Below are 57,671 nucleotides of genomic sequence, written 5' to 3'. Positions count from 1 at the left end.
AGGTTCGGCAATCGCACTTTCGTTGCCTTGCTCCAGTCGACATGTTCGGCGGAATCATGGTGTTCCCAGTAGGTTCGCTCTTCGGCTTCCGTATTGAAGTGCGGCACGGGATCAGGCATTCTGCTCATAATAGCTTCGCTCTTTCCGGCTCATATCCCGGGCGGAAATCACCCGGATTGTCGTTTCGTTTACCCGAAGCGTGAAGGTGAGATGGAGCAACCTTCCATCTTCGGTGCGACCGAGCGCATGAATGCGTTGCTCGGTAAAACTATGCCTCAGATCGGGCACCATCAGCAGCGGTTCGTTAAAAAACACCTGCTCGGCTTCGCTCTGGCTGACGTCGTGGTTGTCGGCACTCTTGCGGGCATTTCCTTCGTCCCACTCGAATCCGACAATCCGTTCCCAATCGATCATCTTTGTATATTACCATTATATACGCCAGATTCAAGGCAGGAGGAAAAGGCCGGCTCTTCGGCTTCCGTACTGACGTGCGGCATGGATCGCGATGGCGCAATTGATGATCGTTGACATGGACGGATTGCCTATGTCGCCAGGATCCGCCACGGCGTTGCTGTTTCGCGCATCCTTCAAGAAGCCTCTGGCGATGAGGAGCCTTCCCCGGACAAACGTTTCGTCGCGTTTCTTACTCGGCCCTTTTCTGACCATCCCCGTTCCCTCTCAACAATTCTTGAGCCACGTCTTCTGGATGTTTCCCGAGCATAATAAACGCATCTGCGACGCAATTTTTCCACCATGGATCGTCGTCACGAGCCATTCTCTCTACATCGTTGAAATCGAGCCCGACAACATTCGGCAGGAAGAAAAGACGCTCGCCCGCCTCGCGGAGATGTTCGCGTACCGCCTCGACGATCTCTGCCAGATCGTCCGGCCCTGCGATCAAGCCAATGTCGACGTCACTGCCGGCGCGATCCTCTCGACGGTCGACGCTTCCGTACAGCCACATTCCGGCGATACGACCGCTCAGCTTTTTGCCGCTGGCCTTTATCTCTTCGAAGATATTATGAAGCCTTTCGCTTTCCGCCCCGAAGAGCTGGCCAATCGAATCGGCCAAGGGATGCTCCGAGTTGAAGCGGAACAGGCGCGACCTGTCCGTGCCTTCCTCTACTATCAGACCGTACTGCCGTAGGCTGTTCAGCGCATTCCATGTGCTGTTCCTGACCAGTCCGGTTCTCTCGGCTAGATGCGTAGCCGAAATGTATCCTCCATGCAGGCAAAGCTCCCTCGGGAGGCGTATATTCGACTCCGCGCCCAAGATCGCGTTCAGAGGGTATCGGATCGAACTATTTGGAGTTGGGCGCGCCATCGCGATACCGTGCATAGATGAAACTGAGGATCGTGACGTAAGTGCAAATAAAAGGACAAAACGTCAATTATCTGAATGAGCACTCGCTACCAAATAAGTTTGGATCCCGATCGACCAATCCCATTTGCCCCACTATACCAGCCTCTCCAGACAATGAGAAAAGAGAGCAGGCATCGCGCCGTGGTTGTGATCCGTGGGTTATACGTCACACGCCCTCCTGAAATCTCGGGAGTGCAATATTCCCATAGATTGTAGACGTGAATCCGCCTACATCTGCAGGCGCAAACCGTCGGCAACGGCTGCGGGGAAGGGTGCCTTGCATAGGCAAAGAAAACGCTCAGGGGATTATTTCGCGGCATGGACGGCTTCGTTTCGCAGCAGCTCGACTCCGGTCTCCGTGCGCTGTGCGGCATTGCCGCTTTCTATCGGATCGCAGCCGACCCTCAGCAACTGCAACATGATCTCGCCCTGAAGGGCCGTCCCTTGCAGGCGCTTGATCTGCAGCGCGCTGCCAGGCTGATCGGCCTTAAAACCCGATCGATCGAACAGGTTAGCGAACGTCGGCTGCGGACAATTCCGGTGCCGGCGATCGTGCGGGTGAAAGGCGGCGCCTTCCAGGTGCTTGGCGGACTCAATCCTTCGGGAAAATACCGGCTGATCGATCCGGTTACGCGGGTCGATCGGGAAATCGAGCCGGAGGAAATCACATCGGAAATCGGAGGGAGCGTCCTTCTCGTCGGGCGGCGGCTCGGCGGCGAGGGGTCGGATCCCCGGGAATTCGGTTTCAAGTGGTTTGTGCCGTCCATCTGGCGCTATCGAAAGCCGCTGGCGCATGTTCTGCTCGCCTCTTTTTTCGTGCAGATATTCGCACTGGTGACCCCGCTGTTTTTCCAGGTCGTCGTCGACAAGGTCCTGACGCACAAAGGCTACTCAACATTGTTCGTGCTGGTGGCCGGCATTGCCATCATCGGCCTCTTCGATGTCGTGCTTCAATATCTGCGGACTTACGCGCTGGCCCATACGACCAACAGGATTGACGTCGAGCTCGGTCAGCGGCTGTTCCACCATCTATTGCGGCTGCCGCTTGGCTATTTCGAGACCCGTTCTGCCGGCCAGACGGTGGCACGTGTCCGCGAGCTCGAGACCATCCGCGCTTTCCTGACCGGGCAGGGGCTGTTTTCGGCGATCGACCTTCTTTTCACCTTCGTCTTCATCGCGGTGCTCTTCGCATATTCCTGGAAGCTAACGCTGATCGTGGTTGCCGCGATCCCGATCTATATGCTGATCGGCATGGTCGTGCGTCCGCCGCTGCGGGAGTTGGTCAAGGAGAAGTTCAATCGCGGTGCCGCCAGCCAGCAGTTCCTCATCGAAGCGATCGTCGGCGTCCACACCGTCAAGGCTTCGGCCGTCGAGCCGATCATGCAGGCGCAATGGGAAGAAAAGCTTGCGGCCTATGTGCGGACGGCTTTCGATACCACGCTGCTCAGCGCTGGCGGCCAGAACGCCATCCAGTATGTGAGCAAGCTTTCGACCGCGGCCCTGCTGCTTTTCGGGGCCAAGGCGGTCATCGACGGTGAACTTTCGGTCGGCTCGCTTGTCGCCTTCACCATGATCGCCGGGCAGGTGACCCAGCCGGTTCTGCGGTTGTCGCAGCTCTGGCAGGATTTTCAGCAGGTGCAGATCTCCGTCGACCGCCTTGGCGACATCCTCAACACGCCGATGGAACGGCATCCTAGCGCTCGCATGGCGCTTCCGCCACCCAAGGGTATGATCCAGCTCCGAAATGTCACGTTCCGCTACCGGCCGGGCTTGCCCGAGGTTTTAAAGAACATCTCTCTCGACATTCATTCCGGCGAGGTCATAGGCATCGTCGGCGCCTCCGGTTCTGGCAAATCGACCCTCACCAAGCTCGTTCAGCGCCTCTATCTCCCGGAAGAGGGACAGGTGCTGCTCGACGGCGCCGACCTGTCGCAGCTCGACCCGGCCTGGCTGCGCAGCCATATCGGGGTCGTCCTGCAGGAAAACCTGCTGTTCAACCCGCACGATCCACGACAATATCGCCTTCTCAAACCCTGCGATGCACCGTGCCCAGGTAATCGCCGTTGCCAAGCTCGCAGGCGCAGACGAATTCATCGCACGGCTGACCCAGGGCTATGACTCGATGATCGAGGAGCGGGGCGCCAACCTCTCGGGCGGCCAGAGGCAACGCATCGCGATTGCCCGAGCCCTTGCGACGAACCCGCCGATCCTGATCTTCGATGAGGCGACCAGCGCGCTTGATTATGAGAGCGAGCGGGTCGTCCAGACGAACATGCACCAGATCGCCCAGGGCAGGACAGTCATCATCATTGCGCACCGGCTTGCGGCCGTCAGGCCGTGCAGCAGGATAATCGGCATGGCGGATGGGCGGATTGCAGAAATGGGCAGCCATGAGGAACTGCTCAAGCGTCCGGACGGGCTCTATGCCCGGCTTTGGGCCCTGCAGAACGACAGGGGCGCGGCATGAGGAATGCGCCCGCCAAGGCTGTCCGATATACCGGCCTTCCGCCGAGGCCGGCAAAGCGCTCCGATCACGAGTTCCTGGCGCCCGCTCTGGAAGTCCTGGAGACACCACCCTCGCCGGTGCGCATGGCGCTGATCCTGATCATTTGCGCCTTCACCGCAACGGCCTTGATCTGGTCCTATGTCGGCCGCATCGACATTATCGCCGCCGCCCAGGGCAAACTCCAGCCGACCGGGCGCGTCAAGGTCGTCCAGCCGCTGCTGACCGGCAAGGTGGCGGCGCTCCCGCCGCCAAACGGGACCCATGTGGAAAAAGGCGATATCCTCCTTGTACTCGATCCGACCGATGCCCTTGCCGATGAGACGGATGCGGCAAAGGGCCTGGCGTCCATGCGTGCCGAGGTCCGGCGCCGCAAAGCGATCGTGGATCATGTCCATTCGCGCGTGCCGAACGCGCCGCTACCAACCATCGCATGGGACGCGGATGTACCCGATGAGCTGCGCCGAAGGGAGGATGGCATTCTCCGGGGCGATCTTGAACAACATCAGGCCGCAGTCGCCTCGCTTGCGGCTCAGAAGCACCAGAAGGAAGTGGAGCGCGATCGCCTGACTGTGACGCTTGCGGCTCAGAACTCTCTGGTCGAAACGCTGAACGAGCGCGTGACGATGCGCAGCGCACTCGCTTCAAAAGATGCGGGGACGATGGCAAGCGTCATCGATGCGACGGAAACGCTGAAGGAGCAGGCGACGCAACTTGCAATGCAGGAGGGCCGACTTGCCGACGCCATGGCAAGCATTGAGGTCTTTGCGCGGGAGAAGGACAAGGTAACGTCGGTGTTTCTGAGCGACCACCTCGCGCGCCTCGGCGACGCGGAGCGTCGGGTCGAAGAGCTTGAGCAGCGCCTGATGAAGGCAAGAAATTCGCGGGAGCAGATGACGCTGCGCAGCCCGATCGCCGGCACGGTACAGGCGTCGTCGATCACCAGTATCGGGCAAGTGGTGAGCGTCGGTCAGGACGTCATGCGCGTCGTGCCCGAGGGCAGCGCGCTGGAACTCGAGGTTTATGTCTTGAACAAGGACATCGGCTTTATCAAGCTTGGCCAGGAGGCGGTCGTCAAGCTCGAAGCCTTTCCCTTTACCCGCTATGGCACGATCCCGGCCCATGTCACGAAGATTGCGTCGGATGCCATTCCGGAACCCGACGCCGCGCGCCGTGAAGGCGATGCCGCAGCACGGCAGGCTGCGAACGTCTTCGGCGGCGCCGAAAGAATGCAGAACCTGGTGTTTCCGGTGACGTTGAGCCTGGACGTCGACCGGGTTTCGGCGGATGGACGTGACGTCAAGCTCAGTTCGGGCATGTCGGCGACTGCGGAGGTTCGGACGGGAGAACGCCGGATACTCGAGTATGTGTTTTCGCCCTTGGTCGAGGTCGCGGAGGAGGCGATGCATGAACGGTAACCAGTTCTATTCGATGACTTACGATGTCAGGGTGTAGCATAATGAATATTGGTATCTTTGACAGTATAGGAACAGGACCGGTAAGGATTGTAGCGGCGTTTTCTCGAAGTTTTGGCTTAACAAATATGCATGATCATTTATTCCCGCTTTATTTCGGAGTAAAGCGGAGATTTCTTCCAGAGAAATTGCCTCGGCACTCGGGTTTATGCTCGAGGAAAGCATTGCAGGCCGTTTACACGTGACTGCGCTCGACCTTGCAGTCGCGCTGGTTCCCCATAAATGGTCGGGTGCTCACCTGAAGCACGGGACCTGCATTAACCGATGATCGAGTAAATTAGAGCGGGTAGGGATTTCATGACGGGCATTTTCACTTCCACAAAGACTGTGAACTTGACTGGCGATCAGAAAGTCGACGGGCTTATCAGCGGTTACGCATGGGACGGTACGATAACCTATGCGTTTCCCACCAGCTCGGCCTCGTACTCGTATAATGACGAGAAAGATTTCGGTTTCTCCTCGATTTCCTCGCAGCAGCAGGCTGCTGCCTTGATCCTCATGGAACAATCCTATGGAAACACGGCGAATGACGGTTTTTCCGTAGAGGGATTTACCAACGCCGAGTTTGTGGCCGGAAACGTAAACACTGCTACGGTGCGATTTGCTCAGTCGTCCCACCCGGATCTTTCGACGGCATGGGCCTATTTTCCCAGCACCGGCAGCGCCGGCGGCGATATCTGGTTCGGGACGGAATATGCTGGCACCGGAGATGATTATCGGTTTCCGGAATTCGGCAACTACGCGGGACATACGTTGGCGCATGAACTGGGTCACGCGCTTGGCCTGAAACACGCTCATGAACCGGATAACAATCCGGCAATCGTACCGAGCAGTTACGATTCTCTCGAATATACGATCATGACCTACCGCACATATATCGGAGACGTTCCGAACGGATACGAATACGAGCAGAACAGTGCGCCACAGAGCTTCATGATGCTCGACATCGCCGCTTTGCAGGAAATGTATGGCGCGGACTACACGACAAACGGGGACGATACGACCTATAAGTGGAATCCAAACGAAGGCGTTACGTATGTCAATGGCGTCGCGGCCATCACGCCCAATGCGAACAGGATATTCGCAACGATCTGGGACGGCGGCGGTGTCGATACCTATGACCTGAGCGCCTATACCACCCGCCTTAGAATCGACCTGAGAGCCGGGGGCTACTCTTTCTTTTCCCAAGGCCAGTTGGCCGATCTGGGCGGTAGCCTGAACAATGGCTATGCCCGCGGTAACATTTTCAACGCGCTGCTTTATCACAACAACCTTGCGTCGCTGGTCGAGAATGTTCAGGCAGGCTCCGGCCATGACTCGATTGTGGGCAACGAGGTAAGCAATACCCTTTGGGGTAACGCCGGAAATGACGCGCTTGACGGCGGTGCCGGCGACGACATGTTGATTGGAGGCACTGGTTCCGACTCGATGTCGGGCGGGGCGGGCGACGATCTTTTTGTGGTCGATATCGCGACCGACATCGTGATCGAGAACCTGAATGGAGGAACGGACACAGTCCAGACAGGGATTGCGAGTTATGCGCTCACTGCCAATGTCGAGAACCTCACCTACACCGGTATCGGCAACTTCGCCGGCACCGGCAATGGTGCTGCCAACACGATCACCGGTGGGGCGGGCACTGACACGCTGAACGGCGGGGCCGGCGCCGATACGCTGGTCGGCGGCAGCGGCGACGACACCTATGTGATCGACAACGTAGGTGATACCGTCACCGAAGACACCAATGAAGGTACGGATACGATAAAGACCGCACTCGCCAGCTACTCGCTGGCGGCGGTCGCCGATGTCGAGAACCTGACCTATACCGGCGTGGCGGCATTCACCGGCACCGGCAATGGCCTCGACAACACGATCCGGGGCGGCGCGGGTGCCGATATCCTCGACGGCGGCGCGGGCGCCGATACGCTGATCGGCGGCGTTGGCAACGACACCTACATCGTCGATGCCCTGGGCGATATCGTTTCCGAAGCCGCCAACGCCGGCACCGATCTGATCAAGACGGTGCTTTCCGCTTATGAATTGACCAGTATCGCCAATGTCGAGAAGTTGACCTTCATCGGCGCCGGCGACTTTGTGGGGACCGGGAATGCTTTGGCGAACGTCGTTTCCGGTGGTTCCGGCAACGACACGCTGGATGGCGGGGCCGGCGCCGACACGCTGATCGGTGGCGCGGGCGACGATATCTACATCGTCGACATCGCCACCGACGTGGTGACGGAACTGGCAAACGAGGGCAGCGATACGGTCCAGACCGGACTTGCCGCACTGACACTTGCCGTCAATGTCGAGAACCTCGTCTATACCGGCAGCGGCAATTTTGCAGGCACCGGCAATGCACTTGCCAACACGATCATCGGCGGGGCGGGCAATGATACGTTGAACGGCGGGGCCGGCGCCGATACGCTGGTCGGCGGCAGCGGCAACGACATCTATGTCATCGACAACGCTGCCGACGCCATCATCGAGAGTGCCGCGGAGGGCACTGACACGATGCAGACGGCACTGGCGAGCTACACGCTTGCCGACAATGTCGAGAATCTGACCTATACCGGGACGGTGGCCTTTGCCGGGACGGGCAACAACCTCGACAACACGATCACCGGCGGGGCTGCCGCCGACACGCTGTCGGGTGGTGGCGGCGACGACACGCTGGACGGCAAGGCTGGCGCCGATGTCCTGATCGGTGGCACCGGCGATGATACCTACGTGGTCGACAATGCCGCCGACACCGTCACCGAAAACGCCGACGAGGGCGTCGATACCGTCAGGACCGCACTGGCTGCCTACTCTCTTGCATCCAAGGCGAATATCGAAAACCTGACCTACACTGGAAATGCCGCGTTTTCCGGTACGGGCAATGCAATGGGCAACATCATCGTCGGCTCTCTTCTGGCTGCGAATACGCTTGATGGCGGTGCCGGGGCGGATACGCTGCGGGGTGGTCGCGCGAACGACACGTACACTGTCGACAATGTCGATGATCTGGTGATCGAAGATGTCGGAGGAGGCACTGACCTCATCAGGACGACGCTCACGAACTACTCTCTCGTGCAATTCTCGAACGTCGAGAATCTGACCTTTGCCGGTGCTGGGAACTTCAGCGCCATCGGCAATTCGCAGAACAATACCCTCATTGCGGGTGCCGGGAATGATACCCTTGACGGTGGCGCCGGCGCCGACACTCTGATCGGCGGGCTCGGCAACGATATCTACATCGTCGACATGGCGACCGATGTGGTTACGGAGGCAGCCAGCGCCGGCACGGACGAGATCCGGACGTCGCTCGCCACCTACTCGATCGCTGCATTGGCGAATATCGACAACCTCACCTACACCGGCATCGGCAACTTCGCCGGCACCGGCAATGGTGCTGCCAACACGATCACCGGTGGGGCGGGCACTGACACGCTGAACGGCGGGGCCGGCGCCGATACGCTGGTCGGCGGCAGCGGCGACGATACCTACGTGGTCGACAACGTCGGCGATGTCGTCACCGAAAACGCCGGCCAAGGCACCGACATGGTGCAGACGAACCTCGCAATCTACACGCTTGGCGCCGATGTCGAGAACCTGACCTATACCGGCGTGGCGGCATTCACCGGCACCGGCAACGGCCTCGATAACACGATCCGGGGGGGCGCGGGTGCCGATATCCTCGACGGCGGGGCCGGCGCCGACACGTTGATCGGCGGAGCAGGTTCAGACAGGATGTCGGGCGGGGTGGGCGACGACACCTATGTGGTCGATGTTGCGACCGACATCGTCGTCGAGAGCCCGAACGAGGGCACCGATACGGTCCAGACGGCGCTTGCGAGCTACGTCGTTGGAACGAATGTCGAGAACCTGACCTATACGGGCACGGCGGCGTTTACGGGCACCGGCAATAGCGCGGTGAACGTGATCACCGGCGGGGCGGGGGCCGATACGCTCGACGGCAAGGCCGGCGCCGATACGCTGATTGGCGGTGGCGGCAACGACACCTATTTCGTCGATACCCTGGGCGATGTGGTGGTCGAGGCACCCGGCGGTGGCGCCGATGTCATCAAGACCGATCTTGCGAGCTATTCGCTGGCGGCAATCGCCAATATCGAGAACCTGACTTTCACCGGAAGCGGCGGCTTTACGGGCGCCGGCAACACTCTCGACAACGTCATCACCGGTGGAGCTGGCGACGACACGCTCTCTGGTGATGCGGGCACTGACACACTGAACGGCGGTGCCGGAGCGGATGCGCTTTCCGGTGGCACGGGCAACGATATCTACGTCGTCGACAATGCCGGCGATACCGTCACCGAGAACGCCGACGAGGGCACCGACACGGTGCAGACGAACCTTACAAGCTACACGCTTGGCACCGATGTCGAGAACCTCACCAATACCGGCACGGCGGCCTTTGCCGGCAATGGCAATGCCCTGAACAACGTCATGACCGGCGGAACGGGTGTCGACACGCTGAAGGGCGGGGTGGGCGACGACACCTATGTCATCAGCACCGGCGACATCGTAACCGAGAACGCCGACGAGGGCATCGACACGGTGCAAACGAACCTGGCCTCCTACACGCTGGGGGCCAATGTCGAGAACCTGACCTCGACGGGCGCGGTGGCCTTTACCGGCACCGGCAATGCGCTTGACAACATCATCAAGGGCGGAGCGGCAGCCGACAGGCTGACCGGGGCTGCGGGCAACGACACGCTGGATGGCGGGGCCGGCGCCGACACGCTGATCGGCGGCACCGGCGACGATACCTACATCGTCAACATCGCCACCGACGTGGTGACGGAACTGGCAAACGAAGGCAGCGATACGGTCCAGACCGGACTTGCCGCACTGACACTTGCCGTCAATGTCGAGAACCTCGTCTATACCGGCAGCGGCAATTTTGCAGGCACCGGCAATGCACTTGCCAACACGATCATCGGCGGGGCGGGCAATGATACGTTGAACGGCGGGGCCGGCGCCGATACGCTGGTCGGCGGCAGCGGCAACGACATCTATGTCATCGACAACGCTGCCGACGCCATCATCGAGAGTGCCGCGGAGGGCACTGACACGATGCAGACGGCACTGGCGAGCTACACGCTTGCCGACAATGTCGAGAATCTGACCTATACCGGGACGGTGGCCTTTGCCGGGACGGGCAACAACCTCGACAACACGATCGCCGGCGGGGCTGCCGCCGACACGCTGTCGGGTGATGGCGGCGACGACACGCTGGACGGCAAGGCTGGCGCCGATGCCCTGATCGGTGGCACGGGCAACGATACCTATATCGTTGACAATGCCGCCGACACCGTCACCGAAAACGCCGACGAGGGCGTCGATACCGTCAGGACCGCACTGGCTGCCTATACGATTGCCGGCAACCTTGAGAACCTGACATATACCGGCGCAGCAGCATTTGCCGGAACAGGCAATAGCCTTGCCAATACAATCAGGGGCGCCGTCGGGGCCGATACGCTGGATGGAAAGGCAGGAGCCGACATCCTGATCGGCGGTGCCGGAAACGACACCTACATCGTCGATGATGCCGCCGATGTCGTCACGGAGGCGGTCAATGAAGGCATCGATCTGGTCAAGACGGCGCTTTCTGCCTATGCGCTGACCAACGTCGCCAACGTGGAGAACCTGACCTTTACGGGCACCGGCGATTTTGCCGGCACAGGAAATTCCTTGGCGAACGTCATTGCCGGTGGAAGCGGCAACGATACCCTGGATGGCGGCGGTGGCGCCGACACGTTGATCGGCGGGCTCGGCAACGATATCTACATCGTCGACATGGCGACCGATGTGGTTACGGAGGCAGCCAGCGCCGGCACGGACGAGATCCGGACGTCGCTCGCCGCCTACTCGATCGCTGCAATGGCGAATATCGAGAACCTCACCTACACCGGCATCGGCAACTTCGCCGGCACCGGCAATGGTGCCGCCAACACGATCACCGGTGGGGCGGGCACTGACACGCTGAACGGCGGGGCCGGCGCCGATACGCTGGTCGGCGGCAGCGGCGACGACACCTATGTGATCGACAACGTAGGTGATACCGTCACCGAAGACACCAATGAAGGTACGGATACGATAAAGACCGCACTCGCCAGCTACTCGCTGGCGGCGGTCGCCGATGTCGAGAACCTGACCTATACCGGCGTGGCGGCATTCACCGGCACCGGCAATGGCCTCGACAACACGATCCGGGGCGGCGCGGGTGCCAACACACTGACGGGCGGTGCAGGCGACGATACTCTCACTGGTGGAGTGGCCGCAGACTTCTTCGTATATCTGCCAAACTGGGGTCATGATACGATCACAAACTTCGTGGCAACCGGCTCGGCGCACGATACGATCAGGATCGATGACAGCGTCTTTGCCGATTGGGCGTCGCTTCTTGCTGCATCCAACCAATCCGGCGGCGATACGCTCATTATGGCCGATGCGAACAATACAATCACGCTGCAGAACGTGCTCTTATCAAGCCTTCACTCGGGGGATTTCCAGTTTACATGATTTCCCCTCGGACTCTCCCGCAGGAAATCGTGCCGGGGAGGAGTGGGGCGATGTCTGTTATGCGACAGGGTTCCTTGAACTGCGTCCCCGGATGCCGACGGCCACCCGTCCCTCCGCCGTCCCGGTGCATTTCGAGCACTGGTGCGAGGACCCTGGTTGGAAGGAATGGAGAGGGTTCGGCTTCGAGCTCGACAAGTCGAAGTCGGACGGGTCCTGCAAGGAGCATCAGCCGGAGATCTACCGCGGGATGCAGGTCCGGCGGGACGCGGAAATCCTTGCGGGTGGAAGATACCGAGCCTGAGATCCCAATCAGGCACGTATCGACACGTCACGGAAGTGCAGTTGGTTCTTGATTCCCGCGTCTACCATTGCCTGTTTCAAGACAGCGTCACAGAATATGCTGGACATGTTATTCTGCCGGAGAATATGGGCGTCTCCCAATACTTCGTGTTTAAATGAAACTTCTGGATCTCCAGCTAAACTGTAGTATTCAAAATCATCGGTGATGCAACGCCCCACCTTGGATGCGCCCAGGTCAAGGGCATCGACCTCCCTTACGACATCACATAGATAGTGCTTCGGCTCGATAGGTTTGCCGCTGATATGAAAAACCTGGCAGTCTGCGAATGTAACGCCGGCTGGGTCAATTCTCTCCAGCACGTCTCTCAAACGCTGGGAAACAAGCCAGTAAAGTTCAAAACCCTCAAGGTCTCTTGGCGGGCGGTGATATTCTTTTTTGTCTGGCCGGAGCCGCGGAACCTCTGGAAATACAGGGAATCCATATTTCTGGTCTGGGCTTGGTCCGAGCAGCACACGTGGAGGTATGAGGAGTTTATCCCCATTTTCGAGTTTCAGGCCATGAGTACCGCCTGACATCGTTGGGCTTAATTCGAAATATACGCCTATACGCTTTGGTGCGCGCACGCGCTTTGGCCTGAGCGATACGACGTTGGACATGTTTCCCTTCCAGTGACCTGCGTGCCTGACTTCAATCTAGCTGGACATTGAAAGAATGTCTCTACGGCGCCGATGGACATCTCCCGAAAGGTGCTGCGTCTAGACCTTATCCTGAGCTATGTCGGAATCTAGCGCGTCTCTGATTTCGCTACCCGCTGTGACAAAGCTCTCGAATTCACTCCTCTCGAAGGGGTAATACTGCCGGCTGCCGGCAGCGGTGCACGCGAGGACGACATAGGCGCCATCGCTATCACGTTTCATGCGGAGAGATATCGAGCACGTGCCGTCCATAATATGAAGGTCCGAGCGCCGGATTACCCGCCCGGTGAGCACACGCTTCATTGACTTAAAAATCCCTGACATTGCAATCTCTGGCGTCGACATCCGATGGGCAGTAAAACTGCCATCCTTAAACTATCCCGTGCAAGAGTATAGGGTTGGGACTCATGCTGACATGCAAAGACTGCCGCGACACCGGGTGGGTATGCTCGTCTCACCCAACAAAGCCATTCATGGAAACACACGGCAAGCGTGCGGCCCCGTCGGCATACCATGCCCCGTTGCTCACCGAAGCTCGCATGGATAAGGCGCCGGACTACTCGGGATCTTCAGGTCCGTAACGCGCATGGCCGGCAAGAAGGCCAATTGACCTTCATGGGGTCCCGCGGCAATAAATGCAGGCATGGATAGTGAACTTTCTGCACTCGAGGAACGCGCCGGAGCCCGGGAACACATGGCCTAAGCACTGCGCATTCCGAACACCGCGATTCGACGAACCCACAGACAGGGTCTCTCGGGCCGGGCCCAAGTCCTCACCATGTCCTTCCGGGAGGGAGCCCTCCTGAGGCCCATAGTCTCTAGCGGCGGGAGAAAGGCATTTATTTAGATGACTTGTTTCAACTCAGCAGCCTTGGGATTTGACTGGTGGGTTAGACTAGGAAACCGCCATCGGCAGCCGAGCATCCTGGGTAGGGTAATGCCGATCGACAAAATTCTCGCACAAACGCCTGCGGAATCCCTTGGATGAGTTGGCTAGCGAACGGAGTTCTGTTGGTTGGCTTCGTACTGCAGTTACTCGGGTATTCGGAAACATGCACTCAAGGTGGTATCGACTCGTTCGCAGTCGGTGCGAGACTAAGTTTATTGTTCTTCTTGGGACACTGGTACATAAACATTCGCGAGATGAAGTATGCTGGTAAGCATGGCGCAGCCGCCTCAGGTCTCAGCGGAATTGCTTTGGGCATCTGTATCTGCGTTCTGATTTTGGCAACAAATTGGACGCTGCTCTGGGGCGTCCTCGGGACAGGCGAGTCCCCGTGCTTTCAAACCGCTGATTTCACAGACTTCAGGCCTCCGCGAGCCTTTTCCGGTGAGTATCGGATCGACGACGTTATGGTCGGAATAGCGTACGGACTGTTGCCGGTAATAAGTCTCTGCATTCTGGCTATCCGCGCGATATTGGCGCTTCTAGGCAGCGGTAATATTGCTCCAGATAAGCTGCCATAATTGGGGCTAGTTGCGTTTGTCGGGCAGCCAATGCGCATGCTCTCAGAAATATTTTCGACCCGCGCAAAGAATAATGTAAATTGTCCAAAAGGAACTCAAATAGAATCCCACGATTGTTATGCAGCTCTTCATGAAGCCGACCCACCACCAATCATTCAAGCTGATCCGGTAATAGTTGAGCCCCCCAACGACAGGCTTTCCGGATATCCAGTAAGACATGATGGCCAAAGCTACCACTATACCGAACATTCTGGGCTCGAAATGGGGAGTTAAATGTCGACCCGTTTTATATAATGCGATTAATAGCCAAAGAAATAATGTAAGCCCCAAGGTCGACCGCACAATAGCGGTGTTACAGATGTGCCTGTTAGTGAGATCACTGGCGGACACAAAGGACTCGTTTGGCGGCCAGATCAATCGGAAATCCGACCGAGCGACGGTGCAGACGTCTTGTGCCAATGCCGAGATGAACAATCCCACCAGCGCATTAGCAATGACGACGAAAAGAAGGAGCCACATGCATTGAGCGTAGGCAGGCCCAAAATTCGGGTTAGGACGCGTCACCATTTCTCGTTTCCCCTTTCACGCTCGGTCTGACCAAGCGTCGGCGTCCCGGGCACTTCCGTATTCGCAGACTACGATTGAGCTGCGACTACACGGATACTCTGTGCAACGATACAGGCATTCTCTTAAGGTCCTCGTTCTAAGAGCCCGTCCGAGAATTGGGGATCATTGATCGAACGGGACTTGTCTTACGCTTTGATGGTAATACAGCCATTCAACATCATGGCGATTAACGGTGGGTCCATTGATTGGTTTGTTGGCGATAGCTCTATTTCTGATTGCCGTGATTGGCGGCGTTATCACCTGTTTTGTTATAGTGGTGCGCAAATTATGGAATGACGCGACCCAATCAAGCAGCATTGCGTGGCCTTATTATTATAGGTGCTTTGGGCGTGATTGCGTCGCCATACGTTATGGTGAAGCTCTGGGAGCGATCACAGGTGCCAGCCCGGGTACCAACGCCTTTAGTGGTTTCGGAGATTGAATATCGGCTGGAAGAGTCGTGGGGCATCGGTGGTCCCGGCGACAATGAAACTGGCTTTGTTGTCTATCGGCTTACTAATGCGAGCGCTGAATGGGCAAGAGGCCAAGGGGATCGATTAACATCCGCGCTAGATGGTTCTAGCAAATCGTGGCGAGCAACTCCCATTGATTACGCCAACGACAAGCGGGCGTTCCGCGAATGGTCTCCAAAAGAGTGGAGTAAGCAGCTTGCATCCGGCGAAAATGTCGAGCCGCGTATCCCAACGCTGTTAGAATATTTGGGCAAATATGGCTTTGATATTCCTATTGAATATGGAAAAGATCTTGGAATAAATGAAGCGATACAGTCGTCCGGCTCCTTCTATAAATATGGGAGAGGCGGGAGCGTCACCACTGTCGATCCGAAAAGAGGTAAGGTTCATTTCGCCTATGCCGGATGAACATGGTTTTTCGTGCAGCCGACTATTAGGGGCAGCCCGAGCATCAGGGTTGAGTGATCTGGCCGATGATGATTCCCCTCCAATGCAAATGTGTTCGCCGGAACAGAACGGGTCCCAGAACCTTATTTTTCCAGTGACTGTCAAACTAGCAGACACATCAATTCCGGTGGACGGACGGGCAATCAAGGTTTCGCCGGGCATGGCAACTACAGTCGAGATCAAAACAGGCGATCGTCGTATCCTCGAGTATGTTTTCTCGCCACTTGTGGAAACCGCGGCAATCGCGCTGAGGGAGCGCTGAGGGGATAATTTAGATCATGGCGGTTCAACCAAACCCAAATTTTGGACCAGCCTATGCTCAATGCATGTGGCTGCTGCTTTTCGTTGTAATAGCTAATGCACTTATAGGACTGGCCATTTCGGTATTGGGGCAGGACGTCTGCTCTATCGCGCGTTCAGGAATCCGGTCTGCTTGGCCGCCAAACGAGTCATTTGTGTCGGTTAGCGATCTCACCAACAAGCATATCTGCAACACAGTTATTGTGCGGTCAATTTTGAGCTGCAGCATGTTCATATGGCTGTTAATCGCAATATATAAAACGGCTCAGCATCTAACTCCACATTTTGACCCGGTTATGTTTGCAATAGTTGTGGTGTTGGGTATGACAAGTTACTGGTTTTCCGGATTTCCTGCCGTCTCAGGCCTTCATTATTATCAGGTTGGTTTAGATGATTGGTGGTGGGTAGGCTTTATTAAGAGCGGCTTACTAATTGTCGGTTTCTATTTGAGTAGTTTATTAACGATATATATCTTGCTCTGCGCCTTCCGAAAATTCCAATGAAAGGACCCTCTACGAGTGAAGATAAGAAGGCAGAAACGGTCCTAAATAATTCATTTCTGATGCTGGAGACCGTTACCGCCCTCTCGGGCGCCACGGGCGGCGCTGCTTCGGACATTTTCGTCTACACGGCTGGGTTCGGGCACGGCACGATCACGAATTTCGTCGCGGCTGGAACTGCTCATGATGTGATCGAGGTGGATCATGCGGTATTTTTGGACTGGGCCGCATTGCTAGCTGCGTCGTCGCAGTCAGGTGCCGATACGATTATCAGAGCTGACGCAGACAACTCGATCACCCTGAAGAACGTGGCTGTGAACACACTCCAGTCGAATGATTTTCGGTTCGTTTAGCCTCGTGGAGACATTTGCAGCTGGATCAATCTCAGGAATCGTTGGTTGCGCGTCGGAGATACAAGACGAATGACGGCTCCGACGCCGGCGGTTCCAGGCGCAACCATCCGCCGGCTCAGGCCTGGTCGAGCGCAATCGTCAGGTCGGCGATCAGGTCGTCGGGGTGCTCGATGCCGATCGACAGGCGGATGGTTGAGTCAAGCACCCCGATCCTCTGGCGCACCTCGGCCGGGACGCCGGAATGGGTCATGGTCGCCGGGTGGCTGGCAAGCGATTCCGTGCCCCCTAGGCTGACCGCCAGCTTGAAGATCTGCAGTGCGTTCAGGAACCGGAACGAAGCCGGTTGACCGCCCCTGATGTCGAAGGAGAAGGTCGAGCCGCCGCCGGTGCATTGCGCCGCAAACACTTTTCCGACCGGCGATGCCGGGTCGTGATATGGCAGGTAATGGATGGCCTCGACATTCGGATGGCCGCGCAGGAAATCGGCGACGGCGAGCGCATTGGTGTTGGCCTTTTCCATGCGGATCGACAGCGTCTCCAGGCTGCGGCCGAGCATCCAGCAGGAATGCGGGTCGAGCTGGGTGCCGATCGCCCCGCGCAGCGCCTTCACCTGGCGCATCAACGCCTTGGAGCCGAGTGCTGCACCGGCGATCAGGTCCGAATGGCCGCCGACATATTTGGTCAGCGAATAGAGCGAGATATCCGCCCCGTGCTCGATCGGCCGCTGGAAGACCGGGCCGAGCAGCGTGTTGTCGCAGGCGATCACCGGCGTGTGGCCCTGGTTTCGCCCGATCGCATCCGCCACCCGGCGGATCATCGCCACGTCGACAAGGCTGTTGGTCGGGTTGGCCGGCGTTTCGATCAGGATGACCGAAACCCTTCCCTTGCCCATCGCCTCCCCGGCCGCCGCCGTCACAGACTGCTCGTTGACCCCGTCCGCAAACCCGACCGCCGCAACGCCCATGTTGAGGAAGGTTTTCGAGAGCAGCGTTTCGGTGCCGCCGTAGAGCGGTTGCGAGTGCAGCACGCAGTCGCCGGGCCTGACGAAAGCCATCAGCGTCGTGGCAATCGCCGACATGCCGGAGGAAAACAGCACGCAGCTCTCCGCCTGCTCATAGACCGCCAGCCGGTCCTCGACGATCTCGCTGTTGGGATGGTTGAAGCGCGAATAGACCAGCCCCGCGCCCGTTCCCGCCGGGGGATCCTTGCGGCCGGAGACGAAATCGAAGAAGTCGCGGCCTTCCTCGGCGGACTTGAACACGAAGGTGGAGGTGAGAAACACCGGCGGCTTCACGGCCCCTTCGGAAAGCTCCGGGTCGTAGCCGTAGTTCAGCATCTGCGTTTCGGGATGGAGCTTGTGATTGCCGATATGCGTCTTGGAGGGATGCGGGGCGGTCATGAAGGATCTCCTGGCTTGAAAAAAGCGGATGCCATGACCGGAGATAATACCAGAACCGACCCCGCCAAGGGGTGCCGTCCGCGAAAGCCGGATTGTTCAGCGCGCCGCGGGCGCTGCCGGATGTGCGGCGGCTGTCGGACGCGCAGGTGCGGATGGATGCCCGGCGGGCGCGGACGGGTAGGCGGAGGGCAAGGCCGGCTCTCCCCAGGCCGAGATCGGCTGGCCGCCCCTGGTCGTGACGCGCATGTCGTAGAGCGCAAGCGAGGCTTCGACCTGGCGCATGTCGGCGCAGCGGTTGATGATGCCGGCGATATATTGCACGCAGTCGCTGGTGCTGCCCTGTACCGAGCTGGTCGCCCAGTCCTTGACGATGCCGTCGGCGCCGACCAGGAAGTAGGAAAGCCGGTTGTTCTGCGACACGGTCGAACGGCCGACCAGACCACCGAAGCTCGAGCCGGACTCGGTGCGCGCCGCGGGCGCGATATGCCGGTAGATCGTCATCCCGTTCTTCAGTTGGGTCGCGCCGATCATCGGCCCGAACGTCGCGTCGGAGCCGGAAACCCGCGCCAGGGTCGACTGGTTGACATTGGCCACCTCCGCATAGGGACGGCCCATCGCATAGCTGGTGAAGGACCGGTTGGCGGCGTTCTCCGCCTTTTCCGCCACCTGTGAGCAGCCCGCAAGAGCCAAGCCGAACGCCATCGAAAAACCTGCCAGAAAACGCATGAATGCCCCCTGCCTACAACGTCCCGTACCAAAGCCCTGGTCGGTCTCCGGTCGATCAGCGGATGTGCCGGTCGCCCCCGCGGCCCGGTCGCCAGTCACTATCAGATTTTGCATATTTTGAAAGCACCGCCCCCGGCCCTTGCCTGCCGTTTCAAACGGAATCTCCGGCTTTCGGCGGGGCAGGTGTCCGGAGTATGGCGTTGACCCGTGCGCTCGCGCAGGGCTATCACTGCTTGCATCAATAAGGGAGGATGCCCGGGGATATTCCGGGTATGATGATCAGAAGAATGCCACGCCTTTCCGCTTCCACCGCATTTCCCGCCCATGTCGCCGCACCCGGTTATGACCGGGGTCTTCTGAAGCCCGGCATCCTGCATATCGGGCTTGGCGCATTCCACCGCGCCCATCAGGCTGTCTATACCGACACCGCATTGGCTGCGGAGTTCGGCGACTGGGGCATTGTCGGCGTCAGCTTACGCTCGGTGGATATCGTCCATGATCTTGCGGCGCAGGGTGGACTCTATTCGGTAGTCGCCCGCAGCGCCGCCGGGGACCATGCCCAGGTCGTCGGCTCGGTCACCAGGGGCCTGTCGGGCGTCGAGAACCAGGCGGAAATCCTGGCGCTGATGGCCGATCCGGCAATCCGGGTCGTCACCATCACCGTCACCGAAAAGGCCTATGGCATCGATCCGGTTACCGGCGGACTCGACCGTAACCATCCGTCCGTCAAAGCGGATCTCGCCGATCCCAAGTCGCCCACCGGCGTGATCGGTTATCTGGTGGAAGGTCTTTGGCAACGCCATGCCGCCGGCCTGCCGCCCTTTACCGTACTCTGCTGCGATAACCTGCCGACCAATGGCCGCATCGTCCGGCGGCTGGTGATCGAGATGGCCGGCGCTCGCGATCCGGCGCTCGCCAACTGGATCGCCGGCCAAGGCGCCTTTCCGTCCAGCATGGTCGACCGCATCGTGCCGGCCGCGACCGACGAGACGCGGGAACTTGCCGAAACCCTGATCGGCGCCGAAGACAGGCTGGCGCTCAGCACCGAACCCTTCATGCAATGGGTGATCGAGGACCATTTCCCTGCCGGCCGACCCAGGTGGGAAGCCGGCGGAGCGCTTTTCGTCGATGATGTCGAGCCCTATGAGAAAATGAAGCTGCGGCTGCTCAACGGTTCCCATTCGCTGGTCGCCTATCTCGGCCAGCTGAAGGACCTCACATTCGTCCGCGACGTCATGGCCGTGCCGGAATACCAGACACTGGTTCGCCGCCATATGGCGGAGGCGGTCAAGACGCTCGATCCGGTGCCGGGCATCGACCTTGGCCGCTACATGGACCAGCTGATCGAGCGCTTCGAGAACCCGACGATCGCCCACAAGACACAGCAGATCGCCATGGACGGCACCCAGAAACTGCCGCAGCGCATCTTTGCAGGCGCAGTGGAAGCGCTGGCGAATGGTGGAGATGCGTCGTCTGCAGCTTACGTTGTGGCGCTCTGGATCGCCTATGTTTGCAAGGCCGCGGAGATCAACGATCCGCGCGCGGCCGAGCTGAAGGCCGCCGCCGCCAGGATGACGGCGGACGATCCGTCAGCGCCCTTCTTCGCAATCCCGGGCCTGTTCCCCCAGGCTCTCACGGAGAATGGCGCATGGCGCGCGCAGGTGAACGCGGAGCTTGAAAAATTGAACGCCGGCTGATGCCGGCGTCCTCGTGGGCGCGCTGTCGTATCAGGCCTTGAACGTGTAGTCGGCGATCGATTGCGATTTCATCTCGATCGAAAAACCCGGCCGCGATGGCGGCATGTAGGCGGCATTCTCGATGATGCAGGGCTCGACGAAATGTTCGTGCAGGTGGTCGACATATTCGATCACCCTTCCTTCCTTGGTGCCGGACACGGCAATGTAGTCGATCATCGACAGATGCTGGACGTATTCGCACAAGCCCACGCCGCCGGCATGCGGCCAGACGGGGAGATCGTATTTGGCGGCGACCAGCAGCACCGCCAGCACCTCGTTCAACCCGCCCATGCGGCATGAATCGATCTGCACGATGTCGATCGCGCCTTCGGCGATGAACTGCTTGAACATGATGCGGTTCTGGCACATCTCGCCGGTCGCGACCTTCACCGGGTGTATGCCATTGCGTATCTTGCGGTGCCCGGCAATGTCGTCCGGGCTGGTCGGCTCCTCGATGAAGAAGGGTTTTGCAAAGGCGAGCCTGTTGACCCAGTCGATCGCCTGGCCGACTTCCCACACTTGGTTTGCATCGATCATCAGGTAGCGGTCAGGGCCGATCACCTCGCGGGCGATGGTCAGGCGCCTGATATCGTCTTCGAGATCGCGCCCAACCTTCATCTTCACATGGTTGAAGCCGGCATCGACCGCTTCCTTGCAAAGGCGGCGGAGCTTGTCTTCCGGATAGCCAAGCCATCCGGCCGATGTCGTGTAGCAGGCATAACCCTCGCGTTTCAGCACCGCGATACGTTCCGCCTTGCCTGCCTCGGCCCGTTTCAGGATCGCCAGCGCATCCTCGCGCGACAGCGCGTCGGTCAGGTAGCGATAATCGACGATATCGGCGATCTCTTCGGCAGACATCTCGGAAACCAGCTGCCAGACCGGCTTGCCCTTCTGCTTGGCGAGAAGATCCCAGAAAGCGTTGACGACGGCGCCGGTGGCGAGGTGGATGGCCCCCTTGTCCGGACCGATCCAGCGCAACTGGCTGTCGCTGGTCAGATGCCGCCAGAATTTTCCGGGCGCCGCAGCGAAGGTTTCGAGCTCCTGCCCGACCACCAGATGCCGCATCGCCTTGATCGCCATGCAGCAGATGTCGTTGCCCCGCCCGATCGTGAAGGTCAGGCCGTGGCCGGCAAGATCTCCGCTATCGGTATCGAGGATGACATAGGCCGCCGAATAATCCGGGTCCGGGTTCATCGCGTCGGAGCCGTCGAGGCTTTGCGATGTGGGGAAACGAAGATCGAAGACGCGGAGATCGGTGATGCGGGTCATGGTTCTCTCGTGTTGCCTCAGATGGTCCAGCCGCCGTCGATGGCGTAAGCCTGGCCTGACGTATAGGTGGCGCCGGCGAGGTAGAGGGCGAGCTCGGCGATTTCTTCCGGGGTGCCGAGCCGGCCCATCGGCTGGCGGGCGATGAAGGCGGCGCGGGCCTCGTCGTAATTGCCCTGGGCCCGCATCCGGTCCTGCAGCGACGGGCTTTCGACGGTGCCCGGGCAGATGGCGTTGCAGCGGATGCCGTCGGTCACATAATCGGCGGCGACGGATTTGGTGAGCCCGATCACGGCCGCCTTGGTGACGCCATAGGCGAAGCGGTTCGGGACGCCCTTGATGCTGGAGGCAACGGACGACATGTTGATGATCGCGCCGTCCTTTTGCGCCAGCATGCCCGGCAGCACGGCGCGTATAGTGCGGATCATCGCCCTGACGTTGAGGTCGAGGGCGAAGTCGAAGTCGCTGTCCTTCATCTCGAGGATCGAGCCTCCATGGACGAAGCCGGCGCAGTTGAAGAGGATATCGACCGTGCCGATGGCCTCGACACAGGCGACAATGGCCGCGTTATCGAGGACGTCGAGCCTTGCGGTTCTCAGGTTGTCGAGCTTCGGGAGGGCAGCCAGCAGGCTTTCGTTGATATCGGTCGCGTGGACGGTCGCGCCCGCTTCTGCAAAGGCGAGCGCCGCGGCCCGGCCGATACCCTGGCCTGCGGCGGTCACGAGCGCGGTTTTTCCATCAAGTCTGATCGTCATGTCTTGTCCTCGAATTATCCGGCCGGCGGTCAGTCTGATCGAGGAAATCCTCAATCATGATGAAAGACCTCTTCCATCATCGCCCACCACTCGCCTTCTTTGCGGCTGTCGAGCGGCTTCTGGCAAGGGATGGTGAGAGACCACCATTCCTGGTTCTTGGGGTCGGCGGCTATTTTCGCCATGTCGGCTTCAAAGTCCGTGCCATGATATTCCCAGGTTCCGAACAGCAGGTTCTCCGGTTCGCGCAGGAAGATCGTGTAGTTCCTGATGTTGGCGCGGCTGATGAGGTCGAGCACTTCCGGCCAGACGGCGGCGTGCAGGCGCTTGTATTCCGCGATCATCTGCGGCTCGATGCGGATCACCATGCCCATTCGCTGCATCATCGCCTCCTTCAGACTTCCACCAGCGCCTTGACGACGCCAGCCGCCGGGTCGGTCAGTCCCGGAAAACGTTCCGGCACTTCCGACAGCATCATTCTATGGGTGACCAGGGCTGCGGGGATCTCGCCCTCGCGCATCGCCTGCATCACGCGCTCGAAATCCACGGCCGTCGCATTGCGGCTGCCGAGCAGCGTCGTCTCGCGCTTGTGGAATTCCGGATCGGAAAAGGTGATGTCGCTCGAAACGATTGAGACAAGCACGTAGGTGCCGCCATGGGCGACGAAACCGAACCCGCGTTCGATCGCTCTCGAATTGCCGGTCGCATCGAAGACGGCATCGAAGAAGTCGCCACCGGTCAGGGCCGAGAGCAGCCCGTGGTCGTCCGGGCCCAGTTGAACTGTGGAGGCGAGCCCAAGCTGCTGGCGGGCGAAGTCCAGCCGGTCGACGCGGCTGTCGAGAAGCGTCACCGCTCCGCCCTCGAGCGTCGCGAAGATCGCCACTGCCAGCCCGATCGGACCGGCGCCGGTGACCAGAACGCTCTGTCCGGGCTCGATCCTGGCGCGGGCAACCGCATGGGCGCCGATCGCCAGAAATTCCACCATTGCCGCCTGGTCGAGCGAAAGCCCGCCGGCCTTCAGGACGAAGGCTTCCGGCAGGCTCAGATATTCGGTCATGCCGCCGTCGCGATGCACGCCGAGGACGCCGAGGTTTCGGCAGCAATTGGTCCGGCCATTGAGGCAGGCATGGCAGTGGCCGCAGGAGATATAGGGCATGATCGAGACGGTATCGCCGGCCTCAAGCGTACTGCCGGCCGGCGCTTCCTCGACCGTGCCGGCGAGCTCATGGCCCATGACGCGCGGATAGGAGAGATAGGGCTGGTTGCCGGTAAAGATATGCAGGTCGGTGCCGCAGACGCCGATGCGCCGCAGTTTCACCAGCACTTCACCCTCGCCGCGAAGAGGCTTGGGACGGTCGATGGCGCTGAGTTTGCCTGGTTCGTCGCAGATGATCGTCAGCATATTCTTACGCTCCGAGTCGATAGAAACGCTGGGCATTGCCACCGAAGACCTCGCCATGAGCGTCAGCGGGCACGATATCGAGGCATTGGTCCAGCCAGGCCTGGTAGTCCCCCGCAAGCCTCAGCACCGGCCAGTCGCTGCCCCAGATGACCTGTTCGCGGCCGAACAGGTCGAAAATGGTCTCGGCATAAGGCCGCACCGCCTGGGGCTTCTGGTCACCTGCCTCGGTCAGCAGGCCGGAAAGCTTGCAGTGAACGTTCGGCAGTTCGGCGAGCACTTTCATGCGCGCGTACCAGCCGATGAAACGCCCCTCCGAGATCGGCGGTTTGGCGCCATGGTCGATGACGATGTAGAGGTCCGGGTGCCGACGGGCAAAGCCGAGCAGCGGTTCGAGATGGCGTGGCAGCACCAGCGCATCGAAGACCAGCCGGTGTTCGATCATGGCGGCGACGGCGGCGTCGAGCGCCGGATCGTCGATCCAGCGATCGTCGGCGATATCCTGCAGCATCGGGCGAAGACCTTTAAGCTTCGGATGCCGGGCCAGCCGGGCAATGTTCGCAGATGCGCCGGATGCCTTCATGTCCGTCCAGCCGACCACGCCGAGGATGAAGGGCGTCCTGTCGGCGAGATCGAGCATGAACGCCGTGTCCGCCTCGCTCTCCATGGTCTGCACCAGTACCGTGCCGTCGATGCTGGCCGCATCGAGAAGCGGCGCCAAGTCGTCGGGCAGGAAATCCTGGTGGATCGCCTGAAGCTCGGCCGGCGGCCATTGGCCGGTCCGGTCCGCGATCCGCCAGAAATGCTGGTGCGCGTCGATCCGCATGGTCACCCCTCCCGACCGGGCAGCGGCGCGCCATCGGCGATCAGCCCGCGGGCTTTCAGGCGAGACCAGAAGGAGGCGGGGATCTCTTCGCCGAACCAGTCGACATTGGATCTGATCTGCTCGGCGGTGCGTGCGCCGGAGACGACGGTGACCACGGCCGGATGGGCGAGGGGGAATTGCAAGGCCGCCGCCTGCAGGCTGACGCCCTCTTCCTCGCAGGCCGCGCGCAGCACATCGACGCGGGCGAGGACATCGGCCGGCGCGTCTGTATAGTTGAACTTGCGGTTGCCGGCGAGCAGGCCGGAATTGAACGGGCCGGCCACCACGATGCCGACGCGCTGGCTGGCGCAATCGTCCATGAAGGCAAGGCTCTGTTGTTCGAGCAGCGTGTAACGGCCCGCGAGCATGGCGACATCGATGTCGAAGACCTGCATCGCGTCGCGGATGATCTCCCACTCGTTGACGCCGAGGCCGACTGCTTTGGTAAGTCCTTCCTCACGGAGTTTCTTTAGCGCGCGAAAACCGCCGCCGGCTGTCAGCTGGTACCAGTAGTGCTGGTGCTTGTCGCCATGGGTCATGCTGCCGATATCGTGGATATAGAGGATATCGGGTTTCAGGATGCCGAGCCGCTGCTGGCTTGCCTCGAACGACCACATGATGCCGTCATAGCTGTAGTCGAAGACCGGCCGGAAGGGCAGCGGCTCGACATATCCGTCTTCCTGCGAGCCGACCGTCTCGTCCGGCTGCATGAGCCGGCCGACCTTGGTGCTGAGCACGAAGTCGCCGCGCGGCAGGTCGGTCAGCATCGTGCCCAACCGCCGTTCGGAGCGTGTGTATCCGTAGAAGGGCGCCGTATCGTAATAACGGATGCCGGCCTCCCAGGCGGCCCCAAAGGCGCCGGCCGATTCCTCATATGAGGTCTTGTGGTAGAGGTTGCCCATCTGCGCGCAGCCGAGACCCATGACGGTGAGATCCACGGGGGCATTTGGCAGCTTTCGGCGCTCAGTGACATTCATGGGATAGTCCGAAATTCCTGATGATGACGGGGACGGACGCGCACCATTCGCGATGCGCGCCCGCGGGGGTAACCTTAGTACAGAACGTTCTTGGCTTCCGGCTTGTCGATATTGTCCTTGGTGACCACGACGACGCCGGTATCGACGAACTTTTCGACCTTCTCCTTGTTGATCGACTGGAGCACTGTCTTGACGCCGAGTTCGCCCATCTGGAAGGAGCCCTGCACCGCGATTGCCGACAGCGTGCCGTCTTTCACGAATTCCTGCAGGTCCTGATTGCCGTCAAAGCCGATCGCGACCACCTTGCCGGCCTTGCCGGACTGTTTCAGCGCGCGGCCCATGCCGATCGCCGTCGGCTCGTTGGCGCCGAAAATGCCCTTCAGGTCGGAATTGGCGGCCAGCACGTCGGTCGTCTGGTTGAGCGCCGTCGCCATCTGGGACTGCGAGTAGAACGGCCCGACGATGGTCAGCTTCGAATTCGCCTTGATATAGTCAGTAAAGCCGCCGACGCGTCCGATCTCGGAGCCGGCACCCGCGACGTAGGACATCACGGCGATCTTGCCTTCCTTGCCGACCTTGTCGATCAGTGCCTTGGCGGCAAGCTCGCCGGCCTTCTTGTTATCGGTAGCGAGGAACGACTGGTAATATTGCTCGGAGCCCTTGGCGAGCAGCGAGTCGATGATGATGACCGGGATGCGGGCCTCCCAGGCCTTCTTGACGGCCGGGACGAGCGCGTCCGGATCGGAGGGGGCGAGAACGATGCCGGAGACCTTCCGGTTGACGGCGTTCTCGACCATGTTGACCTGGTCGGCGATCGCCGATTCCGCGGCCGGTCCCTGGAAGGTCATGGTGTTGCCGGCGCCGCCGGCCTTCATGGCGGCATCGGCACCCTTCTGGACATTCTGCCAGAAGGTGGAATTGACGGTCTTCACGATGACGGCGATTTCGCCGGCCCAGGTCGGGACAGCACTGGCCGAGAACGCGGTGAGCGCGATCACGGATGTCAGCAATGCGGCAGCAAGCTTTCTCATGTCTTCCTCCTCTTTTCGTTGGCCGGGAACGGCCGGTTTTTCTAGAGAGCTCCTCACTCCCCTTGAAGTCTCGCGGGTAAAGGTCCGCGTGCCCTTATCTCAGCGGCGATTGCGCAGCTGGTCGATCCATACGGTGACCAGGATGACGAGGCCGATGATGATCTGCTGCGTGAAGGCGGAGACGCCGTTCATGTTGAGGCCGTTGCGAAGGATGCCGATCACGAAGGCGCCGATCGCGGTGCCTGAAATCGTGCCGACGCCGCCGATCAGCGAGGTGCCGCCGATGACCGCGCTGGCGATGGCGTCGAGTTCGTACATCACGCCCTCGTTCGGCTGGGCGGTGACGAGGCGCGACATCAGTACGCAACCAGTGAGGCCTGCCAGCGTGCCGGAGAGCACATAGGTGAAGCTCACGATGCGGGCGACGTTGACGCCGGAAAGCCGCGCCGCATCGGCGTTCGAACCGACCGCATAGATATGCCGGCCGAGCACCGAGCGGTTGAGCATGTATGAGACGGCAATCGCAATCGCGATCATCAGGATGACGGGGTAGGGGATGCCGGGGAAGACGATGGTCGGAAAGCCGTCGTCGCCGATGGTGACGACCCGGAAGAGCGAGCCGTTGCCGAGCTCGCCGAAGGATTCGCCGAGCCCCGAGACGGCCCGCGCGCCGGTAATCTGCAGCGCCACGCCGCGGGCGATCATCATCATGCCGAGCGTCGCGATGAAGGGCGGCAGCTTCATCCTGGTGACGAGAACGCCGTTGATGAAACCGCAGGCCGAGCCGGTCAGAATGCCGCAGATCATGCCGAGCCAGACGGGCGTGCCGAAATCCTTGACGGCCAGCGCCGCGACCACCCCGGAAAGCGCCAGGACCGAGCCGACCGACAGGTCGATGCCGCCGGTGATGATGACGCAGGTGGCGCCGATGCCGAGAAAGGCGATCGAGGTCACCTGCAGCGCCACCGTCATGCCGTTGTCGATGGTGAAGAATGCGCTGCTGGTTGCCGAAAACACGCCGATCAGCACGAACAGGCTGCCGAGTGCGGCGAATTTCTGGATGATATCCTTCTGGCGGTCGCTGAACGTGCCGCTCTTCTGTTTCGATATTTCGGTAATTTCAGCCATGTTATGCCCTCATCCTGCCGACCGAGCGTAGCCGGAGGCGTATCGCATGATCTCTTCCTGGTCGGTTTTCGCCGTCTCCAGCACGCCGGTGATACGGCCCTGATGGAAGACGGCCACGCGGTCGGTCATGCCGAGGATCTCCGGCAGCTCGGAACTGATCAGCACGACGCCGATGCCGTTTGCCGCAAGCTCGTCCATGATCCGGTAGATGGCGAGCTTGGCGCCGACGTCGATGCCGCGCGTCGGTTCGTCGAAGAACAGCAGCTTCGATTTGCGGAACAGCCATTTGCCGATGATGATCTTCTGCTGGTTGCCGCCCGAGAGAAGGCGAACCGGCTGCTTGATCGAGGGCGTGCGGATGTTCAGGAGATCGATATAGTCATTGGTGGCCTTGGTTTGCCTGGCGAAGTCGATCAGGCCGAAACGGTTCGAGACCGCCTCCATATTGGCGAGCGTCATGTTGGCGTCGACCGGCATCTTGACCGCCAGCCCCTGCGCCTTGCGGTCCTCGGACAGATAGGCGATGCCGGCAGCGATCGCATCGCGCGGCGAGGTGATGGCGAGCGTCTGGCCGTGCAGGGTGACCTTGCCGGCATCGAGCGGATCGGCGCCGAAGATGGCGCGCGCCACTTCCGTGCGTCCGGCGCCCATCAGGCCGGCAAAGCCGAGGACCTCGCCGCGGCGCAGCGTGAAGGAAATATCGTGGAAGACACCGGCGCGTGAAAGATCTTGCGCCGAGAAGATGATTTCGCCGCTCGGAACCGACGTACGTTCGGGAAACTTCTCCTCCAGCGACCGACCGACCATTTTCGAGACGATCGCATCGACGCTGGTGGCGGCAAAATCGTCGGTGGAAATGTAGCGACCGTCGCGCAGCACCGTGACGCGGTCGACGATCTCGGACATTTCGTCGAGCCTATGCGAGATATAGACGATGCCGACGCCCGACGTCTTCAGATCGCGGATGACCTTGAACAGCTTTCCCGTCTCCTGCTCGGTCAGCGACGAGGTCGGTTCGTCCATGATCAGCACTTCGGCGTCCAGCGACAATGCCTTGGCGATCTCGACCATCTGGCACTGGGCGACGGAAAGGCCCCGCACCGGCCGGTCCGGATTGATGTCGACCCCGAGCCGGTCGAGGCATCGCTTGGCGTCGGCCCGCAGTTTCTTGCGGTCGACCAGAAAGCTCCCGCCGAGGAAACCGCGGCGCGGTTCCCGGGCGAGATAGATGTTTTCCGCCACCGTCAGGTGCGGCACGAGATTGAGTTCCTGGTGGATGATGGCGATTCCGGCGGCTTCCGATTCCCGCGTCGAGGAGAAATGCCGTTCCTCGCCCTTGTAGGTGATCGTGCCTGAACTCGGTTGGTAGACGCCGCTGACGATCTTCATCAGCGTCGACTTGCCGGCGCCGTTTTCGCCGCAGACGGCGTGAACCTCGCCGCGGCGGAGGTCGAAATGGACGTTGGCGAGCGCTTTGACGCCTGGGAAATCCTTGCTGATATTGTCGAGGCGGAGCAGCGGCTGGGTCGTCGAAGCCGATGCGGCATGGCCCGGCAGCATGGCGGCGCCATGTATGGTCTGCCCAAGCTCGGCCGGACGGTTTTCCACTTTTGCCTCCCCGGGCCGGTCAGGCCCACTCGCCGGCGGCTCCTCCCTCCGGCGTTGACAATGGGTAAACCTGAGGGCGGAAGTGGTCAAGCCAATTTTTCACGCCTCAGCGCAGACCCGTGGCGGCGGACATGAAGAAGCGGCTAGTATGGCTAAAATCGTTCAAAATCAATGATGAGAATTTGTTTGTTGCTCTCCCTAATCCTACTGATATGGTAAGGCCAAATTGTTCGGGACGACGAAATTCATGAACGGACCCATCAAGACGGCAGAACCACGGCGGCTGTATCAGCAGATAGCCGACCAGATCCGGGTGCTGATCCAGGGCGGCCAGTTTCCGGCCGGCGCACGCCTGCCGGCCGAGCGCGAGCTTGCCCAGCAGCTAGGCGTCTCGCGCCCATCCTTGCGCGAGGCGCTGATCGCGCTCGAGATCGACGGAAGCGTCGAAATCCGAATGGGGTCAGGCATCTACGTGACGGCCGAGCCGGACCGGCGGCCATGGCAAAGCGGCTCCATGGGCGAAAGCCCGCTCGAGCTGATGCAGGCAAGGGCCGCCGTCGAAGGCGCGGTCATCCTGCTCGCGGCGGCAAGGATCACGCCGGAGACGTTGCGGTCGTTGCGCCAGACGCTCGACCAGATGCGCACCGAGATCGCCGAGGGGCGCAAGGCGCTCGATCTCGACCGGCTTTTCCATCTGACCATCGCCAGCCAGTCGGGCAATTCGGTGCTGGCGCATATCGTCGGCGACCTCTTCGACGAGCGCCACAGCCCGATGTCGGCGCAGATCCGGGTGCGGTTCGAGACGCCTGAAACCTGGGGCGCTGCTCTGGCCGAACACGAAGCGATCTATGCGGCGCTGGAAACACGCAATCCGCTTCTGGCCCAGGCGATGATGCATGCACATCTGGAGGAATCGAAACAGCGCTGGATGAACCACGAGACACGGTGATATTCCTGTGGCTGTTTCGGGAGGAAACGAAAAATGGATCTTGCGGCTTCACCCATCATCATCTTGAATCCGATCGACGACGTCGGTGTCGCAAGGCAGTCGATGCGGGCCGGCGGCCCGACCGGTTACGGCGATCTTGCCGCCCGCGAGCTGATCGGCCGTGGCCACAAGGTGGCGATCAGGGCGATTCCCACCGGCGGCGAGGTGAAGAAATACGGCCAGGTGATCGGCGTCGCGACGCAGGACATCGCCCCCGGCAGTCACGTGCACCTGCATAACCTCGCCATGCTGCCCTCCGAGCACGAGCATCAGTTCAGCGTCGATATCGAGGAAAAGGGCATGCTGCCGGAAGCCGAGCGGCGCACCTTTATGGGCTACGACCGGGGCCTCGGCGGCGCGGGCACCCGCAACTATATCGGCGTCATCTCGTCGGTGAACTGTTCCGCCACGGTGTCGCGCTACATCGCCGACTATTTCAACCGCCTGGGCGGGTTGGACGGTTTCGACAATATCGATGGCGTCGTGGCGCTCACCCATGGCGGCGGTTGCGCGCTCAACAACAAGTCGGAAGGCTATCGGCTGCTGATCCGCACCATCCAGGGTTATGCCCGGCACCCGAATTTCGGCGGCATCCTGATGATCGGCCTCGGCTGCGAAACCAACCAGATAGCCCCGATCCTCGAACATTACCGCATGGAAGAGGGCGAGCGGCTGCGGACGATGAACATCCAGCAGCATGGCGGGACGCGCAAGACGATCGATGCGGCAATTGCCATCATCAAGGAGATGCTGCCCGGCGTGAATGCCGCGACGCGCACGCCCCAGCCTCTCTCAAAACTGAAGCTTGCGCTCGAATGCGGCGGCTCGGACGGCTATTCCGGGATTTCCGCCAATCCCGCCCTCGGTTATGCCTCGGACCTGATCGTCCGCAACGGCGGCACCACCGTGCTCTCAGAAACGCCTGAAATCTACGGCGCCGAACATCTTCTGACCCGCCGCGCGGTCACGCCGGACGTGGCGAAAAAATTGCTGCAGCGGATCGACTGGTGGCGGGACTATACAGCCCGCAACGGCGACGAGCTCAACAACAACCCTTCACACGGCAACAAGCTCGGCGGCCTGACCACCATTCTGGAAAAATCGCTCGGCGCGGTCGCCAAGGGCGGGTCGATGCCTTTGAAGGCGGTCTACGAGTTCGCCGAGACCGTCACGGAGCCGGGTTTCGTGTTCATGGATACGCCTGGCTACGATCCGGTCGCGGTGACCGGGCAGGTCGCGGGCGGCTGCAACGTCATCTGTTTCACCACCGGCCGCGGCTCGGTTTCGGGTTTCAAGCCGTCTCCCTGCATCAAGATCGCCACCAATTCCGAAATGTACGAGCACATGAAGGAAGACATGGACCTGAACTGCGGCGGCATCGTCACCGGCGAGGAGACGATCGAACAGGCGGGACTGCGGATTTTCGAGGATGTAATCGCGGTGGCCTCGGGCAAGAAGACGCTCAGCGAGATCTACGACTACGGCGACAACGAATTCGTGCCGTGGCAGGTGGGGGCAGTGACCTGAAAAGGCCCCCTCTCCGTCATCCTCGGGTCAAGCCCGAGCATTTACCGAAACCGACAAACGGGATGAAGCGATATCCAGGCTTTAGCTCATAGCCGGGTTTCCCGCTGCAGGCGATCCAGTCGAGGATGGTGCCAAGCTCGCCTTACAAGGTGATGCCGTAGCTGCCGCGCTTATCTGCGGGGACCACGATGATGCAGTCGATGACCACACGGATGGTGGCGGCAGCCTCAAGCGCCTCGTCAGGAAGGGACAACGTCTCGGTCAAACGCTCGATCCGGCGCCGATAGGTTGCGCGATGCCCGGATGAAGCTCAGGAACGTCCTGCGGGATGTCGGAGAGATGGGCGGTGAGGCTGTCCTGTCTGGTTTCCAGCTCGGTCAGGCGGTCGGACAGGGCCGCGATGCCAGCCGCCTTGCTCGATGACGCGCATGATCTCGGCAACGGCCTTTGCAACCTCGGCAAGCTCGCGACGGTTGGCCTCGGTGGAATGGACCAACCCGTGCTAGACCGTCCCGGCAACCTTACAGCATTGTGCCCGACGCTCAACTATCATCCTGAATCGATAACCTTCTGAAACGATTGGAGGCGACGATGCGCATGCCACGGGACTTCGATGCGGAACTGAAGGCGCTGGGTGACAGGCCGCGAGAACTGAAGAGCCGCAAGGTGCAGCAACTCGGCGAACTGGTCATCGCCACGGGAGCTGACGCCCTGAGCGCCGACGAACTGGCCGGCGCGTTGATTGTCCTGGTGGAAACGACAGATGCGGGAAAGGCGGGGGGCATGGGCCAAGCTCGGCACCGCCTTCTTTCGAAGCAAGTCACGTCGATCTGCAGAGGCGATTGGTTGTGACGCAGGAAAATATCGACATGCTGCGTACCCCGGCTAATGTCGCGTGGGGTTGCGCAGGTTTTCGTCGATGGCGATGCATTCCTCGTTGGTCACGATCTCTATGTCACCATTGGCCCTAAGCCAATTTGCTGCAAGAGGGTATAAGCTGACTTCCTCAGGGATTGCGAAAAGCTCATCGTCTAGCTGCTCCAGCACTGGCTGCTCCACATGAGGGGGAAATGTTTCAAGCCTGCGTTGAACCTCGTCTGGTTCAGCCTTCGTCCATTGTATCATCCTATGAAGTATGTCAGCCTGCTTGTCAGCGCCAATGAGCCTCAGTCCAGAAAGTGCGACGGCGAACTCTTCCTGATCTCCACCAAGGTTGAAGATGTATTGGTTATGGCCGCCATTGCGGACCTCGCCTTCGTAGCGGAGGGCACAGTAGATTTCTATCTCGGGACACTGAATGTCGGATAGTTCCTTCCGCAATTTCCCGACTTGCCCGCTGTGGAAAGCCCATATCGCGGAATGAAAATTCTCAATCAGGTCCTCGTCGTTTTGCAAATCAATGGGGGGTAGATAAACTTTCATTATCGTGACTGCTCCAATGACCTGCGCCGCCGAACGTCTCGCGTGCTCGACTTCGTTCTCATGAGCGGAGGTTACCCCAAGTCCACCCCGGAAAGAAGCTATTGAGGTTATCCTGAATGCGTTCCGCGGGCTTGGATATCAGATCACCCCGTGCTGCCTGTCAAGACTGCCGAGCTCCAGTTGGGGCAGGGGCCCTCCCGCGAGTGCATGGTCAGGACCTCGACCCGGATCGAGAGCCCGGCTCTGTGGGTTCGCCGAATGGCGGCGTTCATTATGCGAAGTGCTTCGGCCATGTGTTCTTGGGCCTCGGCGCGTTCTTCGAGGGCACAGAGTTCTATGTCCATGCTGGCGGTCTTGAGTGTTACGCTGTAGTTAACCGATGACGTAACCCATGTTCTGCTCCTGACTGCAAGAGCAACAGAATGGACATTCGCCGTTCTCTCTGCTGCAGTTGCGGCGACGCCATGAGGAACCGCCTGCGCGGAGCCGAGCACAACGGTGTTGAGGAAGCTGGGCAGGAGACCTGGTTGGAATGGAGGAGGTAAAGCCTCTGTCCCCAAGTGGGGGACTCCGATCTCCGATACCATCACAGAAATGGCAGCCTGTTGAAGCGCCATGTTGCCTGGTGACCGTTAATTATGCAACTCAAAAAGAGGCATTTTCAAATACCTGAGACAGCAAGTTGGCGATCAAGCAATAGTATCTGTGGGAATACAAATTGTTAGAATAGCTAGGCTTTCCTGTATAGTTATTCGAAATATAAAGGACAAATTCCGAAAGGCTCAAAGGGCAACGGCCTGAGCCGCTGCCCTTGTTTTGCGTTGACCTTATGTCGCCCCTTACCGGATGACCATCTGCTGCGGTGCGCCGGGCTTTGCGGGCTGTTGCAGCTTGACCGGAGCTGGGGTCTGCGTGCCGAACAGCTTGTCGCGTTCGCGCCACAGGGCGGGCAGCGACAGCAGCGCGATCGAGACCAGCGCAATCGCGGTCTTGGTGAACTCGTTGAGCTCCGGCGTCCGTCCGTCGAAATAATAGACGAAGTAGACGATCGCGACATGCCACACATAGACGTAGAGCGAGTGGCGGCCGAGGAGCTGCAGGTACTTGATCGAGAACACCCAGGTGATCGCACCGGCGATGCGGCGCACCCACTCGTCCTTGTGCTTCGGACCTGCGACGATCAGCCAGGTGACCAGCATCGCGACGGCTGCGAAGTTCAGGAGATAGACCGGGCCGAAATCGGCGCGGATTTCCATCGAGGCGAACTTGCCGATCATGTGGGGGGGCATCAGCTCATGCGCGGTGATCAGGCGCAGCGGCAGGAAGAACAGAACCATCAGCAGCGCTACCTTCGGGATGAAGGTATTGTCTGGCGACAGGATATTGCTCCACTTGATCTTGCCGGCCGAGGTCAGCGCGCCGAGTACGAGACCGGCGTAGAAGACGATCTGCCAGCCGAGCAGGTTGAACGATGCGCGGATGCCCTGGTCGTCCGCACCCATGACCATGTCGTTGAGCGGGGTCGTGGCGATCTGCTGCAGGCCGAGCTGGGCCGCCATCCACAGGATCACCGAACCGGCTACCACATAATGCCACTTGTCCTCCAGCACCAGCTTCACCAGCATCGGAGCGAAGAGCATGTAGACGATATACTGGGGCAGGATGTCCATGAAGGTCGGCTGGTACAGGAAGGTCGCGATCGCAGCGAGGCGCAGCGGGTCGTCGAAGGTCGTGTAGCCCAGCCAGTTGAACCAGATCGAATAGGCGCCCGGCAGCAGCATCTGCGCGACGAGCACAACCAGCACGATGCCCATCGCATAACGATAAAGCTCGAACGCCCGGTTGTAGATCGCCGTGCGGCCGGCCGCGTAACCGTTCTTCAGCATCTTCTTGGCATAGACCATGCCGATCAGGAGACCGGACAGGAATACGAAGCCCTGGGCGTCTTCCACGAAGGCGAGCTGATTGTGGTTGATCTTCACCAGAAAATAGCCGCCGGCAAAGATCAGATGGTTCAGCACCATGAAAACGAGGAAGTATCCTCGCATACCATCAATAATATCAAAGCGTTTCATCGGTCGCGGTCTCCGTCTTTGCCGGTCCCGAACGCTCTCGCCTTTCGGTCCGTAAGGCCTCTGCGGGCCAGGATGTACGCGGCTAAACGCGGCAAAAAGCCGGACAGTTCCAGCCCTATCTGGGCGTTTAGACCTGATCTACTGTAAACAGTCCGTGATGACTCGGGGATGAACGCTGGGTTGGGTGCGGTTCACACTATTCCGCCGCGACGCGTTTCAGCCCTGCAACCTGAGTGAGGTAGGCGCGCATGGCGGCGGGCTTCACCGGCTTGTGCTGTACGCCGATGTCGTGGCGCTCCGCCTCGGCACGGACTTCGGGCGTGCGGTCGGCGGTTATGATCAGCGCGGGGATGTCTGCCTGATATCTCTGGCGGAGCTTGAGAATGGCCTCGATGCCGTTGCCGTCGTCGAGATGATAGTCGGCGATGATGATTTCCGGCGGCGGTTCGCGGCGCTCAATGATGTCGTCCAGCGCAGCCAGCGAATCCGCCTGACCGACGGTGCAGCCCCAGCCGGTGATGAGCAGCTTCATGCCTTCGAGGATCCGCGGCTCGTTGTCGATGCACAGCACCCGCAGCCCGTTCAGCGGCTGCGAGCGCTTGCGGCGCTCCAGCTGGCCGGCGGCATGGACTGTCTGCGATGCGCTCATGTCCATCGGCATCTGTACCCGGAAGATCGTGCCGCGGCCGGGCGTCGAGGCAAGCTGGACCGGATGATTGAGCACCCGCGAAATGCGATCGACGATCGACAGGCCGAGACCGAGGCCGGCCGCCGTCTTCGCACCCTCGTCCAGCCGGGCGAATTCCCTGAACACGGTGCGGAACTTGGATGGCGGGATGCCGATGCCGGAATCGAGCACCTCGATGATAACCTGGTCGCCGCGCCGGCGGGCGCCGATCAGCACCTTGCCGTCGATCGTGTATTTGATCGCGTTGGAGACGAGGTTCTGCACCAGGCGGCGCAGCAGGTTGGCGTCGGAGCGGACCTTCAGCGATGTCGGCATGACGACGAATTCGAGGTCCTTCTCGCGAGCCATGGGCGCGTAGTCGGTTTCAATGCGTTTGAGAAGGTCGTCCAGCGGTACCGAGGTGAAACGCGGCTTCATGGCGCCGGTATCGAGCCTCGAAATGTCGAGCACCGCGCCGAGGATCGCCTCGACCGATTCCAGCGCGGAATCGATATTGCGGACCAGCGAACCGTTGTTGTCGGAGGCGCCGAGCCGCTCCACCAGCGCCGAGGAATAGAGCCGGGCGGCGTTGAGCGGCTGCAGGATGTCGTGGCCGGCGGCCGCGAAGAACCGGGTCTTGCCGATATTGGCCTCGTCCGCGGATGCCTGCGCCTCGGCAAGCTCCTTGTTGACGCGGGTGAGTTCGGCGGTGCGCTCGCCGACCCGCTGTTCCAGCGTCTCGTTTGCCTGTTTCAGCGCCTGGTCGGCAGCAACGCGATCGGAAATATCGGTGAAGGTCGCGACGATGCCCTTGTCCGGCATGGCGTTGGAGCGCACTTCGATGATCCGCTCGCCGCCGTTCAGCACCAGCGAGAAGGGCGCGTCGAGCGTCTGGAACTGGCGGATCACCTTCGCCTGATCGGCTGCCGCGAGATCACCGCGTTCCGAAAGGATGGCGACCATGTCGGCGAGCGGAAAACCGACCTGGCCCACCTGTTCCGGCAGGTCGAGCAGATTGCGGAAGCGCCGGTTCCAGATGGTCAGGCGCTCGGAACTGTCGAACACGGCGATGCCCTGGTCCATCTGGGACAGCGCAGTCTGCAGCATGTCCTGGTTATATTGCAGCGCCTCGCTTGCCTGGTCGAGCAGCCAGGCCGTATCGGAATTGGTGTCCTCGGCCTTCTGCAGGATCAGCGACAGGACAAGCCGGGCAGAGGACGAGCCGATGGCGCTGCCGAGCAGCTGTTCGGAAAAATGGATCATCGCCATGTCGGCGGGCTGGTCGTCGCTGAATGTACGGCCGGCCGTCTTTTCGTAATTGGAAAAGGAGCGCCGCATGCGTTCCTCGCCGAGATAACGTGCGATCGCTGTCTTCAGGTCGCCGACGCCGACGCGGGTCTTCCAGCCGCGGGTGGCAAATTGCGAGCGCAGGTGCCTTTTCACAAAAATGCCGGCCTGGATGCGCTCGACGGGACGCGGATTACGCGACAGCGACCCGAGCACGAAGGCGAGCATGTTGAGCGTCAAGCTGAAGATCGTCGCATTGACCAGCGGGTCCGTCTGCGCCCCGGAGAATATGCCGGTGCCGGGGAACAGGAAATTGAGGACGGCGGTGGCCACATGGGAATTGTCCGGGCCGCCGAGGCTCGGCACGAACAGCAGATAGGCCCAGGCGAGGAAGCCGAAGGACATGCCGAGGATGGCGCCGCGGGCGTTGGCACGGCGCCAGACGAGGCCGCCCAGGAGGGCAGGAGCTACCTGCGCAATGGCCGCAAATGCCAGAAGCCCGATCGAGGCAAGCCCGGACTGGCTGTCGGCCATGCGGTAATAGGCATAACCGAGGATCAGAACGCCGAAGATCGCAACGCGGCGGATGTTCAGCAGCGTGCGGGTAAAATCGGTGCGCTGGCCGGAGCGCGCCGCCATCAGCCGTTGCCTGAGGAAGATCGGGATGATGATGTCGTTCGACACCATGATCGAGAGTGCCACGGATTCGACGATCACCATGGCGGTGGCGGCGGAAAAGCCGCCGATGAAGGCGATCAGCGAAACCACCTTCAGTTCGCCGGCGAGCGGCAGGGTCAGCACGTAGAGGTCGGCGTCACCCGTACCGCCGAAGGTGATCAGTCCGGCCATGGCAACGGGCAATACGAAGATATTGATGGCGACGAGGTAGAGCGGCAGCAGCGCGCTCGCCACCTTGCGCTCCTTTGTCGTGCGGTTCTCGACCACCGTGACGTGGAACTGCCGCGGCAGCATGATGATCGCAAACGCCGACAGCGCGATCAGGACCAGCCAGCGGCTGATCGGCGTCTCGTAGGCGAGCGCCGAACCGACGAGCATGTTTTCGGACGCCTTGGCGAGCAGGTCGGCCGGCCCGTCGAAGAGAATGAAGAAGACCGAAAAGCCGACCGTCGCAAAGGCGAGCAGCTTGACCACCGATTCCATCGCGACTGCAAGGATCAGCCCGTCCTGATGCTCCGTCGCATCCGTATGGCGGGTGCCGAAGATGACCGCGAAACAGGCCATCATCAGCGTGACGATCAGCGCCAGGTCGATGAAATAGAGATTGCCGCTGCCGATGCCGTAATCCGACGGATTGACCATGGCGGCGACCGAACTCGACACCGCTTTCAGCTGCAGCGCGATATAGGGAACGGCGCCGACCAGCGCGATGATCGCGACGATCATCGCGACCGTGGAATTCTTGCCGTAGCGGGCGGCGATGAAATCGGCGACCGAGGTGAGCTTCTCGGCCTTGGCGAGTTCGACGATACGCCGGATGATCGGCATGCCGAGCGTGAAGGCGAGGATCGGGCCGATATAGATGCCCGTGAACTCCAGGCCCCTCTGCGAGGCAAGCCCGACGCCGCCGAAATAGGTCCAGGAGGTGCAGTAGATCGCAAGGCTCAGCGCATAGACGATCGGCCTTCCGTTCTTCGGCACGCCGAAGACACGGCTCCGCCGGTCGCCGTAGCTCGCCACCGCAAACAGCAGCAGCACATAGGCGAAAGCCGAAACGAAAATGATCCAGCCCGGAAGCATTGCTCCTCCGCAAAAGGCTTTCTGAAGCTCGAACATTAGGGGAAAAGCATGCGCTTGGAAATCTGCGGGCTCTCGGCAAAAAGTCCAATAGACGGCCGGATTTAAGGGTCTCGCGAACGCATCTTTTCAGGCGCGGCGAAAGCGCTATGTTGGGCATGGCTCAATCTGAAACGCCATGGGGGAAAATGGCCATGTCAATGATCAGCGAATTCCGTTCCTTTATTGCCAAGGGCAATGTCGTCGACCTCGCGGTCGGTATCATCATCGGCGCCGCTTTCACGGGCATCGTAAAATCGCTGGTCGACGACATCGTGATGCCGATCGTCGGCGCGATCACCGGAGGCGGCTTCGATTTCTCGAATTATTTCCTGCCGCTGTCGAGCGCCGTCACGGCGCCGTCCCTCGCCGCCGCGCGCGAACAGGGCGCGGTGTTTGCCTACGGTAATTTCATCACCGTTCTCATCAATTTCGTGATCCTCGCCTTCATCATCTTCCTGATGGTGAAGGCCGTGAACAAGATGCGCCTGGCCGATGAGAAGAAGTCAGCCGAGGAAGCGCCTTCGCCGCCGCCGGCCGATATCCAGCTTCTGACCGAAATCCGCGACCTCCTGAAGGTAAAGTGATCTTTTGATCACGCACCAAGGATTCATCAGCGGAATCGATCTCTGCCTCACGGATTATCATGGGATTCCACGGCTTTCCTGCGCTAAGGATGTGGGAAACAGCCCCGAGGGAATTCCATGTCGATCATCTCCAGTCTCAGCCCCCGCGCCGTCGCCGCGCCCGAAAGCGGTATTGTCGAGGTTCTCAATTATGCCCGCGGGCGGGAGGGATTGATCCCGCTCTGGGCCGGTGAAGGCGATCTGCCGAGCCCGGACTTCATCAACCGGGCCGCGACCGAAGCCTTGCTCGGCGGCGAGACCTTCTACACCTGGCAACGCGGCATTCCCGAACTGCGCCAGGCGCTGTCGGACTATTACGCGCGGCATTTCGCGGTGTCGCTGCCGGTCGAGCATTTTTACGTCACCGGTTCCGGCATGCACGCGATCATGCTCGCGGTGCAGGCGGTGACTTCTCCCGGCGACGAGATGATCTATCTGTCGCCGACCTGGCCCAACATCATCTCGGCGATCGAGATCTCCGGCGCCCATTCCGTCGGCCTGCCGCTCGATTTCGTCGGCGGCCGTTGGTCGCTCGATCTTGCCAAGCTGGAAGCGAAGATCACGTCGAAGACCAAGGGCCTGTTCATCAACACGCCGGCCAACCCGACCGGCTGGTCCGCGACGCTGGATGATCTGAAGAATATCCTGACGCTCGCCCGCAAGCACGGCATATGGATCGTCGCCGACGAGATCTATGCCCGGTATTATTACGGTGGCGCCGCAAGGGCTCCGTCCTTCCTCGACATCATGGAGGAGGGCGACCGGATCATCTTCGCCAATTCCTTCTCCAAGAACTGGTCGATGACCGGCTGGCGGGTCGGCTGGATCGTCGCTCCGCCAGAAATGGGGCAGGTTATCGAAAACCTGGTGCAGTATTCGAATTCCGGCGTGGCCCAGTTCCTGCAGCGAGGTGCCGTGGTGGCACTCAACCAGGGCGATGATTTCGTGAACGCGAACATCGCGAGGGCGACCGAGGCGCGCGACATTCTCTGCGACGCGCTGATTGCCACCAACCGGGTCGAGACGCTTAAACCAGACGGCGCGCTTTACGCTTTCGTCAAAGTGGACGGCATCACCGACAGCCGCAGCGCAGCGCTCGATATCGTCGACAAGATCGGCGTGGCGCTGGCGCCCGGTTCGGCTTTCGGCAAGGGCGGCGAGCTTTTCCTGCGCGCCTGTTTCCTGCGCGATCCGAAGCAGATCGAAGAGGCGGCCGGCCGCCTCTCCGACTATATCAAGCGGCTTTGAACCGTTCCGGCACGCAAACGATAAAATTCGAGCGATCTGCTCAAGAGCGCGTTTGCCTTAGGCCTAGATAAACCCGGCGCAACCGGCGTCGGGTAAGCATTGTTGAAGACTGCCCGTGTTTTCGTCCTGCCAACGATAAGAAAGCAGGGAAGTATAAACATGGCAGTTCTGGTAACAGGCGGCGCGGGTTACATCGGCAGCCACATGGCCTGGGCTTTGCTCGACGCGGGCGAAGAAGTTGTCGTTCTCGACCGGCTGTCGACCGGTTTTCGCTGGGCGGTGCCGGCCGAGGCGCGCTTCTATCTCGGCGACGTCGGCGACCGCGCCGTTCTTTCGCAGATCTTTGCCGAAAACGACATCAACGCGATCCTGCATTTCGCGGGCTCGATCGTGGTGCCGCAATCGGTCGCCAACCCGCTGGATTATTACGAGAACAACACTGGCAATACCCGGCTGCTTGCCGCAGCCGCGATCGCCGCCGGTATTCGCCATTTTGTCTTCTCGTCCACGGCTGCCGTTTATGGCGACCAGAAAGACGATACACCCGTCCTCGAAAACGCCGACCTGCATCCGAAGAACCCCTATGGCCAGTCGAAGCTGATGTCGGAGATGATGCTGCGCGATGCCGCCGCGGCGCATGATTTCCGTTTCGTGGCGCTACGCTATTTCAACGTCGCGGGAGCCGATCCGCTCGGCCGGACGGGGTTGTCAACAGAAGGCGCGACCCACCTGATCAAGATCGCCTGCGAGGCGGAACTCGGCAAGCGTCGTGGGGTCGATGTCTACGGGACAGATTATTCCACACCCGATGGTACCGGCATCCGCGACTACATCCATGTCACCGACCTCGTGGACGCGCATCTGAAGGCCTTGAGCTACTTGCGCCGCGGCGGCGAGCCTCTGATCGCCAATTGCGGTTACGGCCGCGGCTACTCGGTCCTGGAGGTTCTGGATGCCGTGATGCGGGCGGGCGGCCGCAAGTTCGAAATCCGCTACGGACCCCGCCGGCCGGGCGACGCGGCAAGCGTGGTCGCCAACTCGACGCTTGCACGCCGGCTGCTTGACTGGAAACCGCGCCACGACGATCTCGATCTCATCGTCGAGACTGCGATCTCATGGGAGAAGGGCCTGGCTTCCCGCAAGGCCGAAGATCTCAAGTCGCTGCAAAGCAGGCTGGCGTCGGCTCGCTTCTAGGCTTCCGGATCGGCGCGAAAATTCATGGGAACATCCTGGCCTTCGGGGTTTGCCTTAAGCGGGCAAACCCAATCCGCCGGTTCTGCCGGTGGTTTTAACGGAGGAAATCCCATGATTTTCAAGCTTGTTACCGTATCGGTTCTTTCGCGCGGCCTGGCGGCAGGCGGCGCGCTTGCCCAGACGAGCGGCAAGGGCAATTTAGGTACCAACGGAACCTCGGCCAGTGATAGCAGCGACGGCCAGAAAAAGATCGATCCCAACGCCACCAACAGCACGACCGGCGGCGCCATGGGCAATGCGGCAGGCACCAAGGACACCCGCACTAACTGCGCGCCGAACCTTCAGACGCGGGGCTCTGCCACAACGCCTGATGCGACCGGCACCGCGTCGGTTCCTTCGGGCCAGGCCGGCACGAACACAAACGGTCAGTCTACGAACTGCTGATCTGAACGTCTTTCCCAAGAAGGGCCGGCATCGTCCGGCCTTTTTTCGTGACTGCCGATTCGGTCGCATGGCGCCTCTAAGGATTTGCCGATAAGGGAAGGTCTTCTCGATATCGGTATTCCATCATGCGACGCGCTCTGTTTTGTACCTTTCTCCTCCTGCCTCTAGCCGCCGGCGCCCAGAATCTGCCCCAGACGCGGTCCGTGAACCCCTCTTTGACGCAAAATGCCGTGCCCGCTCCCAAACTGGTGGAGCCGCACCTGCATGTCAGCCGTTCCGGCAATGCCAGCCGTCCACGGGTGGCGCTGACCTTCGATGCCTGCATGGGCAAGGCGGACGAGCGAATCCTGTCCACTTTGGTCAGGGAGAGAATTCCCGCGACCATTTTCGTGACGGCCCGCTGGCTGAGAAACAACCCGCAGTCGGTGGCAATCTTTCTGCAGAATCTCGATCTCTTCGAACTGGAAAACCACGGTCAGAATCATGTGCCGGCGGTCGATATGCCGGCCGTGATCTACGGCATCGCCGCTGCGGGGTCGCCGGAGGCGGTTCGCCAGGAAGTCGCAGGCGGCGCTGATGCCATGCTGGCGGCGGGGTTATCCGCACCACGCTGGTTCCGCGGCTCGACTGCGAAATACGATCCTTCGGCTATACGCCAGATCCGCGATATGGGGTATCGGGTCGCAGGGTATTCGCTGAACGGCGATGGTGGCTCCCTGCTCGGGGCCGACGTCGCCGAAAAACGCATTGCTGCCGCCAAGGACGGCGACGTCGTCCTCGCGCATATCAACCAGCCCACTCATGCCGCCGGCGAGGGAGTGGCCCGCGCGCTCGTTGCCCTGAAAAGGCGCGGCGTCGAGTTCGTACGCCTTTCCGACGTGGACGGCATCGGCGACGACAACACGACCCGGTGAAGGCGCGGTCTCTTCGGCGATTTTCGTGGAGGCCCTTTTTCCCGTGAATACAAATCGGGGGAGAGACGTTTCGGTCTCTCCCCCGATCGGTTTCAGGACGGGGTACGATTTACCGGACGACCTGCACGACCGTGCGGGTCTGCGGATCGACGATAACGCGCTGTTCGTTCACCACCGCATAGGCGTATTTCGGGCTGTCCGGAACCGGGGTCAGCACGACGGTCTCGGGGATGGGCTTGCCGACGACGATCTTCTCCTTGATGACGACGGGCGATGCCGGGGCAGGAGCCTGTTCCACATAGGTAACGACGCGTTCCGGCGGCGGGTCGATGGCGGTCCCGGCAACTGCGCCGGCGACGCCGCCGACGGCAGCACCGACCGGGCCTCCGATGATCGCACCGGTGACAGCGCCGCCGGCCGCACCATTGACCGTGCCTTGCTGGGCCGAAGCTGCAGGAGCGAGGACGCCGAGCATGGCGGCGGAAAGAATAAGGATCTTGGTTTTCACGATGGTTCTCCTTCTGGGTATTACGACACGGGCGAGGGGTTCGCGCCGCGCCTTGGAATGCGATTGAGGCTGTTATCTCGTGACTGGCGCAGGCGGCTCGATCTTCGGCAGGGTCACGTGGATGCCGATATCGCGGTTTGCGAGGTAACCGCTTTCGAACAGGAAGAGCCCGCCTGCGATGACCACGATCAGCAGGATGGCGGCGACGACCCAACCGCCGCCGCCCGTATGGATCACTGTCGGTTCCCGGTCACGCATGGTTCTCTCCCGCGTTCGGCGCTCAGCCGACCAGGATGTAGACGATCTTGTGGCTCGAGGGTTCGACGATGATGATCCGGCCGTCTGCCAGCAGGAAGTATTCGTAGCCGCGATAGGCCGGAACGATCTCGACGATGCGCGGCGGCAGAGGGTGCAGTTCCACGGTGGTCGGAACGGCGACGCCGACATCGACCCTGATATCGACATCGACCGGCTCGACCTTGTTCTGGACGAGGATCTGGCGCACTTGCGTCCGCTGTTCAGTGGAGATGTTGATGCTGCCCGTGGTCTCGTTGGAAGGTTTACCGGTTGCGGCCTGGTTAGAGTCAGGCTGCTGTGCGCCGTTGTTCGGGCGGGCAGTGTCTTCGGTGGCCGACTTGCTGGCATCGGTTCCCGAGCCCGAGCCCGAGCCGGAAGTGGCGGCCGTGGAGCTACCGTTCTGGCCGGCAGGTTTCTGCTGCGCGGTGTTGTCCTTGGTGCCTGTCTGGGCGTCAGCGGATTGCGCCTTCTTCGCATCGGCCGGCTTTTCCTGAGCTGCGGTGTCACCCTTCTTCAGGCGCTGCGGATCGTCGGCCGTGCTTTGGGCAGTCGTCGAACTGCTGCCGCTGGCCCCACCCTGCGGCTGCTGCGTCGTCGCACCCATGTCCTGTTGCGGCTGGGTCTGCTTGGCGCCGGACGAACCGTCCGAACCCGGCGGGAGCTTGCGTGGCAGGGTGGGCGAGCCACTGTCCTGGCCGGTTGCGGGAGCTTGAGTCTGAGCGATAGCCGGAACCACCGAAAGCGTCGATCCGGCAAGAAGCGCTATCGCGAGCGTCTGTTTCATTGTGGTTTTCATGCTGTTTCCTCTACCTCCTATTTCTCTTGAGCCTTTGTTTCATTTGCGAGCCACTGCCTGGGTTCGCAATCACCGTCCAACTACGGGTGCCACCGCTCGTTCCGCCGTTCGGGCTTCAGTCGGGCAGAGCAGGACTTCGGGCTGATCGTCGTTGGGCCTTTGGTCTGAGGGGGTGGGTTAAAGGTCCAAGGGGAGATGAAATCGCGATACCGGACTGATAGGGTGCCGTGGGGCCTGGAGGTTTTTCAGGGGGGCGTCACGGACAACGGCATGTTCGTGGTCCAGGTGGCTTCCGATCCCTGTCGCGGCTTTTTGTCTGCATTGCCATCTTGGGAGCGCTTGCCGCCTGATGGGATCAGATCCGGTTCCTGCGCATCATCGGTCCTTTTCAGCGCAGAACCTTGCCCGCCGACCATCCTGTCGCGGTCGGCGGGCTCTTTGACCGGGAATTGCGCTACGGAACCATTAGGCAGGTGTCCGATTTAGACTTGCATACCAGTTCAAAAATGCCCCAAGCAGGAGATGGCCACCCAGGAGCCGAGAGATGCCGATCCGTAAAATGCTTTTCGTGAGCGGAGCGCTCACAGCGATTGTTGCAACCGTGCTGCCCTTGAAGGTGGTGGCCGGTGCGGATGGCATGCTGCGCGTCGCGCTGTCGAGCGTCGCGGCCCAGGAAGGCAATGGCAATGGCGGCGGCGGAAGCAATGGTGGAAACGGCGGTGAAAACGGCAACGGCGGTTCTGGCGGCAATGGCAACGGAAACGGCGGCGACAATGCCGGCGGCGACTCCGGCAATAGCGGAAATGGCAACGGCAATAGCGGCGGCAACGGGAATGGTAACGCCGGCGGAGCCGATAACGGCACCGGTGGCTCGGGAACCGGTGCGGGCGCCGGATCGGCTTCAGCAGGCGGAGCCGCAAATCCCGGAAGGGCCCCGGCGCAACCCGCCACCCCAGTTGCTCCAGCGAAAGCCGGCGTCGAGGTCGATGTTCGCGGATCCTCGATAACCGTCCGCCATCAAAACGGCGCGACGGAACGGATTTCACAAGGCCGCTACGAGATGCGGGATTCGCGCTCCCGCACGATTGTCAACCGGACCGCGACCCCTTCTGATGCCTCAAGATTGCGGTCTTTCGGCCGCTGAGCGTTGATCGGTCGCATCGCGAAGAGCCAGGGCCGCCTCCGTCCGATTGGTCACCTTCAGCTTCGACAGGATGCGCGTCATGTGATGCTTGACGGTCTTTTCGTGAAGATCGAGTTCGCGCGCCACCCGCTTGTTGCTGAGGCCTGATGCCACGAGGCTTAGAACCTCCTGTTCGCGATCGGTCAATTCCGACAAAAGGCTGGGCTTTGCCGGGGTTTCGCCGGAGGCGGATAGGCCGGCGATAAGCCGCGCCGAAAGGGCAGGTGAAACATAGCTCTCACCCGATGCCACGGTTCTCACCACGTCTGCCAGGCCTCTGGAGCCGACACCCTTGAGAACGTAGCCTTTTGCGCCGAGCTTCAGCGCGGTTGCAATGTCTTCGCTCGCCTCCGAGACGGTCAGCATAACGATCTTCAGGTCCGGGCAATGATCGAGCGCTTCGGCAATGGCTTGGAGCCCGTTTCCGGGCATGGAAATGTCCATCAGCATCACGTCCGGGCACAATTCCCGAACGATACGCAGCGCGTCGTCGCGCGAACCGCCTTCGCCGACCATCTCGAAATCCTCGATCTCGCCGAAGCTGCGCGTCACGCCTTCGCGGAACAACGGATGATCGTCGACGACCGCAATCTTTATTCCTGTCATCAGGCCTGCTCCATTTCATGCACGTTCAGCGACATTCTGACCGTGGTTCCGTCCTTCGAAGTGATGATTGAAAATGTCCCGCCGAGGCTTTCGATTCGCTCCCTGAGCCCTGCGAGCCCGAGGCCCTCCGGGCGGATGTGTTGGGGATCGAAACCCGGCCCCCGATCGGAAACTTCGACAACGACATTGCCGTTGTCGAAACTCTGGCGGACGCTCTGCTCCACGCCGCCGCCATGCCGGAAGCCGTTGTTAAGCGCTTCCTGCACGAAGCGATAGATGCAGATCTTGGCCGAGGGCGAAAGCGGTCGCGATCCGCTTGACACCGACAGCACGACAGCGACCCCGGTGCGCTGTCGGTGCGCGTTGACGGCGCGTTGCAGCACGTCGGGCAGTTCGGCGGTCTCGATCTGCGGCAGAACCAGACCACTGCAGATGCTACGGATCTCGTCCATCGCCTCGTCGAGGCGCGCCTTGATCGTGGTGACCTCCGCTTCGCGGGCGTCGGGCGGGGTTGCGGGATCGGTCAGGAGCCGGCTGTCCACCCGCAGTGCCGCATAGGCGACAAGCTGGGCCGGCCCATCATGCAGGTCGGCGCCGAGCCGGCGCAGATAACTCTCGTTGAGGGCGGTGGCGCGCCGCGAGGCGCGCTGAGCCCGCGCGTGAAGCGTCCTGTTCTGCGAAAGGAGATCAGAGAGTTCAGCCACCCGCTGCGTCAGCGCCTGCCGTTGATGGTCGATCGTGCGGCTGCCGCGGAGAACAATCGCCGAAAGGATCAGGAAAAAGGCGAGCGTGACGCCGGCGACTGCCGCCCAGCTCCGAAGCTGGGCCTGGTAAAGGCTGCGCTCAAAATCGCCCGCGACCTCGTAGAACTCCGAGACGGCGACGACCTCTCCTGACCAAGGTTGCAGGATGGGATTGTAGATCTCGAGAAGTGGCATCCCGGTCGCGCGCTCGGCCTTGCTTTCCGGGTCCTCGGCAAGGCCGAAGCGCGCCACCATCTGTCCGGAAAATGCGGTTCTCAGACCCTCGCTCGGACCGTATTTCTGCCCCACCATGCTTTTGTCCGTTGCATAGAGGATCGTGCCGTCCCTGCGCCAGAGCTTGAAGGATATGACCTGGCCGCCGAGCGCGCCCTGGCCGAAGGTTTCGTCGAGCGCGCGGGTGGTGACGTCGTCGAGCGTCTGGTTGGTCTTCATGTCCGGGAGCAGCGGGGCGATGATGCTGTCGACATAAAGGGCGGTGGAAGCTGCCGAATTGCGGGTGACCGCCGCCTCGATGAGGCTGGTCACGAAGGCACCGACCAAAAGCATCGCCGCGAAGGCGACCAAACCTCCCGCGAGCAGAAACTGCCGGGCGAGGGATTGGTTGTTCCAGCGATCAAGAATTGCGCCGAGCCGCATCAGCATGCCATGTTGTTGACCCGCACCATGCGAGCCAATGGCGCGCAACGCGCAAGGGGCCTGATCCGTTGCATTGGGGGCCGATTATCAGAGACAGAAGATAAGCACCGCACGGCAACCGCTTCCGTCGGGGCTTCTAAGGTGGATCATCAGGCGGTTTCGGCCATATTGAACTTGAACAGGTAGTCGTGCCCCGTAAGCTTATCCAGGAGGGAGTAGCCCTTGGCTTCCAGGAAACTTCGCATCCGGTCTATATTCCGGCACTCTATCACCATGAACCTGAAATTGTGGCGGTCGAAATCCACACCCATCAGGACCTCCAGTTCGGCACCTTCGACGTCCAGCGACAAGATGTCCATCAGCGCCGGCGCCTTGCCCTCGTCCAGGATCGTGCTGAGCGGCTTTGCCACCGCACCGAACTCGAATGTCGCTTCGCGATTCCTCAGGAATTGTCGCGAGAGTTCCAGATGGGCTGATACGCTCTCCAAGTCGACCTCGACATTCGTTGAGACGCTCATGAGGTTGCCGTAAGTCATATCCACATATTTGTGAGGATAACCGAAGCGCACGCAGGCATTGCAAAATATGGCATTCTTCTCGCTGCGGTTCCTTCTGCATTCCAGAAAATTGTTTGGCGAGGGTTCTATGAGGATGCCGTTCCATCCGCGATTTTTTTCGAAATAATAGGTGTTGGACTGGCGAATGCCGTCATTGGCGCCCAGTTCCACGTAGAACCCGTTGTCGTAGTCGATATATTTCTCGATCTTCCGATCCAACTCGTTGAGCCCAAAATATGCGCTACCAGGCTTTTTCTTTTTAAAAGGAAGACGCAGTTTGGGCATTGAATTTCACTCCGTAGCTTCCAAAAACGATGGGATCGCCGTCTCTGGAGCCCTTTGCATGGACATGGACACGTGGCGCCAAATAGCATATCGCGTCGAGCCTGTGCTATAGCGACGTCAAACGATTCAGGCGGATAAGCAAAATCCCGCCACGCTGCATGGCGCGGGTGGAATACCGCGGCGATGATTATGGGCTGGCCACCAGTTCCTGTCAGTGTTTCGGGCATATCTTTCTCAGGATACGCTCCAGCCTCATTTCCTTCTCTTTCGATAGCAGCGCTCGCGCATATAGATATCGTCGGCGAGGAGTTCGTGGCAGGCACTTGCGGGTGGCGCAGCGGAAACTCCACGCTCCGGCGGGGAAGGTCCGCGACATTGTTAGACCTTGAGGTATGCGTTGCATCCGCGCGGAACCGAGAATGCTGATCAGATTGCCCCCTCGGCTGTATACTGATTTGTCGCTGTTGTAAGGCAATAATTTGATAGCCCCAGGCGTCGAGCCGCCCTGGTACAACTCGGCGCCAGGTCGCCTACCCCAGATGAGAGGATATCGGCCCAAGAAGTAGCTGTCCTCGATCGCTGCCGGCCATGCGTGAAGTTCAAGCCGTTGAGCGTCCCAAAGTGGAAATTATCGTCGGAAGCCGAAAGAGTAATCAGCTTTGACGTAAAGCCGGATTGTCGGTAGGTTTCGGCAACCTAAGTCGTTGGAGATAAGTAGCGTGGTTCAACTGTTGAAGCGTCTCTCGGATCGAGCATTCGGACGCAAACATCGAGAGGTCCGTAGAGATTCGCCGCTTTCGAAGCATGTTGCTCCTGCTGGCCTCCTGCCATCGTCCCAAATCGTAAGGCTTGGTAGCGGCTATGGCGGATGGCATCTGCCGAAAGCCCATGGTTTAACCTCGGCAAGTGTATGCTATCTCGCTGGGGCCGGGGAAGATATTAGCTTTGACTGTCAGTTGGCCCGTGATTTTTCGTGTGATGTGCGAATAATCGATCCAACACCCAGGGCCATCGAGCACTTCAAGCAATTGTCCAATGCGGTTGCTTCGGGTTTACCGTTCTGCGTGAGTAGCGCCGAGACCGAATTCTATGACGTGAGCCAGCAGGATCTGCAGAGAATTACATTTTGGGAGGTTGGCCTTGCGGGGAAAGACGCAGAGATGCGTTTCTATCTGCCAAAAAATCCGGATCATGTCTCTTGCTCTGCAGTCAATTTGCAAGGGACTGAGGATTTCTTCATCGCACAGTGCCATCGTGTCAAAACACTGATGGAAAGACATGGCGACACGCAATTGGATTTGCTGAAGATAGATATCGAGGGAGCTGAGTATCAAGTGATCGAGGACATCGTTTCATCGCTCACTTTGCCGCGCATCCTTTTGATCGAGTTCGATGAATGCCATTCTCCGCTTGATGGCCGCGCAGATGACCGAATTGCCCAGCATATTAGCATGCTATCCGGTGCCGGAATGCGCTGCGTTACCATCGAAGGCTGCAATGCGACATTTGTTCGAGAATAGCACTTGGCTTCGCTCTTATATTTTGCGCCTTTGAAATGCCACAAGCCGAAACATTGCGCACTTAGTTCAGACGCCTAGGGCGAAATCAGTCTTCAAATCTGCTTAGCGTTGCGGAGCCAACATCTACTATGCCAATACGGTCGCCAGTCGCACTGTTCACCTATAACCGTCCTGAACACACGAGGACAACACTCGAGGCCCTCGTCAGGAACACGCTGGCTCCTGAGACAGACCTCTATGTTTTTAGCGACGGGCCTAAGTCGGATGCTGATGCGGCCTCTGTTGCATCGGTTCGTGAAGTCGTTCGCGGGGTCTCGGGATTTGCCTCCGTCTCCCTCATCACACGCTCAGTCAACATGGGGTTGGCGAATTCCGTCATCACCGGAGTGAGCGAATTGCTAAGAGAGCATGGTCGGATCATAGTTCTGGAAGATGATCTCGTCACAACTAAGAATTTCATCGCCTTCATGAACGATGCTTTGGATCGCTATTCAAATGATCCAAAAGCTTTTTCAGTAACCGGCTATCGGCTCCCCGAGGGTTATCTACATATTCCTCGTGACTTTCCTTACGATACCTTCGCGGGATACCGTTGCTCCTCATGGTCCTGGGGGACTTGGCGCGATCGTTGGAATCTCGTTGATTGGGACATGAGCTATTTTGCCGATTTCATGAAGGACGAGATGGCAAGGGCGGAGTTTGACAAGGGTGGTCGAGATCTTACTAAAATGCTTCGCCAGCAGAAGGAAGGTAAGATCGACTCATGGGCGATCCGCTTTAGCTTCGCTCACTATGCAAACGACATGCGTTGCATGTATCCGAGAAAGTCGCTGGTCCAGAATATCGGATTGGACAATTCAGGGGTGCACACCAAACCAAATCCGCGCTTCGTCCACACAAAGCTCGAAGACGACTGGTATCCAAAACGTTTTAGCCCGGCCGATGTTATGGATCCGCGAATCGCAGCTCGGTTTGTGACCGCGTTTAACGGACCGCTATATCCTCGGCAGAGCGGTCCGTTTCGTGGCATAAAGCGCGCTGCACGAAAGGTAGCAAGCTACGGCCGGAGCCTGCCCTCTTTTCTGTTAAGCTTCGCTTTCGGCTCTCCCTCCCAAGTTGATATACTCACAGTTAATACCTACCAGAAAAAGGGTGGAGCGGCGCGGGCTGCTTGGAGGGTGTTTAGTGGCATTAGGCAGATCTACCCAAATTCAGTCTATCTTACCCTCGTCAGAGAGGACTCTGACTCGGCAGTTTGGGGGCTTGATAGCCGATCCATCCGGAGGAAAATTGCGCGACGGTTCACGCGTCACGAAAAAAGGCTGCTTAGGCGGTATTCCCTCCGGGAGGGGTCCTTCTTCTCTCCGTCGTTGAGCCAGAATCCCTTGAGGATTTCCCTCGCTCGGACAAGGCCTGCACTTGTGCACCTAAATTGGGTCGTAGATGGAGTTGTGGACTTTGACGAACTGGTGGCCTTAAAGCGACCTGTTGTCTGGACACTGCATGACACCTGGGCTTTCACTGGTGGCTGCCATTACACCGGGGACTGCACCAGATACCGCGAGGAGTGCGGTCAATGTCCGCAACTGGGAAGTTCGGATGCTTTTGATATCTCTCGGCAACTAATACAAACCAAGGCTGAGGTATATCGGAAGATGGATCTAACGATTGTTTGCCCCAGTAGATGGCTTGCCGAGATTGCAGCTGAAAGTAGCCTATTGGCTGGCCGCCGGATCGAAGTCATTCCAAATGGTTTGGATACAGATGTATTTAAGCCGTATGATCAAGAAGTATCGCGATCACATTTTGGTATTTCAATAGATGAGTGCGTCATTCTATTTGGAGCACAAAGCCTGAAGGACCCTAGAAAAGGAAGCGATCTTCTCATTGAATGTCTTGGGAAACTTAAATTTCCGTGTACGTTACTCACGTTTGGTGATGGAGATTTTTTATCGCAACTTCCGGATGGTGTCCGGTTGCATGCGCTCGGCAATATAAAAAATGATGATGACCTAGCCATGGCATATTCCGCTGCAGACGTGTTCGTTTGTGCCTCGCGAGAAGATAATTTGCCAAACACGATTGCAGAGGCACTGGCTTGTGGCACACCATGTGCGGCCTTCGACGTCGCCGGCTTGAGCGATATGATTGACCACCGGGTGAATGGCTGGCTGGCGCGCCCTTTCGACACGGATGAATTGGCCGCTGGGATAAAATGGCTTACCAATCGAGCCCAAGCGGAAAGCCTAAGACTTGCGGCACGTGAAAAGGCGATTAAAGACTACGATCTAGCCTCTGTTTCCTCCAAATACGCCAAGCTATTTGACGAGCTAATGAAAGCAGCGGACTTGTAGTTGACATCGGCACCATTGGAGCGGCTCCGCGCGGTTCTGGATTGATAGCGGCATGTTTGTGCTTTGAAAGTGCTGACCGGCTTGCCCGTGCTTGCTTATGAAGCCCGCTACTGGTCATGCATCGGTGTATCCAAGACGCGCAAAATCGGATTGTTGAGAAGAACATCCTGGAAATACCCGGCCGCGCGCTCGGTGCCCAGCTGAAAACGTGATGGATCGGCTGCGATTCGTAAAATCGCTTTAGCGAAATCTTGATTGGTCGTCGCGGGCAAGGCATTTCCGAACGAAAGAAACGCCTTCATCGACATCCCCTGGGCATAGATGATGGGCTTACAGGCCGCGACGGCGTCTTGAACGACACCGGATCCTTGGAGACCATAGGTCGCCGCCTCATAAGGCAATAGGATCGCATCTGTCGACTGAAACAGCTGCTCGAATTCTTGTGGCGATATACGGTTGCCTTGTGGAGAAACGGTAACATTTCCTCCGCTATCGTTGAAATTTTGCAGGCCCCCATAGACGCCGCCTTCACTGAAGTCCGCCATCGAGCCTTGGATGGCGAAATCTATTGCGCCGACGGATCCGCTCTGAGCCAGCTCAGCAACGGCCGCGACGATATCTGCGATCCGCGCGCTACCCTTTTCGGGGCGGGGTTCTCCGAATATTCCCACGCGGAAGCTACCGCTATCATTCATCTTGGGGCATGGAGGTAGTGCGACTGGCATGCTGCAGGGGAGGTAAAACCCACCTTCGACGGTCATGCCGAAACTCGCCTGAAAATAGGCCGCCAGTTCCTCGGTCTCGCTGAACAGCAAAACGTTCGCCGGAAGTTTTGCAAGGATCGCGCTCAGCCGCCTCGACCGAATCTTTTCGTTTCGGTCCCCCAACTCGGAATTCAGGAAGCGGAGGCAAATTCTGGGTGTTTCACCTGCCAATACAGCGCTCAGCTCAACCGCTGACTCGAGGGTGTCCAAGTCTGCCGTCGGTATAACGATGAGATCGTTTGCACCCACACCAAGGCTACGGCATATCTCTGCCAGTTGCCTACCAAAGGCGGAACAAGGCAGCTTGAGCGAATGCTTGGCTTTAAGGACGCCGAATACGGAAGCCATTTGCTCGAAGGCATTTCCGTAGAGCAAACGCGATCGCAGTTTTGCGAGCTTGATCGACCTGTTGGTTAGCTTTCCCGCCGCTGGTCCTAGGAATCCGTCATAGGCTTCCCCAGCCACGATAATTGTCTCGTGATGCGGGAAGTACCGACGCAACGCGGCAATTTGTGTATGGTGGTGTCCGCGATTGTGGACGAGTTTGCGTTCTACAATCAGCAGCTTTTGGCGCGCGCTTGCGTCGCTCATGGGGTCTTGCTCTGTTGGAGGGCCGGGCCTAGGTCGAAGAGGCATCAGATCGGCCCAATGAATTCTCGTTCATGCAGCTGCGTACAAATTTTGTTGGGCAGACATCAAGATATTATTGTTCCAGCACAGGGACAAAATTGTTCCAGCATAGGGACAAAGTCCGGTCGCAAGAACCTTTATATCTGGATCTAAGTCGCTCGAGGCACTGGAGCTTCAGAATTCATCGTTACTCGCGTCTGATAGCGTCCTGCATCTCATTCCAGCTCAACCTTTTCAGGTGATTGGAGATTGTTCAGACGAGCGTAAAGGCCATCTGTCCGTGTCGCAAGTTCCTCATGTGTTCCTTCTTCGACTGCCCGGCCTTCATGCATGACGATGATCTTGTCGGCATTGACGATTGTAGACAGGCGATGGGCGATGACGACGACGGTCCGCCCGTGCATGGCGGAATCGAGTGCCCTTTGCACGGCGGCTTCGGATTCGTTGTCGAGCGCGGAGGTGGCTTCGTCGAGAAGGAGGATCGGTGCGTTGCGCACCAGTGCGCGTGCGATCGACAGACGCTGCCGCTGACCGCCGGAGAGGGTCATGCCGTGTTCGCCGACCGGCGTTTCGTAACCCGCCGGCTGCATGAGTATGAAGTCGTGGGCATGGGCAAGTCGGGCGGCTTCCTCGACTTCGGCATCGGTCGCTTCGGGCCGTCCATACCGGATATTGTCGCGGATCGTTCCTTCGAACAGATAGGGTTGCTGCGTGACATAGGCGAGGCTATGCCGCAGCGACGCCTTGGTCACATGGGCTATGTCCTGTCCGTCAATCAGGATCTGGCCTTCGGCCGGATCATAAAAACGAGGGATCAGTGATATGATCGTCGATTTGCCCGCCCCCGACGGGCCGACCAGAGCGGTTGTCTTGCCGCCTTCTGCGATGAGGTTCACACCCCGCAAGATGGGTGCACCGTTTCCGTAGGCGAACATGACATCCTTCAGTTCGATCTGCGCATTGGTGACGACAAGGTCGGGTGCGTTTGGATTTTCCCGTTGTAGCGGCTGCATGTCGAGCAAGCTGTAGATCATTCTGGCATTAACGACGGCTCTTTCGATCTGAACCTGCATCCGGGCAAGCCGGCGGGCTGGGTCGTAGGCCATCAATAGTGCTGTGATGAAAGCGAAGAAAGCGCCGGGGGCAACATCATCATAGATTGAACGAAAGGCGGCGTAGCCGATCACGCTGGAGATCGCCACGCCTGCAAATGTCTCAGTAAGGGGCGCGGTGCGTTCGGACAGGCGGGCAATCCGGTTGCTCTGTCTTTCGGACGTTTCGATAATGCGCTGGACCTTCTGTTCCAGCTGCTGTTCCATTGTAAATGCCTTGACGACCGTGATGCCCTGGATGGTTTCCTGCATGGCGCCCAGCACTTTGCTGCTCACCTCGACGGCTTCGCGCGTGACGCTGCGCAGCCTCTGCGATAGGTAACGGATCGCAAGGATAAGTGGTGGTGCCACGGCGAATACGATCAGCGAGAGAACCCAGTCCTTCAAAACCATCACGACGATCAACGACACAAGCGTCAGCAGATCGCGCGCGGTCGAGGTGACCACGAGGTTGAGAACGTCTTTTATGCCACCGATATTCTGGTTGACTTGCCCTGCGAGGCGGGCTGAGCGCGATTCCGCGAAAAAGCCGACCGAGAGCTTCATGAGATGCGAATAAAGACGCTGCTGGTAACGGGCAACGATATTGTTGCCAATCTTGGATAGCGTGACCGCTTGCCCGTAGGTCGCCAGTCCGCGAACCACGAAGGCCGCAAATATCGCAAAGCAGATCACCAGGACCATGTCAGCCCGCTTGTTCGCAAATGCCTCGTTGATAACGGACTCCATGATCCACGCCGTAAAGGCGGTGGACATGGCTGTCGCGATGAGACAGAAGATAGCAAACGCGTAACCGCGGATGTGGTCTCTGCCGTTTTCGGCGATCACCCGTTTCAGAACGCTAGTGACAGTGCCTGAATCCAGATGGTTCTTCTTGGCGTTCAATTGGGCTCCCGCTCGTCGCACCGGACGAAAGTTTCACATATTGGGCGTATTAAACGCTTGGCACCCACTTTGCCAACCACGCTCGGTACGATTCTGCATGGCAGTTGCATGCGCGCCCTAGGCGCGCTTCATACGCTGCAATTGGCGGAAACACGGCCTTGTACCAATTCGGCCAATTCGTCTGAAATGATAGGAGGCGCAGAAAAGGGCCGCACAAGCTGGTTCAGTTGATCAGCCGTGGACGGTTGCAAGCGTCGGCGCAACCTCAAGCAGGGTCACGGTGCTGCGACGCCGTAAAAGACCAAGCAGCAAGCTTCTCGTTTGGCTTAGTGAAGCGACACAGCCTCCGCGCATCCCAAGGATACTCTCGTCACCACGGGTTGCAACCCAGCCACACAATGGCCCGGGTGTCGCTTGATTGGCGACACCCCTAGCAACGAGGCTCGGTCACGAGTCGGAAGCTTCGGCTGGCCATCCTAGTGGCGGTTTTATTATAAGCGCTGGCAGCCAGGCGCTCGGGAAATATAGACAGAGTCGGGACGGCCACGGGCTCCGCCACGCTTTCCGTAACCGGCAATAGAGTAATAATTGCGGTTCGTCGCGCTGATGTACGGGTCGTCGAGATGTCGTGAGGCGGCGGCCAAAGCTGCACGCGGGCTACAGCCGCGATCATAGCGGCGCTCGTCGCGGCGC

Annotated in this window: 46 protein-coding genes and 2 pseudogenes (2 of these 48 running past the window's edge); 20 read left to right on the top strand and 28 right to left on the bottom strand. The window is 59.8% G+C overall.

The genetic code is table 11. From position 1 onward, the window contains the following. Both ACZ9EJ_RS22080 and ACZ9EJ_RS22075 read right to left on the bottom strand, forming a co-directional pair. Positions 1-128, bottom strand: partial view of a BrnA antitoxin family protein gene (locus ACZ9EJ_RS22080; protein ID WP_046636192.1) — the start only. It extends 151 nt beyond the left edge of the window; the window shows 128 of its 279 coding nt (coding positions 1-128); its start codon is at positions 126-128; its stop codon lies off the left edge, out of view. Continuing rightward, a complete protein-coding gene (locus ACZ9EJ_RS22075) occupies positions 112-414 on the bottom strand; it encodes a BrnT family toxin (protein WP_046636194.1) in 303 nt (100 codons plus the stop codon). The genes ACZ9EJ_RS22080 and ACZ9EJ_RS22075 overlap by 17 nt, the downstream gene beginning before the upstream one ends. 91 nt (positions 415-505) lie before the next feature. On the opposite strand from ACZ9EJ_RS22075, the gene ACZ9EJ_RS22070 reads away from it, so the two are divergent. The 4 genes and pseudogenes from ACZ9EJ_RS22070 (at position 506) to ACZ9EJ_RS22055 (ending at position 11,866) form a co-directional block, all read left to right on the top strand. Beyond that, complete coding sequence (locus tag ACZ9EJ_RS22070) at positions 506-1,147, top strand: hypothetical protein (RefSeq protein ID WP_476099843.1); 642 nt, start codon at positions 506-508, stop codon at positions 1,145-1,147. Positions 1,148-1,681: 534 nt separating this feature from the next. Continuing rightward, positions 1,682-3,830 (top strand): annotated as a pseudogene (locus ACZ9EJ_RS22065) (type I secretion system permease/ATPase). Further along, positions 3,827-5,284 carry an HlyD family type I secretion periplasmic adaptor subunit gene (locus tag ACZ9EJ_RS22060; protein ID WP_046642531.1) on the top strand — a complete coding sequence of 486 codons (1,458 nt, stop codon included), beginning with the start codon at positions 3,827-3,829 and terminating at the stop codon, positions 5,282-5,284. The pseudogene ACZ9EJ_RS22065 and the gene ACZ9EJ_RS22060 overlap by 4 nt, the downstream one beginning before the upstream one ends. Before the next feature lie 390 nt (positions 5,285-5,674). Then, positions 5,675-11,866 (top strand): M10 family metallopeptidase C-terminal domain-containing protein, encoded by a 6,192-nt coding sequence (locus tag ACZ9EJ_RS22055; RefSeq protein WP_476099841.1) that lies wholly within the window; start codon positions 5,675-5,677, stop codon positions 11,864-11,866. 309 nt (positions 11,867-12,175) lie between these two features. Here the strand turns inward: ACZ9EJ_RS22055 and ACZ9EJ_RS22050 are convergent, their stop codons facing one another. Continuing rightward, positions 12,176-12,823 carry an imm11 family protein gene (locus ACZ9EJ_RS22050; RefSeq protein ID WP_476099839.1) on the bottom strand — a complete coding sequence of 216 codons (648 nt, stop codon included), beginning with the start codon at positions 12,821-12,823 and terminating at the stop codon, positions 12,176-12,178. 2,405 nt (positions 12,824-15,228) lie between these two features. Between ACZ9EJ_RS22050 and ACZ9EJ_RS22045 the strand changes: the two genes are divergently transcribed. From ACZ9EJ_RS22045 to ACZ9EJ_RS22030, 4 genes are read left to right on the top strand one after another with little or no spacing between them, the layout of a single operon-like run. Further along, positions 15,229-15,816: a hypothetical protein gene (locus ACZ9EJ_RS22045; RefSeq protein ID WP_476099837.1), complete on the top strand. Its 588-nt coding sequence runs from the start codon at positions 15,229-15,231 to the stop codon at positions 15,814-15,816. 49 nt (positions 15,817-15,865) lie between these two features. Then, entirely contained in the window at positions 15,866-16,117 is a 252-nt protein-coding gene (locus ACZ9EJ_RS22040; RefSeq protein WP_476099835.1) for a hypothetical protein, read from the top strand. Between the two features lie 16 nt (positions 16,118-16,133). Beyond that, complete coding sequence (locus ACZ9EJ_RS22035; protein ID WP_476099833.1) at positions 16,134-16,658, top strand: hypothetical protein; 525 nt, start codon at positions 16,134-16,136, stop codon at positions 16,656-16,658. Then, positions 16,655-17,008 carry a hypothetical protein gene (locus ACZ9EJ_RS22030; protein WP_046642300.1) on the top strand — a complete coding sequence of 118 codons (354 nt, stop codon included), beginning with the start codon at positions 16,655-16,657 and terminating at the stop codon, positions 17,006-17,008. Before ACZ9EJ_RS22035 ends, ACZ9EJ_RS22030 begins: the two co-directional genes overlap by 4 nt. A 115-nt stretch (positions 17,009-17,123) precedes the next feature. On the opposite strand, the gene ACZ9EJ_RS22025 is transcribed toward ACZ9EJ_RS22030, so the two are convergent. Continuing rightward, complete coding sequence (locus tag ACZ9EJ_RS22025) at positions 17,124-18,407, bottom strand: cystathionine gamma-synthase family protein (RefSeq protein ID WP_046642301.1); 1,284 nt, start codon at positions 18,405-18,407, stop codon at positions 17,124-17,126. 96 nt (positions 18,408-18,503) lie between these two features. Then, the gene (locus tag ACZ9EJ_RS22020; RefSeq protein ID WP_476099830.1) at positions 18,504-19,133 is read right to left on the bottom strand and encodes a hypothetical protein; all 630 of its coding nucleotides are present in this window, start codon (positions 19,131-19,133) and stop codon (positions 18,504-18,506) included. 272 nt (positions 19,134-19,405) lie between these two features. Here ACZ9EJ_RS22020 and ACZ9EJ_RS22015 point away from each other — a divergent pair, with 272 nt between their 5' ends. Beyond that, positions 19,406-20,830, top strand: coding sequence for a mannitol dehydrogenase family protein (locus tag ACZ9EJ_RS22015; protein WP_476099828.1), 1,425 nt, complete (start codon positions 19,406-19,408; stop codon positions 20,828-20,830). A gap of 30 nt (positions 20,831-20,860) precedes the next feature. On the opposite strand, the gene ACZ9EJ_RS22010 is transcribed toward ACZ9EJ_RS22015, so the two are convergent. From ACZ9EJ_RS22010 to ACZ9EJ_RS21970, 9 genes are all read right to left on the bottom strand, one after another. Beyond that, a complete protein-coding gene (locus tag ACZ9EJ_RS22010) occupies positions 20,861-22,138 on the bottom strand; it encodes an L-fuconate dehydratase (RefSeq protein ID WP_046642302.1) in 1,278 nt (425 codons plus the stop codon). A 17-nt stretch (positions 22,139-22,155) separates the two neighbouring features. Next, positions 22,156-22,890 (bottom strand): SDR family oxidoreductase, encoded by a 735-nt coding sequence (locus ACZ9EJ_RS22005; RefSeq protein ID WP_046629764.1) that lies wholly within the window; start codon positions 22,888-22,890, stop codon positions 22,156-22,158. 50 nt (positions 22,891-22,940) lie between these two features. Further along, positions 22,941-23,270, bottom strand: a complete 330-nt coding sequence (locus ACZ9EJ_RS22000; RefSeq protein WP_046642323.1) for an L-rhamnose mutarotase — start codon at positions 23,268-23,270, stop codon at positions 22,941-22,943. 11 nt (positions 23,271-23,281) lie between these two features. Further along, positions 23,282-24,289, bottom strand: a complete 1,008-nt coding sequence (locus tag ACZ9EJ_RS21995) for a zinc-binding alcohol dehydrogenase family protein (RefSeq protein WP_046642303.1) — start codon at positions 24,287-24,289, stop codon at positions 23,282-23,284. A gap of 4 nt (positions 24,290-24,293) precedes the next feature. Further along, positions 24,294-25,112: an amidohydrolase family protein gene (locus ACZ9EJ_RS21990; protein WP_046642304.1), complete on the bottom strand. Its 819-nt coding sequence runs from the start codon at positions 25,110-25,112 to the stop codon at positions 24,294-24,296. Positions 25,113-25,114: 2 nt separating this feature from the next. Further along, positions 25,115-26,128, bottom strand: a complete 1,014-nt coding sequence (locus tag ACZ9EJ_RS21985) for an aldo/keto reductase (RefSeq protein ID WP_046642305.1) — start codon at positions 26,126-26,128, stop codon at positions 25,115-25,117. A 74-nt stretch (positions 26,129-26,202) separates the two neighbouring features. Beyond that, entirely contained in the window at positions 26,203-27,159 is a 957-nt protein-coding gene (locus ACZ9EJ_RS21980; RefSeq protein WP_046642306.1) for an ABC transporter substrate-binding protein, read from the bottom strand. 99 nt (positions 27,160-27,258) lie between these two features. Then, complete coding sequence (locus ACZ9EJ_RS21975) at positions 27,259-28,287, bottom strand: ABC transporter permease (RefSeq protein WP_046642307.1); 1,029 nt, start codon at positions 28,285-28,287, stop codon at positions 27,259-27,261. Positions 28,288-28,296: 9 nt separating this feature from the next. Further along, the gene (locus tag ACZ9EJ_RS21970) at positions 28,297-29,847 is read right to left on the bottom strand and encodes a sugar ABC transporter ATP-binding protein (protein ID WP_046642324.1); all 1,551 of its coding nucleotides are present in this window, start codon (positions 29,845-29,847) and stop codon (positions 28,297-28,299) included. A 295-nt stretch (positions 29,848-30,142) separates the two neighbouring features. On the opposite strand from ACZ9EJ_RS21970, the gene ACZ9EJ_RS21965 reads away from it, so the two are divergent. Continuing rightward, positions 30,143-30,844 carry a FadR/GntR family transcriptional regulator gene (locus ACZ9EJ_RS21965; RefSeq protein ID WP_046629758.1) on the top strand — a complete coding sequence of 234 codons (702 nt, stop codon included), beginning with the start codon at positions 30,143-30,145 and terminating at the stop codon, positions 30,842-30,844. 33 nt (positions 30,845-30,877) lie between these two features. Next, complete coding sequence (locus tag ACZ9EJ_RS21960) at positions 30,878-32,410, top strand: UxaA family hydrolase (RefSeq protein ID WP_046642309.1); 1,533 nt, start codon at positions 30,878-30,880, stop codon at positions 32,408-32,410. Between the two features lie 142 nt (positions 32,411-32,552). Here the strand turns inward: ACZ9EJ_RS21960 and ACZ9EJ_RS21955 are convergent, their stop codons facing one another. Next, complete coding sequence (locus ACZ9EJ_RS21955) at positions 32,553-32,675, bottom strand: hypothetical protein (RefSeq protein ID WP_476099823.1); 123 nt, start codon at positions 32,673-32,675, stop codon at positions 32,553-32,555. Beyond that, entirely contained in the window at positions 32,672-32,851 is a 180-nt protein-coding gene (locus ACZ9EJ_RS21950) for a hypothetical protein (RefSeq protein WP_046642310.1), read from the bottom strand. Before ACZ9EJ_RS21950 ends, ACZ9EJ_RS21955 begins: the two co-directional genes overlap by 4 nt. Before the next feature lie 150 nt (positions 32,852-33,001). On the opposite strand from ACZ9EJ_RS21950, the pseudogene ACZ9EJ_RS21945 reads away from it, so the two are divergent. Continuing rightward, positions 33,002-33,299 (top strand): annotated as a pseudogene (locus tag ACZ9EJ_RS21945) (conjugal transfer protein TraD). Here ACZ9EJ_RS21945 and ACZ9EJ_RS21940 read toward each other — a convergent pair. From ACZ9EJ_RS21940 to ACZ9EJ_RS21930, 3 genes are all read right to left on the bottom strand, one after another. Then, positions 33,296-33,832: a DMP19 family protein gene (locus ACZ9EJ_RS21940; protein WP_046642311.1), complete on the bottom strand. Its 537-nt coding sequence runs from the start codon at positions 33,830-33,832 to the stop codon at positions 33,296-33,298. The pseudogene ACZ9EJ_RS21945 and the gene ACZ9EJ_RS21940 overlap by 4 nt on opposite strands. 839 nt (positions 33,833-34,671) lie before the next feature. Beyond that, positions 34,672-35,907 (bottom strand): OpgC family protein, encoded by a 1,236-nt coding sequence (locus tag ACZ9EJ_RS21935; RefSeq protein ID WP_046642313.1) that lies wholly within the window; start codon positions 35,905-35,907, stop codon positions 34,672-34,674. Between the two features lie 196 nt (positions 35,908-36,103). Next, complete coding sequence (locus ACZ9EJ_RS21930; RefSeq protein WP_046642314.1) at positions 36,104-39,619, bottom strand: hybrid sensor histidine kinase/response regulator; 3,516 nt, start codon at positions 39,617-39,619, stop codon at positions 36,104-36,106. Positions 39,620-39,816: 197 nt separating this feature from the next. Here ACZ9EJ_RS21930 and mscL point away from each other — a divergent pair, with 197 nt between their 5' ends. The 5 genes from mscL to ACZ9EJ_RS21905 all read left to right on the top strand — a co-directional run bounded on the left by mscL (position 39,817) and on the right by ACZ9EJ_RS21905 (position 44,081). Continuing rightward, on the top strand, positions 39,817-40,242 hold the full coding sequence (mscL, locus tag ACZ9EJ_RS21925) for a large conductance mechanosensitive channel protein MscL (protein WP_046629754.1): 426 nt from the start codon (positions 39,817-39,819) through the stop codon (positions 40,240-40,242). Positions 40,243-40,359: 117 nt separating this feature from the next. Continuing rightward, the gene (locus ACZ9EJ_RS21920; RefSeq protein WP_046629753.1) at positions 40,360-41,529 is read left to right on the top strand and encodes a pyridoxal phosphate-dependent aminotransferase; all 1,170 of its coding nucleotides are present in this window, start codon (positions 40,360-40,362) and stop codon (positions 41,527-41,529) included. A 159-nt stretch (positions 41,530-41,688) separates the two neighbouring features. Continuing rightward, positions 41,689-42,723 carry a UDP-glucose 4-epimerase GalE gene (galE, locus tag ACZ9EJ_RS21915; RefSeq protein WP_046642315.1) on the top strand — a complete coding sequence of 345 codons (1,035 nt, stop codon included), beginning with the start codon at positions 41,689-41,691 and terminating at the stop codon, positions 42,721-42,723. Positions 42,724-42,834: 111 nt separating this feature from the next. Further along, positions 42,835-43,167: a hypothetical protein gene (locus ACZ9EJ_RS21910; protein WP_046642316.1), complete on the top strand. Its 333-nt coding sequence runs from the start codon at positions 42,835-42,837 to the stop codon at positions 43,165-43,167. 125 nt (positions 43,168-43,292) lie between these two features. Continuing rightward, entirely contained in the window at positions 43,293-44,081 is a 789-nt protein-coding gene (locus ACZ9EJ_RS21905; protein ID WP_046642317.1) for a polysaccharide deacetylase family protein, read from the top strand. Positions 44,082-44,190: 109 nt separating this feature from the next. Here the strand turns inward: ACZ9EJ_RS21905 and ACZ9EJ_RS21900 are convergent, their stop codons facing one another. From ACZ9EJ_RS21900 to ACZ9EJ_RS21890, 3 genes are all read right to left on the bottom strand, one after another. Next, positions 44,191-44,556, bottom strand: a complete 366-nt coding sequence (locus tag ACZ9EJ_RS21900; protein WP_285230049.1) for a DUF1236 domain-containing protein — start codon at positions 44,554-44,556, stop codon at positions 44,191-44,193. Positions 44,557-44,661: 105 nt separating this feature from the next. Continuing rightward, entirely contained in the window at positions 44,662-44,847 is a 186-nt protein-coding gene (locus ACZ9EJ_RS21895) for a hypothetical protein (protein ID WP_046629749.1), read from the bottom strand. A gap of 22 nt (positions 44,848-44,869) precedes the next feature. After that, positions 44,870-45,682 (bottom strand): DUF1236 domain-containing protein, encoded by an 813-nt coding sequence (locus ACZ9EJ_RS21890; protein WP_080955853.1) that lies wholly within the window; start codon positions 45,680-45,682, stop codon positions 44,870-44,872. A gap of 544 nt (positions 45,683-46,226) precedes the next feature. Between ACZ9EJ_RS21890 and ACZ9EJ_RS21885 the strand changes: the two genes are divergently transcribed. Continuing rightward, a complete protein-coding gene (locus ACZ9EJ_RS21885; RefSeq protein WP_046642318.1) occupies positions 46,227-46,826 on the top strand; it encodes a hypothetical protein in 600 nt (199 codons plus the stop codon). Here the strand turns inward: ACZ9EJ_RS21885 and ACZ9EJ_RS21880 are convergent. The 3 genes from ACZ9EJ_RS21880 to ACZ9EJ_RS21870 all read right to left on the bottom strand — a co-directional run bounded on the left by ACZ9EJ_RS21880 (position 46,800) and on the right by ACZ9EJ_RS21870 (position 49,713). Then, positions 46,800-47,474 carry a response regulator gene (locus tag ACZ9EJ_RS21880; RefSeq protein WP_046629746.1) on the bottom strand — a complete coding sequence of 225 codons (675 nt, stop codon included), beginning with the start codon at positions 47,472-47,474 and terminating at the stop codon, positions 46,800-46,802. The two genes, ACZ9EJ_RS21885 and ACZ9EJ_RS21880, sit on opposite strands and share 27 nt — an antisense overlap. Continuing rightward, a complete protein-coding gene (locus ACZ9EJ_RS21875; RefSeq protein WP_046642319.1) occupies positions 47,471-48,877 on the bottom strand; it encodes a sensor histidine kinase in 1,407 nt (468 codons plus the stop codon). Before ACZ9EJ_RS21875 ends, ACZ9EJ_RS21880 begins: the two co-directional genes overlap by 4 nt. Positions 48,878-49,020: 143 nt before the next feature. Then, positions 49,021-49,713 carry an FkbM family methyltransferase gene (locus ACZ9EJ_RS21870; RefSeq protein ID WP_476099816.1) on the bottom strand — a complete coding sequence of 231 codons (693 nt, stop codon included), beginning with the start codon at positions 49,711-49,713 and terminating at the stop codon, positions 49,021-49,023. Between the two features lie 719 nt (positions 49,714-50,432). Between ACZ9EJ_RS21870 and ACZ9EJ_RS21865 the strand changes: the two genes are divergently transcribed. Together ACZ9EJ_RS21865 and ACZ9EJ_RS21860 are read left to right on the top strand one after the other, a co-directional pair. Then, the gene (locus ACZ9EJ_RS21865; RefSeq protein WP_255736897.1) at positions 50,433-51,233 is read left to right on the top strand and encodes an FkbM family methyltransferase; all 801 of its coding nucleotides are present in this window, start codon (positions 50,433-50,435) and stop codon (positions 51,231-51,233) included. 128 nt (positions 51,234-51,361) lie between these two features. Further along, positions 51,362-53,587, top strand: a complete 2,226-nt coding sequence (locus ACZ9EJ_RS21860; protein ID WP_052764718.1) for a glycosyltransferase — start codon at positions 51,362-51,364, stop codon at positions 53,585-53,587. A gap of 107 nt (positions 53,588-53,694) precedes the next feature. Here the strand turns inward: ACZ9EJ_RS21860 and ACZ9EJ_RS21855 are convergent, their stop codons facing one another. The 3 genes from ACZ9EJ_RS21855 to ACZ9EJ_RS21845 form a co-directional block, all read right to left on the bottom strand. After that, positions 53,695-54,942 carry a glycosyltransferase family protein gene (locus tag ACZ9EJ_RS21855; protein WP_046642419.1) on the bottom strand — a complete coding sequence of 416 codons (1,248 nt, stop codon included), beginning with the start codon at positions 54,940-54,942 and terminating at the stop codon, positions 53,695-53,697. A 254-nt stretch (positions 54,943-55,196) separates the two neighbouring features. Then, the gene (locus ACZ9EJ_RS21850) at positions 55,197-56,978 is read right to left on the bottom strand and encodes an ABC transporter ATP-binding protein (protein ID WP_046642418.1); all 1,782 of its coding nucleotides are present in this window, start codon (positions 56,976-56,978) and stop codon (positions 55,197-55,199) included. 491 nt (positions 56,979-57,469) lie between these two features. Next, on the bottom strand, positions 57,470-57,671 hold the 3' portion of the coding sequence (locus ACZ9EJ_RS21845; RefSeq protein WP_255736900.1) for a hypothetical protein. 182 nt of this gene lie beyond the right edge of the window; 202 of the gene's 384 nt are visible here — the last part of the coding sequence; the start codon falls outside the window, past its right edge; it ends in the stop codon at positions 57,470-57,472.

Source organism: Neorhizobium sp. USDA 3394, from assembly GCF_056280385.1.
This window is presented reverse-complemented; position numbering and strand designations above follow the sequence as displayed.

Coding starts and splice junctions, on each gene's coding strand:
- ACZ9EJ_RS22075 (WP_046636194.1), bottom strand. CDS start 414: ATGATCGATTGGGAACGGATTGTCGGATTCGAGTGGGACGAAGGAAAT.
- ACZ9EJ_RS22070 (WP_476099843.1), top strand. CDS start 506: ATGGCGCAATTGATGATCGTTGACATGGACGGATTGCCTATGTCGCCA.
- ACZ9EJ_RS22060 (WP_046642531.1), top strand. CDS start 3,827: ATGAGGAATGCGCCCGCCAAGGCTGTCCGATATACCGGCCTTCCGCCG.
- ACZ9EJ_RS22050 (WP_476099839.1), bottom strand. CDS start 12,823: ATGTCCAACGTCGTATCGCTCAGGCCAAAGCGCGTGCGCGCACCAAAG.
- ACZ9EJ_RS22045 (WP_476099837.1), top strand. CDS start 15,229: ATGACGCGACCCAATCAAGCAGCATTGCGTGGCCTTATTATTATAGGT.
- ACZ9EJ_RS22035 (WP_476099833.1), top strand. CDS start 16,134: ATGGCGGTTCAACCAAACCCAAATTTTGGACCAGCCTATGCTCAATGC.
- ACZ9EJ_RS22030 (WP_046642300.1), top strand. CDS start 16,655: ATGAAAGGACCCTCTACGAGTGAAGATAAGAAGGCAGAAACGGTCCTA.
- ACZ9EJ_RS22025 (WP_046642301.1), bottom strand. CDS start 18,407: ATGACCGCCCCGCATCCCTCCAAGACGCATATCGGCAATCACAAGCTC.
- ACZ9EJ_RS22020 (WP_476099830.1), bottom strand. CDS start 19,133: ATGCGTTTTCTGGCAGGTTTTTCGATGGCGTTCGGCTTGGCTCTTGCG.
- ACZ9EJ_RS22015 (WP_476099828.1), top strand. CDS start 19,406: ATGATGATCAGAAGAATGCCACGCCTTTCCGCTTCCACCGCATTTCCC.
- ACZ9EJ_RS22010 (WP_046642302.1), bottom strand. CDS start 22,138: ATGACCCGCATCACCGATCTCCGCGTCTTCGATCTTCGTTTCCCCACA.
- ACZ9EJ_RS22005 (WP_046629764.1), bottom strand. CDS start 22,890: ATGACGATCAGACTTGATGGAAAAACCGCGCTCGTGACCGCCGCAGGC.
- ACZ9EJ_RS22000 (WP_046642323.1), bottom strand. CDS start 23,270: ATGCAGCGAATGGGCATGGTGATCCGCATCGAGCCGCAGATGATCGCG.
- ACZ9EJ_RS21995 (WP_046642303.1), bottom strand. CDS start 24,289: ATGCTGACGATCATCTGCGACGAACCAGGCAAACTCAGCGCCATCGAC.
- ACZ9EJ_RS21990 (WP_046642304.1), bottom strand. CDS start 25,112: ATGCGGATCGACGCGCACCAGCATTTCTGGCGGATCGCGGACCGGACC.
- ACZ9EJ_RS21985 (WP_046642305.1), bottom strand. CDS start 26,128: ATGAATGTCACTGAGCGCCGAAAGCTGCCAAATGCCCCCGTGGATCTC.
- ACZ9EJ_RS21980 (WP_046642306.1), bottom strand. CDS start 27,159: ATGAGAAAGCTTGCTGCCGCATTGCTGACATCCGTGATCGCGCTCACC.
- ACZ9EJ_RS21975 (WP_046642307.1), bottom strand. CDS start 28,287: ATGGCTGAAATTACCGAAATATCGAAACAGAAGAGCGGCACGTTCAGC.
- ACZ9EJ_RS21970 (WP_046642324.1), bottom strand. CDS start 29,847: ATGCTGCCGGGCCATGCCGCATCGGCTTCGACGACCCAGCCGCTGCTC.
- ACZ9EJ_RS21965 (WP_046629758.1), top strand. CDS start 30,143: ATGAACGGACCCATCAAGACGGCAGAACCACGGCGGCTGTATCAGCAG.
- ACZ9EJ_RS21960 (WP_046642309.1), top strand. CDS start 30,878: ATGGATCTTGCGGCTTCACCCATCATCATCTTGAATCCGATCGACGAC.
- ACZ9EJ_RS21940 (WP_046642311.1), bottom strand. CDS start 33,832: ATGAAAGTTTATCTACCCCCCATTGATTTGCAAAACGACGAGGACCTG.
- ACZ9EJ_RS21935 (WP_046642313.1), bottom strand. CDS start 35,907: ATGAAACGCTTTGATATTATTGATGGTATGCGAGGATACTTCCTCGTT.
- ACZ9EJ_RS21930 (WP_046642314.1), bottom strand. CDS start 39,619: ATGCTTCCGGGCTGGATCATTTTCGTTTCGGCTTTCGCCTATGTGCTG.
- mscL (WP_046629754.1), top strand. CDS start 39,817: ATGATCAGCGAATTCCGTTCCTTTATTGCCAAGGGCAATGTCGTCGAC.
- ACZ9EJ_RS21920 (WP_046629753.1), top strand. CDS start 40,360: ATGTCGATCATCTCCAGTCTCAGCCCCCGCGCCGTCGCCGCGCCCGAA.
- galE (WP_046642315.1), top strand. CDS start 41,689: ATGGCAGTTCTGGTAACAGGCGGCGCGGGTTACATCGGCAGCCACATG.
- ACZ9EJ_RS21910 (WP_046642316.1), top strand. CDS start 42,835: ATGATTTTCAAGCTTGTTACCGTATCGGTTCTTTCGCGCGGCCTGGCG.
- ACZ9EJ_RS21905 (WP_046642317.1), top strand. CDS start 43,293: ATGCGACGCGCTCTGTTTTGTACCTTTCTCCTCCTGCCTCTAGCCGCC.
- ACZ9EJ_RS21900 (WP_285230049.1), bottom strand. CDS start 44,556: ATGCTCGGCGTCCTCGCTCCTGCAGCTTCGGCCCAGCAAGGCACGGTC.
- ACZ9EJ_RS21895 (WP_046629749.1), bottom strand. CDS start 44,847: ATGCGTGACCGGGAACCGACAGTGATCCATACGGGCGGCGGCGGTTGG.
- ACZ9EJ_RS21890 (WP_080955853.1), bottom strand. CDS start 45,682: ATGAAAACCACAATGAAACAGACGCTCGCGATAGCGCTTCTTGCCGGA.
- ACZ9EJ_RS21885 (WP_046642318.1), top strand. CDS start 46,227: ATGCCGATCCGTAAAATGCTTTTCGTGAGCGGAGCGCTCACAGCGATT.
- ACZ9EJ_RS21875 (WP_046642319.1), bottom strand. CDS start 48,877: ATGCTGATGCGGCTCGGCGCAATTCTTGATCGCTGGAACAACCAATCC.
- ACZ9EJ_RS21870 (WP_476099816.1), bottom strand. CDS start 49,713: ATGCCCAAACTGCGTCTTCCTTTTAAAAAGAAAAAGCCTGGTAGCGCA.
- ACZ9EJ_RS21860 (WP_052764718.1), top strand. CDS start 51,362: ATGCCAATACGGTCGCCAGTCGCACTGTTCACCTATAACCGTCCTGAA.
- ACZ9EJ_RS21855 (WP_046642419.1), bottom strand. CDS start 54,942: ATGAGCGACGCAAGCGCGCGCCAAAAGCTGCTGATTGTAGAACGCAAA.